This window comes from Paenibacillus kobensis NBRC 15729 (assembly GCF_004000825.1).
Classification (GTDB): Bacteria; Bacillota; Bacilli; order Paenibacillales; family Paenibacillaceae; genus Paenibacillus_T; species Paenibacillus_T kobensis.
Window position 1 is genome coordinate 57,672 of sequence record NZ_BILZ01000016.1, and the last position, 44,176, is coordinate 101,847.

The window sequence follows — 44,176 nt, forward strand, 5'->3', positions numbered from 1 at the left end:
TGCGTATGAGAAGGGTACGACCACGGGGTTTCCACTCGGCGCAGATGTGCGGCGAACAGTTGAAACGTCGTCTGTACGTCCGGCAAGATATGCAATTCCTTCGTTCCTGTCAGCAGCATTCGCCCCGATGTGTCTTCCATGGTTATATCTGTCCTCCGTTAGTGAACTTCATTTTCGACTCATTATACATGATTATGCGGTGACAGTCGTTCGGTTTGTCCAACTTTACGCTTGAAATGTCCCTGCCGGGCGCTCGGATGAAGTGATACCATAATCATGATGCAACATGAAACCATGATCTAGGAGGAGCTTCTTATGCCGCAAAATATGTGGTTCAACGCACATCATGCTCCCATCGGAGCATTTTCCAGCTTTACACTCGGGTACCCCGGTGCCAATGGCGGGCTCGATCTCGAACGCGGCCGGCCGCCAGGACAGAAAGTCTATATTGGCTTGGAACGAAATGACGGGAGCGGGACGTACGACGCTCTTCCATTCTTCGAGGATGTCGTAGACGAGAGCAAGCGGTACGCGGTTGGCGGCATCGGCGCTTCGGAATCGACGCAGGGCGTCGGTGCGGGCTCCGTTGTTGCACTCGACAAGAGCGCCGTGACACGTGAGCTCCGCTTGACGACAGATACATGGAAAGCAGGAGACTTGACTTTCAAAGTATACTCGCAGGCGCCTTCGATCCCGAACCCGGAAACGGCCAGCGAGGACGAGCTGAAGCTGACGCTAGTACCGGCAGTGCTAGTCGAAGTGACGGTCGATAATACGAACGGCACAAAGCCGCGCCGCGCATTCTTCGGTTACAGCGGCGACGACCCGTATGCAAACATGCGGCGCTTGGAGGAGACCTCCGGCAACCGGCTCGCCGGCATCGGTCAAGGCCGCATTACGGCCATTGCGTCGACGGCGACGCCGGACGTACGATCGGCGCTTGGATTCACGTTGGAACGTATACTGACGACGGAGCTGCAAGAGAACTGGACGTTCGGTCTGGGCGGCACGGGCGTAGTCTTGATGGATACGCCAGCCGGACAGAAGACTACGTACCGCTTCGCGGTCGCATTCTACCGTAACGGCCTGGTCACGACGGGCATCGATTCGTCCTACTATTATACGAAGCTGTTCCCGAATATCGAGGACGCAGCGTCGTTCGCACTAGAACGCTTCGACGATATCACGGCCGCTTGCGAAGCAGCGGAAAAGCGTTGGAGCCTGGAGGGCTTGAATGAGAATCAGCAGTTCCAGCTGTTCCATTCGATTCGCAGTTATTTCGGCTCGACGCAACTGATGGAAGCGGATGGCAAGCCGATGTGGATCGTCAACGAAGGCGAATACCGCATGATGAACACGTTCGACTTGACGGTCGACCATCTATATTTCGAGATGCACATGAACTCGTGGGTCGTGAAGAATGCGCTTGACTTGTTCGTGGACCGTTACTCGTACCACGACAACGTCCGCTTCCCGGGGGATGAGACGGAGTATCCGGGAGGGATTTCGTTCACGCACGATATGGGGGTCGCGAACGCGATGTCCCGCAAGCACTACTCCTCCTATGAAATGTACGGCTTGCACGATTGTTTCTCCCACATGACGCATGAACAGCTGGTCAACTGGGTGCTTTGCGCGACGGTATATGTACACGGCACGAAAGATGAGGCGTGGTTCGAACAACGCCGTGAAGTGTTCGTAGAATGCTTGGAGAGCATGCTGAACCGCGACCATCCGGATCCGGCGCAGCGCAACGGATTGATGAGCCTCGACAGCACGCGCGTCATGGGCGGCTCGGAAATCACGACCTACGACAGCTTGGACGCTTCGCTCGGCCAAGCCCGCAATAACATCTATATGGCTGGCAAGTGCTGGGCCGCTTACGTGGCGCTCGAGCGGCTGTTCCGCGAGCACGGCCTGGAGGACCTGGCGAATACAGCGGGCGTTCAAGCGGACCGCTGCGCATCGACACTCACCAGCCATTTGAAGCCTGAGGGCTATATTCCGGCGGTGCTCGAGAACGGCAACGACTCTCGTATCATTCCGGCGATTGAAGGGCTTGTATTCCCTTACTTTACAGGCAATCCGGAGGCGCTTGATCCGAACGGCCGATTCGGCGAGTACATCCAAGCACTCAAGAAACATCTCGACACGGTGCTTGTACCGGGCGTATGCCTATTCGAGGACGGCGGCTGGAAGCTGTCTTCGACAAGCGATAATTCTTGGCTCAGCAAGATCTACCTGTGCCAGTTCATCGCCCGCGAAATTCTCGGTCTGCCTTGGGACGAGAAGGGGGCGGCAGCCGACGCGGCACACGTGGAATGGCTGACGCATCCGGAATTGTCGTACTGGAGCTGGAGCGATCAGATCATCAAGGGCGAGATTATCGGCAGCAAATATTATCCGCGCGGTGTGACCAGCATTTTGTGGCTGCAGGAAACCGGCGCAGCGCAAATTTTGCCGCAACATTCATAAATCGCTAGAGAAGGCGCTTAATCGGGAAGTACCGATTAGGCGTCTTTTGTATAGGCAAGAACTTCATATCATTTCCGTCCAATCCATGGCAGAGCTTCGAATATGCTATTATGAAAATAAAAAAGGAGAGAAGCTCTGTCATGAAAACAATTGCTGTATTTTGCGGCTCCAGCGAAGGTGCCTCTTCCATATATAAAGAAAGTGCAATAAAGCTAGGTCAAGAGCTTGCCAGACGCCAAATCACCCTTATATATGGCGGTGCTAATGTGGGACTGATGGGAGCTGTTGCAGACGCCGCGTTGGAACAAGGCGGTCAAGTGATCGGGATCCTGCCAACCTTTTTGCAAAATCGTGAAATTGCGCATACGGGTCTAACCGAGCTTATGATGGTGGAGTCTATGCATGAGCGTAAAGCCAAGATGGCGGAAATGGCGGACGGATTCATTGCTCTTCCTGGCGGCCCTGGCACAATGGAAGAGTATTTCGAGATTTTCACATGGGGGCAACTCGGTTTGCACAAAAAGCCATGTGGATTTTTAAATATTAATCAGTATTTTGATCCGATCGTGTCGATGTTCGACATGATGGAGCGCGAGCAATTCATGCAGCCTAAATACCGCTCTATGGTTATCACGGATCATACTGCAGAAGGTATTCTGGAACAATTCTCAAGCTACGTTGCCCCTTCAGTCAAAACCTATCTGACCGATCAACGCACCTGATCGATCGCCCCGGCAATTACTCTAGCCAGACTGATGTCGTTATCAAGGGGCAGGAGAGCGTATACTTGGTCATCTTTACCACGAATCCGCTTTCTGATATGATACATTATGTATCATACTATTAGTAGTTGTTATATCAAGGGAGTGCGGGATCATGGATAATGAGCCATCTAAACCTCAATCCTGGTGGCAGACGCTGCCGGGTATCTTAACAGCAGTGACAGGCATTCTAACGGCTGCGACCGGTTTGATTGTCGCCCTGTCCCAAGCTGGTGTCTTCTCGAATAGCGATAATTCAGTCCCGCCGCCGGCGGTGATGACAACTACGGATTCTCCCGCAGAGTCTCCTGAGACGTCGGAGACGTCCGAGATGTCAGAGACGACTGAGTTGTCTGGGGCGTCTGAGACGTCTGCGCCAACAACGGATGACGCAGCAGATGCCAGTGTGGAGCAAAAATTACTAGCTGCCAATATTGAGTTAGGCCCAACATCCGCAGACGCAGAGAAGACACGCGGATACCTTGCCGGGGCAAACTCGGCTTACCTTCTGTTGGCCGACAGTTGTGTTCAAATTTTGGACAATCTGCGTTTGAAAAAGGTGGCCTATCTGGACGTCATCGACAAACACTATACGATGCTGGTCGGCGAGGAGAACTACGTCTCTTCCGATGGCCAATTGAATATGGAGAAATTGAAAGAGGCGATCGTAAACGCGGACAACGAGATCCACGGCTCCGATGCGACGACCTTCGAACAAATCGTCGAGTCTCGTTGAACCGCGCTATTTGTACCTAATACATAACTGTTCTTCACGCCTCATCCATGAGTATGGCATTCGATGGTATAATGAACTTCATAGTATTGGAAGATTCAGGAGGAATGAAGAGATGAAGCTAATCGATCTAAGCGTACCCATCAGTCCAAGTATTCGTGAGCCGCTGCCGGCAAAGATCGAATATTCAAGTCATGAGGATGGAGCAAAGCAGGCTGCTGCAGTCCTCGGACTGAACAACACCGACTTCCCGGAGAGCAAAGCTTGGGCGACAGAGACGGTTACGCTGAATACGCATGCAGGTACGCATGTTGATGCGCCTTGGCACTACTGGCCAACCTCGGAAGGCAAGCCGGCCAGAACGATCGACGAGCTGCCGCTCGAATGGTTTTATTCCGACGGGGTTGTCCTCGATTTCAGTTCGAAACCGCCTGGCTATGAAATCACGACGGAAGATCTCATTGCCGAGTTGGCACGAATCGGATACACGCTGAAGCCGCTGGACATCGTCTTGATCCGGAGCGATGCGGACAAACGGCTTTATCACGAGCATTACGCCTTCCTGCACGCTGGTGTATCCGCCGAGGCGACGGTGTGGCTTCTCGATCAGGGCATCAAGGTGGTTGGCACGGACGGATGGGGATGGGATATCCCGCTCAATCTGCAAGCCGAGTCCTTCAAGAAAGATCCGCGCGAAGGCGTACTGTGGGCCGCTCATTACGTGGGCAAAGACCGGGAATACTGCCAGATCGAGAAGCTGGCTAACCTGGATCAAATTCCGCAGCCGTTCGGCTTCAAGGTCAGCTGCTTCCCCGTCAAGGTGGAGAAGGCAAGCGCTGGCTGGGCTCGCCCGGTTGCGATTGTAGAGGGTTAAATTATAGTTTAATACTGAGAAAGTTAAGAGCCGTCTTTTCAAGATGAAAAGACGGCTTGATTTCTGTCAGCAGCAGTTCTTAATTTATAATTAAAGTTAACCGACCGATTAATTCCAATATGTGTTAACCTATTCAATGTAAGATCATTAATTTAATTTGGGCTATCCCAGGTGATGAACGCCAAAGGGGAATAACAGATGAAGAGCGGTTTTCAGATGGATACAGATAGCAATCGCCGACTTACGCTTAAGCAAACGAAACAAGCAGCGCTAAATGTTCTGCAATACTACAATGTCGAATGGAATGAAATCCATTTCATTCAGGTATCTGAACACGTCACCTTCCGCATTCAGTGCGGCGAAGGGGATTCCTTTTTATTGCGCATACATCCAGGGAATAAAGCCCATTCTGAAGTGAGTTCAGAACTCGAATGGCTGGCCCATTTAAGAGGTAAAGGGTTAATTGTACCTGAGGGTGTGAGAAACCAAAGCGGAGAGTTTATTACCGTTACGACGATGACAGATGATGCCGATGCCGGACCGTATTACGCGACCTTGATGAGATGGATCGAAGGGGAACGCTTAACGAAATGGGCCCTTACCGAGGATCATATTCGAACGATGGCAGCATTGATGGCGGACCTGCATGGAGCAAGCGTTGATTTTGTTCCTAGCAGCACTTTCACACGAACCGTTTGGGGAAGCGAAAGCTTCAACCGGGATTGGGTGCATTTGCAGCAGCATTATGCTCACTTCATTACAGAAAAAGCCTTCCCGTTATATACCGCAGCCGCAGCTAAAGTTGCCGATCAACTCCAAACCGTCACAACTGATGCACAAAATTACGGAGTCATACATGCAGATCTGCATAGCGGGAATATCGTGTTCAAAGATGAGCAACCGTTTGCCATTGATTTCGGCAGATCCGGCTTCGGCTACCACATATACGATATGGCGCAAACGATCATGGGACTTCAGCCGCATCAAAGAAAGCTATATTTCGATAGCTATGTCAAGGTCAGACCACTCTGCGATAATGCGATTCCTATGCTGGAGTGCTTCTTCATCATGTCAATCATCGAAGCCTATAGTTTCCATGCGGAGAACTCACTGGAGACGGAAGGCCTCATCGAAGAGCAGTCGTATGCACAAGCCATATTGAGAGCCTATTTGAATGGAGAGCCGTTCTTGTTCCAGACGTTTGATTAACATACCGCCAGGTGCGACCGGGAACGAAAGCCGCATTTATTGCGGCTTTTTTATTTTGCGTTATTGTTGTTCAAAAAAAAATGATAGGGAATGAACAATCCGAACAACTCCGGTGTCCTTTCAAATATAAAACGAGAGGAGCCTACAAATGAAACGATTAATAGAAGCTGTTATGCAAAGATCCGCTATTATTTTAATCTGTGTTATTCTTCTATTGGCATGGGGAGGTGTCGCGGCATACCAGATGCAACGCGACTATTTGCCAGGCATCAATAATACGACTTTGATGGTCTCGCTGCGGGCATCTTCCTACCAAGCCAACCAGGTACAACGCGATATTGCGGCGCCGCTTCAAGAAGCAATACGTAAGACGAACGGACTGTCGAGCATCCAGACAACTTCTTATGATGGCGGAGTGCTCATGAATCTGGCATATCCGATGGATTACGATATGAATAAAGCCGAAAGCGCCATTAAGCAAGCGCTGAACGAAGCTAATCTGCCCGATGGTTTAAACAAACCGGTCGTAACTAGGCTGACTTCCAGCACCTTCCCGGTTCTGAGCTATAGCTTGACCTCAGCGAGCACAAGGATCGACGATTTGACCCTGCAATCCACGACACAGACGGCTATCGTCAATCAACTGAAATCCGTTCCTGGTGTCGCCGAGGTACAGACGGTCGGCGGTGCGAACAAAGGCTACGTCGTACTCGTACGGATGAAGGATTTGACGGCCAAAGGGTTTACACTCGACGATTTCAACAAATCAATTGCAGCCGGCATACCGTCCCTGCAGGGAAATGTGGCTAACGTGAAAGCTTCATTTCCAATTAAAATCGATGGTTGGGAATTAAGCGAGCAGGATCTGAACCATCTGCAAATAAAGAATAAAGACAACGCCGCTGTATCGCTTCAAGATGTCGCGTCGGTATCGCAGTCGTTAACGGACGTGAAGACCGTCTCGCGCACGAACGGTGAAGCGAGCGTCCAAATAAACGTGATTAAAACCCCATCGGCTACGATTACGGATGTGGCGAAACAAGTAAAAGCACGGGTGAATGCGATTCCTGAGATTCAAAATCACGAAGTGGTGATGCAATTGATCACCGACCGGGCGCAGGATTTAAACGACTCGCTGATGGGACTTGTTCGTGAAGGATTGCTCGGTTGCTTGTTCTCGATGTTATGCGTCTTATTCTTCTTCCGCAACGTACGTTCGACCTTGTTGATCGCCATCTCTTTGCCAATCTCTTTGTTAGCTACTACAGCGGTTCTCCATTCAATGGGCGTTACGCTGAACATTCTGACCGTATCCGGTCTCATTGTGGCAATGGGACGTATTGTAGACGATGCGATCGTTATTCTGGATAATATGTACAATAGGGTGCAGGAGAACCGTGGCAAACCGATCCTCCCAGTACTAGCTTCCGCTGTTGTAGAGATGCTTCCCGCAATCTTCGCCTCGACGGCGACAACGATTGCAGTCTATGTCCCGATTGCCTTGGTCGGCGGCATTATAGGCGCATCTTACTCCGGTTTTGCATGGTCGGTTGTCATTGCGCTTGTCGTATCTTTCCTTGTTGCGATGGTCGTTATCCCAACACTGGCATTCATGGGCTGGAAGGAGCCCAAAGGAAAGGCGGTCACGCTCGAGCCGTTGTTGAAGCCGCTGCTTGTCACAGCGCTCGCACGCAAGAAGACCGTTATCAGCGTTTCGCTTATTGTGTTTATCGCAGCGGCATACTTCGCAACACAGCTGCCATTCAGTCTCCTGCCTAGTTCGGCTATTGGACAAGTCGCCATCCAGATCGAACTCCCGAAAGGTTCGGCACTGTCCGTCGTCGATAACAAAGTGAAAGAGGTCGAAGCAGTTCTGCATCAAGATCCGAAGGTCGCTTCCTATTCTGCAACGTTCGGATCCTCGTTCACACCGACGGCAGATGATGTATTCGACCAGGGGGGCGGATATATTCAGCAGCCGAATGTGGCCAATCTCTCGATTGTGCTCAAAGACAAGAATGCGGTCGATGCGGCAATAACCGAATTGAAGTCCGAGCTGTCTCCGCTTGCTGAACAAGCGGCGATAACGGTTACGAATCAAAGCCTGGCGGGCGATGATTCCTTGATCAACATTAAACTCTCCGGCTCGGACCAACAAACGTTGGATCAATCAGCCCAGCTCGTTCGCACGAAGCTTGCTGCAATTTCAGGGTTGGCAGTGGCAGGCAAGTCCGATTTGACCAATGGCATTCCGAAATTTGATGTGCATTTCGATAAAGCGAAAGTAGAGGCAGCCGGCATTGAGCCTGTTGAGATCAATAAAGTCGTGGCTCGTTATTTGTCCAAAGGGAAGGACTTTGATCTTCCGGTATCTTCGGGCAACGGGATCATTCCTGTCGATGTGTATATTGATCCGATTGCTCAGGGAACCAATAAAGATACCCATATGCCCGTTTATTCTCCTCAACAGGTACTGGATTCGTTGTCTGCTGAACCATTGACGGGAACGAACAACCGAACGTACCGATTGGATCAGGTCGCGTCTATACAGACGAGCAGCGCATCTTCTTCGATCGTGGAACAAGACGGCGAACCCGTTTCGATCGTATCGGCGCAAATTACGACCCGCAATATGAGCAAAGTGTCTAATGCGGTGAATGAGACTTTGGCAGGAATCCAGTTGCCTAATGGGGTGACCTACTCCACAGGCGGCATTACGGCACAAATTACGCAAATGATCATCGAGATGACAATCGCGGTCGTCGTATCGATCCTGCTTGTCCTAATGATCACGAGCTTCGTGTTTAAAGGATGGAAAGCGCCGCTTGCCGTGATGATTAGCATTCCGCTCGCCTTATCCGGCGTTGTGATTGCCCTGTATACGATCCATGGACAATGGAATCTTGCGGCATTGATCGGTGTACTGATGCTGACCGGTATTGTCGTAACGAACGGCATTGTGCTCATCGACCAAATCGAGAGGAATCGTAAAGAAGGCTTACCGCTGCGAGAGGCCGTTCTGTCAGGCGGTATGTCGAGGGTAAGACCGATCTTCATGACGGCCGGCACAACGGTATTGACGCTCATACCGCTTGCCTTAACACACCATACGGATACCGTCATCTCGCAAGTGCTTGGCATAGTGGTCATCGGCGGGATGGTGACATCTACACTGAACAGCTTTATCGTGATCCCTATCATTTACGAATGGTTGCATGGAAGGAAGAAACAAACCACGCACAATTAACTCGTGTTTCAACTGGTCATTGTGGCCGGAGCAACCCATAAACCGTGTGTATGGCGGTTTATGGGTTCACTGACCGCTTGCGATTCATTTCTGCGCAAAGCGATTAGTTCATCAGCTTGTAGGGGTTGAAGACGAGTGGACGAGGAGTTACATCGAATCATTCGCCGCGCGAAGCGGGGAGACAAAGAAGCATATGCCCAACTCGTCAAGGATTTCAAAGATCCTGTTTACCGTTATGCGTTAGGCATGTTGAATGATCGAATGGATGCAGAAGACATTGCGCAAGAAGCTTTTGTGAAGGCGTATTATTCTTTACCAGGTCTTGAGAGCGAATTCGCTTTCTCGTCCTGGTTGTTTCAAATTGTGTCGAACCTATCCAAGAATCGATTGAAGAAGCGGATGAGAGAGCGAAATTACTATGAGGAAGCAGAGGAATCGACGATGGCGGAGCCTTCCGATCCGTCGGAGAAACTTTCGATCGAACAATCGTTAGCCCGACTTTCGCCGGAGCATCGCGAGGTCATTCTTCTGCACGACGTGCAAGGGTACCGTTACGAGGAGATCGCGCAGGTGACCAACGTACCGCTTGGAACAGTCAAATCACGTTTATTTGCCGCCAGAACGGCATTACGCAACGATCTAAGGAAGGGGGAGTTGTCATGATCGGTCACCTCAACGATCAATTGTCAGCCTACTTGGATGACGAACTGAATGAAGAAGAGAAGAAAGCCATTGAAGCGCATCTCGAAAGCTGCGAATCGTGTCAAGCGCTTCTGGACGTTTGGTTGGCTATGCAAGAACAAGTGAAAGATATCTTTCAGTTCGCTCAAGCACCTGCTCATATTGAAGCCAATGTGATGGCGACAATCGAACGGAATCCACAACTTTTCGTGAGGAAGCGCTGGTTCGCGATCCCGTTGATTGTCATTTTACTTATTAGTGTATTTGGCATCACAACAGGCACCATGTTCGTAAAGTTCATTCATAGCTTTACGAGATTGTTCGTAGCGATTCTTTATATGGCGACGCATTTCCTATCCAATGTTCCCTTTGTCGCGTTATCGGTTTCTGTCTTATCGCTAATCGTTTTGACGGCTTCCATCTATTCGCTTCGAAAGGCGTTTCAGCCAGCGTCAATGGAGAGGGGATAACGGCAAATGAGAAAGGCAGCCCCAATAATAGGCTTTATCCTCTTGTTCATGTTGATCTTCATCCCCGTTCAAGCATCGGCGGCAGCGATTTTCGAACATCAGAACACCGTTGTTCCAGCAGGGCAAACGGTAGACGATGTGTATGTGGTGGGCGGAGATGCTGAGATTCAGGGACATGTGACAGGTATCGTCGTTGTGATCAACGGTGATCTGCATGCAGCGAGTACCGCGATAGTAGAGGGAATGGTTGTTGTGATTGGAGGGAAGGTCGATCAATCGCCAGGCGCTGAATTTGGCGACGATGTGTTTGACCTGTCATTGGATGGACCAACGCAGAACAGTCTGTTGATCGGCGGGGGGCTAATCGTTGGGCTATGGGTCATCCAGTTGGGTGGATCGATACTGCTCGTATTAATCCCAACCTTAATCAGTCTGATCGGAAAAAGAAAAACGCAAGCATTCATTGACCGGTTCTCCCCAACATCCTGGAGCAGGTTGCTGTATATCGGTTTCTTGAGCGGCGTGGTTGTTACAGCGGTTAGCGTTCTGCTGTTCATCACCATCGTCGGCATTCCGGTTCTGATTCTAATTCTTGTTATACTCATTCTGATCTTATTTGCAGGACTGACGGTTATCGGCCATCGTATCGGTGAACAGTTCCGGGGAGCAGCCTATAAGCCGGATTGGTTGAAAGTGATGATTGGAACTATGCTCATAACGGCAGTCATCAACTTTCCATTCTTGGGATGGATTGCTCTGCTGTCCCTTGTTCTGATTTCGCTCGGAATTTGTGTGGAATGGATGTTCTCCAAGCGAAAACGGTCATAATAACTGCCACGGAAACCGCGCCCAGCGCGGTTTTTTTTATTTGAGATGCACCACTTACTTCAGACAGAGTATTATATTCCATGAAGTACCTTGACAGTCACAGTACTATATCTTATTATGAAGTCATGGAGGTGATGATATGAGCGAGAACAAGATCACATCCGACCTGCTCCGCGGACATACGGATACGATGATTTTAAGGCTTTTGTCTGAAGCTGACCGGTACGGTTACGAGATTGTCAAGCTGATCGCCGAGCGTTCGGATGGTGAATATGAACTCAAGGAAGCGACGATGTACTCCAGCTTCCGGAGGCTTGAAGCAGACGGCGACATCGAGTGGTATTGGGGCGATGAATCACAGGGCGGACGACGCAAATATTTCCGGATTACGAACAAAGGCAAGGATACCTACGACCGCAATAAAAGCAATTGGGAGTATGCGAAACGCGTGTTAGAAAACTTATTATAGGGAGATGGATGAAGATGAATAACAAAGTAACCGACTATTTGAACAGTGTGTTTACGCCGTATGACGGAGTGAAAAGCGTTAATGATTTGAAAGCCGACCTGCTCTCGGATCTGCAGGAGCGTTACAGCGAACTTAAAGCGGAAGGCAAAGATGATGAAACGGCGTTCAAGATGACGGTTGAAAGTATCGGCGACATCGAGCAGACGATTCTGGAAGTCGCTAACCTCTCGCGTTCGCTGGAACGGCAAGTGCAGATCAACCTCACGGCGAAAAATTTGCAGGGCAGCGACTTCGCAGGTGTCACACTGCATAAAGGAAAATTCAAAGCGAGCGCGCTGCGCGGTGCCGACTTCGCGAGGGCAGACTTGACTGGCAGCTCGTTTATTGCCAGCGATGCGGGTGAAGCCCATTTTGATGGTGCCGATCTGACAGACTGCAGCTTAGCCACGACTGACCTTACGAATGCGAGCTTCAATAAAACCATTCTTGTTCGCACCCACTTCAGCACATCCGGGCTTGACGGAGCTACTTTCACCGATACTAAACTGACCGACGTCACGTTCACGAAGTCCGACCTTCGAAAAACCAATTTTAACAACTGCAGCTATAACGGCGTTGATTTCAAATATTGCGATCTGCGCGGGAAAAGCTTTGACGGACAGACGTTCATCGGTGTTAAGTTTGACCGTACTGCACTGAACGACGCTTCATTCAAGGGGGCGACGCTTAAGAATGTGTCGATCACGCCGCCATTTTCTCTGACGAACAAAAATTATATTGCCCTCAAAACGATCAACTTTGACGGAGCGATTATGGATAAGTTGACTTATACCGCGCTTAAAGGCTTATGGACCGTCGATTTGTCGAACGTCACAGTCATTTAAGGAAGGGGAGGGGAATCCGATGCAAACGATGCATACGAAGCCCATTCTAGTAAAAGGACTGCATAAATCCTACAAGCAGCATCAAGTGCTGAAGGGCGTCGATCTGGAGGTAGAAAAGGGCAGCATCTTCGCGCTGCTTGGCTCCAACGGGGCAGGTAAAACTACGCTAGTCAGAATCTTAACCACGCTGCTCCAATCGGACGGCGGAACTGCCGCTGTGAATGGATTCGATGTCGCGTCAAAGCCCGATCTTGTCAGGCAGTCGATCAGTCTGACCGGGCAATTCGCCGCCGTAGATGAGATATTGACCGGCCGGGAAAATCTGAACATGATTGCGAAGCTGCGATATCTCCCCAACCCGCGTAAAGTCGCAGAAGAAATGTTAACCCGCTTCGGCCTGGTGGAGGCAGCGGATCGCAGAGTGTCTACTTATTCCGGCGGGATGCGCCGCAGGCTCGACATTGCGTTGAGCCTTGTAGGAAATCCGCAGATTCTATTCCTCGACGAGCCGACTACGGGACTTGATCCGGAAGCGCGTATCGAGGTTTGGAAGGTCGTCAAGGAACTGGCGGACGGCGGTACGACCGTCTTTCTCACCACCCAGTACTTGGAGGAGGCGGAGCAGCTCGCTGACCGGATCGCGATTTTGCATGAAGGCCGGATTATTGCGAACGGCACGCTTCATGAGCTGAAGAAGCTTTTCCCAACTGCGAAGGTAGAGTATGTCGAGAAACAACCGACATTAGAGGAGATCTTCCTCGCAATCATCGGTAAGGAGGCCGTGTAATATGGAAGGGACGAAGAAACATTTTTTCATCGATGTCAGCGTGATGCTTGGACGCTCCATGCGCCACATTGTCCGCAGCATGGATACCATTATTACCGTCACGATTATGCCGATCATGATGATGCTCCTATTCGTTTATGTATTCGGCGGGGCCATTCAGTCCGGAATGGATAATTATGTAAATTACCTGCTCCCCGGCATCTTGCTAATGGCGATTTCCAGCGGGATCTCGTATACGGCTTTCCGATTGTTTAACGATGTACAAAAGGGCATTTTCGAACGATTTCATACGATGCCGATTTCTCGTTCCGCCTTGCTGTGGGGGCATGTACTGACTTCGCTTGTATCCAACGCCATATCAGTCGTCGTCATCATACTTGTCGCTTTAATTATGGGTTTTCGTTCCTCTGCAGGCGTGCTGCCTTGGCTTGCCGTAGCGGGTATACTCGCAATGTTTACACTCGCTTTAACATGGGTCGCAGCAATAGCCGGACTGTCCGCCAAAACAGTCGATGGCGCAAGCGCCTTTTCTTATCCTCTAATCTTCCTTCCATTTATCAGTTCCGCATTCGTGCCAACCGAGTCCATGCCGACCGCCGTTCGCGTTTTTGCCGAGAATCAGCCCGTAACGTCGATCGTCGAATCCATCCGTGCTTTACTGTCCGGTCAGCCGCTCCATCACGACATCTGGATCGCGCTTGCGTGGTGCGTCGGTATTATGCTCGTGGCTTATCTGTTCGCAATGAAGGCGCATAAAAAGAGAATATAACAAAACTTGACCGCCGAAAGGCGGTTTTTATTATTTGAATTCCTACCCTAGCCGTACGGCCATTCGCTCGGTTTGCAAAAATTGTCTGTAATAAAGTGCAACCTAGACGTGAATGATGAAATTGTCATTACTGCACGGACGGATCAGACTTTTATTCGAAGGAGATAGATGTTCGGATGGATAAAAAATTGAATGCTGCGGAGCAAGGCAAACTGTGGGCAACGTACATGGGGAATACGATGTCCACCTGCGTGCTGAGCTACTTTCTCCAGCACGTCGAAGATCAGGATATCAAAAAAATGTTGGAAAGCGCTTTGGGACTATCCAAACATTTCGTTCAATCCATTACGGACATTCTGGGCCAAGAAGGATATCCGATTCCGACTGGGTTTACCGAAGAGGATGTTAATCTTAAAGCGCCAAGGCTTTTCAATGACGATTTCTATCTCCATTACTTAAAATACGCAGGGAAAGCAGGCATTAATCTTTATGGAGTAGCCATTCCTTTCATGGTAAGAACGGATACACGAAATCTTTTTACGCAATGCGTTGATTTGACCACGACAATGTTAAATCAAGTGAATGAGCTGTTAATCGCCAAAGGCATCATCCTTGAAGTGCCGATAATTCCTTATCCTGAGCAAGTTGATTTTGTAAAGAAACAGAAATACTTGAATGGTTTTTTCGGGGAATTACGGCCGCTTAATGCTTTGGAAATTGCCCATCTCCATGATAATGCCCTAAATAATGCAACAAGCAAAGCCGTTCTAATCGGTTTCAGTCAGGTCGCACAATTACAACAAGTCAAAGCGTATTTTCTCAGAGGAGTCAAACTCGCGGACAAACATTTGGAAGTTTGCACAAAAATGCTAGAGGATGAGAATTTGTCATCGGTACCGCTTTTGGACCCGCTGGTGACAACGACAACAACGGCTCCATTTTCGGATAAATTAATGATGTTTCATAAAGTAGACATGTTTGTTATGAGATTAAGAACGTATGGAAATGCTTTAGCTTTCGCCAGCCGGCATGATATTGCCGCTAAATACGGGAAGTTTTTGCTGGATGTCGGAAATTACGTTGAAGATGGGGCGAATATATTGATCGACCACGGTTGGATGGAACAAATCCCTCAAACTGTAGACCGAGAGGCTTTAGCTTCGATTAGATAAGTAGTGATTCCCACGCTTAAAAGGCACCTGATTAGATCAGGTGCCTGAAATCACGGATTGCCTCTCCCATTAGTAGATGATTAATCCCGCTATATAAAATCCATTCTATCCTATGGTTCGATGCCCCATTGCAGGGTGCCGTTCGCATAACCTGTCATCTTCGTCCAATCCGCGTAGCTTGCGCCCGTTGGACTGAATGAGTAATCGCCTGTCTGCGTGTAGTTGCTCCAGTCCGTACGGGCGATGCGGATCTGGATCTCGGATCCAGCGCCTGGAGCGAGCGTGCCAGCGGCACTTGTGAAGCCGATCTCGAAGTACGTATCGGCGCCAGTCTTCGGCGTTGCCATCGTCCCAAACGTGCCTGTCAGGTTGCTGCTTCCGGCGGTTGCCCAGTCATACCAGAATGCTTGCGTCTTATTCGCGTCGACGGTGTAGTAGTAACGCAGCTTGACCTTCGAGAGATCCAGCGCGGTCGTACCTGTGTTCACGATCTTGACGCGCGGAGCGATCGTATTGCTGGAAGCGGTCGTATTGCCGCTGTACATTTGGACTTTGAAGCTTCCAGTCGTCGGCGTCGTTCCCGCAGGCGTCAGCGAGACGACGTTGGAATTCGTCGAGCCTGCTGCGTTGGAGGCAACAATGTGATAGTTGTACGATGTGCCATTAACAGCGGTCGTGTCCGTGTAAGTCAGACCGGTCAGGTTCGAGGCAATTGCCGTGTAAGCGCCGCTTCCCGCAGCACGCTCAACTTTGTAAGAGTTTGCGCCGGTAGAAGCCGTCCACGTCAGCGTTGCTTGCGCATTGCCGGCCGTGCCCGACACCGTAAGCGAACCAGGCAACGCGACCGTTGTGTCGACAACCGATACCGTGAGCACCGGGTCGGTGCCAGCGCTAAAGTCGAACGTCAGGTTAGTCGTGCCAACCGGCTGTGCGGCGAGATAGCTTTTCTTAATCGTAACAGTCGTGCCCGATACGGTGTAGTCCGTGCCGGATACGAGGGAGGAAGTTCCTTTCTTAACGCCATTAAGCGTATTGCCGTTCAGCGTCATCGTGACCGAGATGTCGGCTTGGGCAGTCGTCTTCTTATCGAACGATGCGCTCGTTGGCGTGATAGTCGAGTTTTGGGTTGGATTCGTTACCTTCAAATTAGGCAGCTCGTCCAATGTGAGGACGTAATTACTTTGATACAGCGTTGTCAGAGTAGCTGGATAATTGTTGGCTGAACTCATAATGAATTCACCATACCAAGGGCAGAAGTAGAGCCATCCTGATTTCTCTTCTGTCAGATTCTGCAGGCTTGGGATCGTATCGTTCTCCGCCATGGTCACCATTTTCTTGCCGCCGGTTAAATCAACAAGTTGATAGAAAATCGAGGTTATGGCATCTTCATTCGGTACACCAGACAAACCGTCATAGCGATTATAGACCGTGTTGTATTTATCATAGCCGACAATATCTACCTTACTGTCACCAGGATACCAAGCAGGAGACGTACTGTATGTGTAGCTGTTATAGACCCAAATAATGTTGTGCAAGCCATAGGTTTGCGTCAGCTCCGTATAGAGATGATTCCACAACTGCTTGTATACGGCTGCGCCTGCCTTAGCCCACCAGAACCATGCGCCTTCCCCGTTCAAACCGCCGTTGCCCTCAGCCTCATGGTAGGGACGAAGCATAATCGGTACACCGTTATTTTGCAGAATCTTCAGCTGATCCGCCAAATCTTCAATGGCCAGTTCCAGGTATTGATATTCTTTCGTACCAGGAACAACAGCATTAGCGGTATTGAAATTGGTTTCCGTCGGCTTGTAAGTTGCGTCTTTCCAATCTACAGCCTGTCCAAGCTGGTAGGCGGTGAAATTTTTCGGCACGGTAATATGCCAGCTGGCCGTTGCGATACCGCCGCGGTTATTCACCCAATCGATTACCCGGTTGGTCGTGCCGTCTTCCCAGCCGTACAACGGGTTATAGTTCATAAAGTCGAAGCCGCGGATCGCCGGGTATTTGCCCGTTAAGTTGTGGATCCAATCAAACTCCAACTCGTAATTTCCGTCATTGCCACCTCCGTATATTTCTTGTTGGCCAGAGATAATATGGTCGCCGTACACCTCCGTCAAATAATTCATTAGAAGTTGAGTTTCCGGTGTGGATTGAGAGTCGGTGAGAACCGGCTGGACAACGAGGGGGTCTAGATCGGCATAATCCACGGTGAAGGTATCGAAATACGCGAAACCCCAACCCGCCTTCAGCTGGATCGTGTTAATTCCTTGATTCAGCTTCTGGAAGCCGAAATCAAAATTTGACCAGGAGGTCGTGTATGGCAGCATGTACGAACCTTTTTTAATGCCATTAACGAATAAATCCTGCTGTCTGCCGTCAGGACTCAGCTCCTGCATAAACCGGGTGGAGATCGAATACATGCCGGTAGCCGGGACAGTTACAGTGAAGGTGATGGTGCCCGCATTCTGCATCCAGACAAATCCGCTTCCGGAATAGCCGGGTTTGGGGGTGCCGTAAATGCTTGTGGTTACTTGCAAGTCGGAGCTGAGTTGTGCATTCTCGCCTTCAATCGTGAACAGCGCGGTGTCCGCATGAGCGGGCACGGTCCTCAAGGTCGTCAATCCAAGCAGCAGAGAAAATGCTAGCATGATTGAGCTTGCCTTTTTGAGCCAAGTTTTCATTACCACTTTTCCTTTCCATGTGAAATAGAAGTCAACACAATCAAATAAATGCTGATTGCGCTTTCATACGTAACATAGCACAAGGTTCAAATCCTTGTATATGAAGCCAATTATTCATTATTATTACTAACAAGCACCACTTTCGTTCTACTTAAACTAAACAATAAAAGTAGAATTTTCGCCTTATTTTCGAAAAAACAAATTTCCAAAGGCAAAGTAGGAGAGACGTAACGCTGTAATAAAAGGTGATGGGGGACGGAGAATGGTTTTGTGCATTCATTCTTCTTCTTAGATTTGTTACACTAGTGACATCGCACGAATGGTTAGGGGACGGGTATAGTGGGCCGGAAAAAGAATTATACGGAAATGGAACTGCTTGATATGACGAAAAGACTGCTGTTGGAGCATGGTTATGACGGGTTCCATCTGAAGCTGTTGTCCGAGCATTTGGCAGGTGCACGCAGCACGATTTATCAATACTTCGCCAATAAAGAGGAAATCGTAGCCGCTTGCATGAAGCGAGTCATGCGCAGCATCATCACGAAATCTGCGGAAGTAGACGAGACCGATTCGCTCGAAGCGCTCCGGCAAATTTTGCACGTGTATGTCGAAGAATCGGAGTTTCATCAACTGCTTGGCGACGCCCATAAAATCAATACGGCAAATTCGACAGCAGCTGCTCACGATCTTGCCTATATTGAACAAGCTCACGAAGAGCTGAAAGCACAGCTGACACGAATTTTTGAGCAAGCTAATCGCGAGGGGCATCTGCGAAAGGACATTCCGCTTCCTGCGCAGATCAGCGTCTATTTTAACTTGATTAATTCACCTAATGTGATGAGACTGCCTCTGTCGCAATGGAGCAGCTTCTTGTTCGAGCTATGGTTCAAAGGCGTAGGGAAATAAAAAACGAATCATTCTATTTGACACAAGTGTCATTTATATTGTTTAATAGTGATGGCGCGCGCTGAATAGAAAGCAATAAAATTGACACTTGTGTCAATTAAACAGGGGATGGGACCAAGATATGTATTTAGCTTGGAGGGAAATTAAGCGAAACCGCATGCGGTTCGCTCTTATTGCACTCATTTTTATTTTGATCGCATGGCTTGTATTTATATTATCGGGACTTGGCAATGGGCTTCAGACGTTGGCGGCTGCCTCGTTCAAAAATATGAAAGCCGATTACGTCCTGCTCGAGCAAGGCTCGCAAGCCTCGGTAAGCAAGTCGCTTATCTCAGCCGACAGTGTCGAAGCAGTCAAGCAATTGCCTAACGTACGCGGCGCATCGCCGGTCGGGACGACGATGGCCACGGCGCTTAAAGGGGATGCGAATACAAGCAAGGGCAAGCTGGATATCGCGCTAATAGGCGTTGAGCCGGGGAGCTTCCTCGAGCCTGCTGTCATAGAGGGGAGCGGACTTTCAGAAGGCACGCCTAACGGGATTATTGCGAACAAATCGATGAAGGACGAAGGCTTCAAACTAGGCGATACGTTTAAGCTGGACGGTACGAACCAGTCTCTAACCATCGTCGGATTCGTTGAGAACGAGACCTTTAACCATGTCACCTCCGTATTTGTGCCGATAACCGAATGGCGAACGATTACGTTCTCAGCACCGGGGGCCGATAAGGGACTCCACGATCCAGTCAACGCCATCATGCTGCAGGGGAAAAAAATCGATTCCGCCGCCGTCTCGGCAGCTCTCGCAAATACGGAGACGGTCACCAAGGCTGCGGCGATCCAAGGTCTGCCAGGCTACAAGGAAGAAAGCGGAAGCATTACGATGATGATGGGTTTCTTGCTCGTGATATCCGCGTTTATGTTGGGTGTATTCTTCTATGTCTTTACCTTGCAGAAAGTGAATCAATTCGGCGTATTAAAGGCCATCGGAGCCGAGAACCGGTTCTTGAGCAAAGCCGTCGTGTCGCAAGTGCTTATCTTATCCGTCGCAAGCATACTGATTGGGGTAGCATTGACATATGCGGTATCGGCTATGCTTGCAAAGAGCATGCCCTTCATTCTGGACGTGAAGCTCGTTGTCATCTATTCCATCATTCTGCTCGTGATTGCGTTGCTGAGTTCACTGGCTTCCGTCCGTTCCATTACAAAGATCGATCCGCTTAAAGCGCTGGGGAGGGTGGAATAAAAATGACACAGGGTTTGCATTTGAACGAGGTCAGCCATCATTATGCTGAAGGGAGTAACCGCACAACGGCGCTTGACCGAGTGACGATGTCGGTGCTGCCCGGCGAATTCGTGGCCGTAATCGGACCTTCGGGTTCGGGCAAGAGCACGTTTCTGTCGATCGCCGGAGCACTGCTTCAGGCATCAGAAGGTAAAGTGAAACTCAACGAAACGGACCTGTCGAGCGCCTCGGCCAAAGATTTGTCCCGCATACGATTGCATGAGGTCGGGTTTATTATGCAGTCTTCTAACCTGGTTCCTTACCTGAACGTAACGGAGCAACTGCTTATCGTGAAGAAGCTGTCCGGCAAGGTGACGAAGGACGATAAGGCCTTTGCCGCACAACTGCTTGGAGAACTCGGTCTTGGAGGCAAGTTGACCCAATACCCGGATCAATTGTCCGGCGGCGAGAAGCAGCGGGTTGCGATCGCGCGGGCTTTCATGAACAATCCGCAGGTCATTCTGGCCGACGAGCCGACGGCAAGCTTGGACACGAAGCGTGCGCACGAAGTGGTCTCGCTCATCGCGAAGGAAGTGAAGTCCCGCCGTAAGGCGGCGATTATGGTTACGCATGACGAGCGAATGCTCGCTTATTGCGATAAGGTGTACCGAATGGAAGACGGACGCTTGTCGCTGTCGGAATCCCGGTCAGCACTCGCAGAGGCCGTGCGCTGAGCAGGCATTGAAACTTCATTTACATTGAATCATAAGCTGACGACCGTTTATACTGGCGTCAGCTTATTTGTCCAATGTCGAGGCGTCCGATCTATCGGGAATGAAAGCGATAAATATGGTCGTTATTTTTCTGTTTAACCTTGTGGTCGCATGGCTAGCCTAGAAGTTGATGATGAAAATTCCAAGGAGCGGGTTGCAATGCAGGATCAGTGGAACGAAAGGTTCGCTTCGGCGGAATATGCTTATGGAGAACAGCCTAACGCGTTCATCGAAGCGCAGTCACACCGGATACTCGGGAAGTCAGTCGTGGCTTTCGCGGAAGGAGAAGGCCGCAATGCCGTTTATTTGGCAAGGCAAGGCTTGGAAGTTACGGCGTGGGATTACGCCGATAACGGTTTGCGCAAAACGCAGGAGCTGGCGGAACGGCACCGCGTTAAGGTGAAGACCGAACTGAAAGATTTGATTCATGATCCGGTAAGCCCGGAAGCTTTCGACGCGGCCATAATGGTGTTCGGGCATTTTCCGAAAGCCAGCCAGCGGATCGTATTGGATAAAATGACCGAGACGGTCAAGTCCGGCGGAACAGTTATGCTTGAAGTATATTCGGAGGAGCAACTTCAATATCTGACGGGCGGTCCGCGGTCGGAAGATTTGCTATACCGGGCGGAAGACGTACTTCATTGGACGAGAGGCCATCAAGTCGTTCATTTTTTCTACGGCGAACAGAGAAGAGATGAAGGCGCTTTGCATCATGGAATCGGACATGTCATTCAGGCGGTTATTCGAAAGAGGTAGGGCAGCAAATGAGCATCTGATAACAAAGCCATTTGAAAGCCGCATTGACGCGGCTCTTCTAATGGCTCCAAAATATTTTTTTTCGCAAATGAACCTTTCGGGAAGTGCAGTTGTCCTTTCATATATAAGACGTGAGGAATACCAATCGAAAGGGGAACTCCCATTGTTAAATGAAATAACGAATCATCTTCATCCTATTCTTGTTCACTTTCCAATCGTTCTGATTGCAGTCGGCGTTCTTCATGATCTCTTCGTGTCAATCCGTCGGGGCGCTCTGCCGTTGAAACAAAATCTTTGGTTATGGCTAGCAGCTGCTTTTACAGCATGGCTATCCGTTGCGACGGGTCCTGAAGAGGATGCTAGAGGCAACACGGACCTCTTGGAGATCCACAGTATGTTAGCGGATATGACAGCGTGGGTCGTTACGATCTTGGTGGCAGGCAGACTGCTGCTGCTGCTTCGCAAGAAACAATCGTTGGCAAAGTTGACACTTGTCATTTATCTTGTCGTTGCAGCCGTTTCACTCGGCTTAGTCCTCGGAACGGGTTATTATGGCGGAAAAATGGTTTACGAGGATGGCATCGGTATTAAAGTAAATGGCACAATGGTAAACCCGCCGAAAGGAAATCATAGCTAGATGTCAGCATATTCAATTCATAGCCTATAACCTGGTCCACTGTCTTCTTTGACCAGAAATAGAAGCATAGCATGTGACAAAAACATACAACCCATGAAAGCCGCACATAAAGATGCGGCTTTTTTCTCGTTGGATGACATTCAAGTTGTTGCCAAACTGAGCCTTGCAAATAATATATGTATGCGATATATTGCATATATGACTAAATGACATGTAAGGATGATAACCATGCCGGTACCTAAAAATTTCGTCTCGCCTGTGCGAATGTCCGCAAAAGAAAGAGCCCTTTCCCAGCTTCAACGATGGATAATCGATGGTACGCTTCAGCCTGGAGAGAAACTGATCGATGCCGAATTGGCGGAGTCGCTTGGCGTAAGCCGTACGCCTATTCGTGAAGCGTTTCAACTGCTTGAAGTACAAGGACTCGTGACGACGCATCCTGGCAAAGAAACAAAAGTAACGGAAATTGAAAAGGACGACATCTTCAAGATGTACTCCACGATGGCTGCGCTTCAAGCTCTGGCAGCTGAAGCTGCAGCGAAAGTCATCATTCCGGAGCAAATCGAGCAGCTTCGGTCCATTAATCAAGAATTCTCCAGCGCCATTAAGAGCGGTCAAGCTTACCAAGCGATGGAGGCAGATGAACAGTTCCATAACTTCATCTTGGAGCTCTCTGATAATCCTTACGCCGCTTCATTCAGCGCTTCGCTGCAAATTCATATCCGGCGGTTCAAGTACGTGTTCTTAAAGCAGTCGATTACGGCAACACAAGCTTCAGTCGATGAGCACGATTCGATTATTGCAGCTTTCGAGAAGAACGACAGCGACCGCGCTCAGGCGATGATGAAGCAAAATTTCATCCGTCCGATGCAGGAGCTGCATGACTTACTCTAAATAGACAGGGGAGAAGGACATTGGCGAGCGGAAAAGATCTTCGTATTCGCAGCAAAGTTATCAGCGAAGGCGTCAACCGGGTGCCGAACAGGGCGATGCTTCGTGCAGTTGGATTTACAGATGAGGATTTCAAAAAACCGATGATCGGCGTAGCCAGCACCTGGAGCGAGGTAACGCCGTGCAATATGCACATTAATGACTTGGCTTTGCAGGCCAAGCAAGGAGTGCGCAGTCATGGCGGCGCTCCGCTCATTTTTAATACGATTACGGTATCAGACGGCATATCGATGGGGCATGGGGGCATGCTGTTTTCGCTGCCAAGCAGGGAAGCCATAGCGGATTCGATTGAAATTGTAACAGGAGCTGAGCGATTTGACGGGCTCGTCGCGATCGGCGGATGTGACAAAAACACGCCTGCTTGCCTGATGGCTATCGGCCGGATGAATATACCATCCATTTACGTATATGGAGGAACGATTCAACCGGGCAAACTCGACGGCAAGAACGTCGACATCGTTACGGCTTTCGAAGCGGTCGGCCAATATCATGAAGGCAAAATAACAGAGGAACAGCTGCATAAAGTCGAGTGCAGCGTTTGTCCGGGCCCGGGCTCTTGCGGAGGCATGTATACCGCGAATACAATGGCCGCTGCAGCCGAAGCCATGGGGATGTGCCTCCCCGGCTCATCGTCTACGCCGGCCATCTCCCCGGGTAAAGCAGCAGAATGTGCAGCAGCCGGTAAACAAGTCATCTCGTTGTTGGAGCAGGAGATCTATCCGAAAGACATTATGACGATGAAAGCGTTTGAGAATGCAATCACGGTCGTGATGGCGCTGGGCGGTTCAACAAATGCGTTCCTGCATTTGCTCGCCATTGCGCATTCGGTAGGCGTCGATTTAACATTGGACGATTTTGAACGTATCCGCCTGCGTGTACCTCATCTGGCTGATCTTAAGCCGAGCGGCCAGTATGCCATGCAGGATTTGAACGATATCGGCGGCATTCCGGGCGTCATGAAGGCATTGCTTGCAGAGGGACTCCTTCATGGTGATTGCCTAACGGTAACAGGGAAGACCATTGCTGAGAATCTGGCAGAAGTAGCTCCGCTGCAAATCAATCAAGAGATTATTCGCCCGTTGGATAAGCCGCTGAAGCCGAACGGACCTTTGGTCGTACTAAGAGGCAACCTTGCCCCTGAAGGTGCCGTTGCCAAAATGTCAGGGATGAAGAAGCTGCGGTTTGCCGGACCGGCAAAAGTGTTCGACAGCGAGGAAGACGCTACGGAAGCCATTATGCGAAATGAAATTCATAAAGGGGACGTAGTCGTCATTCGCTATTGCGGTCCAAAGGGCGGACCAGGCATGCCGGAAATGTTGTCTGTCACCGCACTCATCGTCGGTAAAGGACTAGGCGGAGAGGTTGCCCTTATTACGGATGGAAGGTTCTCGGGCGGTTCGCATGGATTCGTAGTCGGCCACGTATCGCCTGAAGCACAGGTGGGAGGGCCGATCGCGTTGTTGAAGAACGGGGACATGGTCACCATCGACAGCGAGACGCAGCAAATGATGTTTCAAGTAACAGAGGACGAATTGGCAGCTCGAGCGCAAGCATGGGTTCAGCCTCCGTTCAAAGCTAAATCAGGCGTACTGGCCAAGTATGCGAAGCTTGTTTCCTCCGCATCGAAAGGTGCCGTAACAGATATCTAAACATTAAAGGCAGGGCGGGGAGTTGTCCCTGTCCTGCCTTTTCAGCCGCTTAAAGTGAATGCGGCTTTTTTTTGTTTGTAGAAATTACCGCTTCAAAAAATCGTTCGAAATGAACAAATGGATGGTTACAGTTGTCTTTTTATTCGTACACTCAACCACTGTAATGGCAGAATAACGATAATAAGTTTATTAATAGACCCCCTGGACATTCGCAATTTTGGGACAAAATATTACCGTTAACGTGTGCAACTGATCATTCGGCATGCGTCCGACAGATTTATTCCATGGGATCATTCAAATTCTAAATCGATGCATCCGGGAGGAGAACACCTTGGATATTGTGACGAGTCTTCTAGAGCATTATGGATATGGGATCATTTTTGTGTTCCTGCTCCTCGAGATGCTGGCATTGCCGCTACCCGGCGAAATGATGATGGGCTACATTGGACTTTTTGTTTACGAACACAAATTGAACTGGTTTTTGAGCATTGCCTCGGCAAGCCTTGGCGTATTAATCGGAGTAACTCTTTCCTATTGGATAGGTTATCGGCTAGGAAGGCCATTCATCGTACGCTATGGAAAAGTGATCCATTTAACCGAAGAACGGTTGAATAAATTGGCTCAATGGTTTGAACGATATGGCGATAAGCTGCTCTTTGCGGCTTATTTTATACCGGGCGTCCGGCATATTACCGGTTATTTTTGCGGTGTTACACGTATGCCGTTTCGACGTTACGCGTTGTTTGCCTATACCGGTGCCGTCTTCTGGGCCAGCTTGTTCATTTCCTTAGGAAAGCTGCTTGGTCCCAAGTGGGAGCAGTATCATTCGACCGTAAACCAGTATATGATCGTCTTCGGCATTGCATCGGCATTGATCGCCGCTGTTATCTATATTTACCGCAAGTATAAAGATCAAGTGGTTGAGACTGTCATGGGATTGCTATCAAAGGGGATAAGCCGCTTTCATTCTTTAGGCAAGGTGCGGTTTATGCTGCTGGCTTCCTTCGCCGGCTTCGTTGTTTTTTTCTCATTGATGATCGGCGTCATCCAGGATTTTCTAGCTCACGAATTCGGACAGTTCGACGAGATCGCAGCCTATCTGGTTACAACTTCATTCGGTCCTGAATGGAGCGGTTGGATGCTGGACTTTACAAGGCTTGGCACGATTTCTCTCTACGGACCCGTACTCGCTTTGACCGCAGTCTGGATCGTGCTGCATAGTAAAGAGCGAAGACTGGATCTGACCTTTCTTGTTTGGGTAGCAGCAGGCGGAGAACTGCTAAATGAAACCTTGCGTTTGTTATTTCACCGACCCGGACCCGTTGCGGCAGACGTTCAGTATTTTAATACGTTTCCAAGCGGGGAGACGCTTATCTCATTCACAATATGCGGGTTTACGGCATTTCTTCTGATGCGGCATTACCATTCCATCTTCATTCAGGCACCAATTATCATTTGCTTCATTGTAATTTGTCTGTTGGTTGGCTTAAGCCGGATATATTTCGTTGCCCAATATCCGAGCGACGTCTTCGCTGGATATGTGTTCGGCGGTGTATGGGTCAGCTTAAATGTGATGCTGTTGGAGATACTCCGGAAGTTTAGAAGTCTAGGCAACCATGTTGCGCATCAGTAGGATGGATGGCGGCAATCGGTTCGGACTGGAACGGACGCTGCCGATACTCGGTACGGCCAGCATTCATGAAAAACATAGAAACAACAAAAAGCCGCATTATGCGGCTTCTTGGATTAATCATATTAAATTCGACTCAAGACTCACCGTTGAATTCTTCCGCAAGCACGTCGACCGGTACCGTCTGTTCCTCGTCTGGACTGTCTAGCGGATGAATTCTTGCCGTGCCGGCTCCCGTATTGACATGCTCGATAAACACAGGGACGCCGAAGTACGACACGATTGTCATATCCGGAGAGTCGGCGATCTCTTTCGCTCTGTTCGCATCCACGATGTCATCACCTCCCATAAAGTATTTACAGAGTCTCTGTTGTTTATCCCCGTGCACAGAATCAATCTAAACTTAGAAATGCATACATTTTCCGTAATATTGCTTCTATAGCAACAATCAATCTATCTCTATAATGAGATGTACCAATAGGGGAGGAGGGCAGTACTAGCCTAAACGAAAATCAAAACTGAAAGCGCTTTAAAGCCACTCCATTCATAAGTTGCTTCGTCCGGCTAAGCGTTTTCGTCTCTTCGTTCATGTCCGCACACATGCTCACAATCTAAGGAGGTTAATAATGCGCAACAAGTATGTTACATGGACGCTCGCTCTAACGGTGCTTTTCTCAAGCTTCTTATTCGCGGAAGGTCCGCTTAAGCCCGCGCAAGCAGCTGGCGGAACGAACCTGGCGCTAGGCAAGAATGTAACGGCGAGCGGCCAAACGCAAACGTATGGTCCCAACAATGTTAAAGACAGCAATCAATCGACGTATTGGGAAAGCACCAACAATGCTTTTCCGCAATGGATTCAAGTTGACTTAGGCACAGCCTCCAGTATCGATCAAATCATACTGAAGCTGCCAGCAGGATGGGGCACGCGCACACAGACGTTAGCCGTTCAAGGAAGTACGGACGGATCTTCGTTCACGAATATCGTTGGCTCCGCAGGTTACGTATTTGATCCCGCGGTATCCAATAACACAGTCACGATCAACTTCTCCGCTGCGAGCACGCGTTACGTCCGTCTGAACGTTACGGCGAATACCGCTTGGCCGGCGGCGCAACTGTCCGAGTTGAAAATATACGGGACAGGCAGTACGACGACGCCTCCGACGACGCCGGCAGGTACGTATGAAGCTGAAGCAGCATCACTGTCCGGCGGTGCGAAAGTGAACACGGATCATATCGGATATACAGGTACGGGCTTTGTTGACGGCTACTGGTTACAAGGAGCGACGACGGCCTTCACAGTTAACACGTCCGCAGCCGGCAACTATGACGTTACATTGAAATATGCCAATGCAACCGGCAGCGCCAAGACGGTAAGCGTGTACGTGAATGGCATGAAGATTCGTCAGACGACGCTGGCGAACTTGGCCAACTGGGATACTTGGGGCACGAAGGCGGAGACGCTGAGCTTGAATGCAGGCAGCAATACAATCGTTTACAAGTATGATGCCAACGACTCGGGCAACGTGAATCTCGACTGCATTACAGTTGCACCTTCTACTTCGAACCCGCAGCCTCCAGATCCGGACCCCAACCCGCCTGTTACGACACCTACGGGCAGGGGAGCAAGCTTCCCTTATAGCCGCTATGACACGCAAGATGCAACGCGCGGCGGCGGCGCAACATTGCAAAGCGCCCCAACCTTTAACCAAGCTCAAACCGCTTCGGAAGCTTCTGGACAAAGCTACATCGCGCTTCCTGCGAACGGTTCGTATGCACAATGGACCGTTAGACAGGGGCAAGGCGGTGCTGGCGTTACGATGCGGTTCACAATGCCGGATTCGGCAGACGGCATGGGATTGAACGGTTCGCTCGACGTATACGTCAATGGCGTTAAAGTGAAGACGGTATCGCTGACGTCTTATTATAGCTGGCAATATTTCTCGGGCGACATGCCAGGCGATGCGCCAAGCGCTGGCCGTCCGTTGTTCCGTTTTGACGAAGTGCACTGGAAGCTGGATACGCCGCTCCAACCGGGCGACACGATCAAAATCCAAAAAGGGAATGGCGACACTCTCGAATACGGCGTTGATTTCCTGGAAATCGAGCCTGTTCCAACGGCTGTTGCTCAACCGGCGAACTCGCTTTCCGTAACCAATTACGGTGCAGTAGCGAATGATGGCCAAGATGACCTTGCCGCATTCAAAGCGACAGTTACGGCTGCTGTAGCAGCCGGCAAATCCGTATACATTCCTGCAGGAACGTTCAATCTGAGCAACATGTGGGAAATCGGATCGGCGAACAACATGATTAACAATATTACGATTACGGGTGCCGGCTTCTGGTACACGAACATTCAGTTCACGAACCCGAATGCAGCAGGCGGGGGCATTTCGCTCCGGATATCCGGACAGCTTGATTTCAGCAACGTGTACATGAACTCCAACCTTCGCTCGCGTTATGGGCAAAACGCGATTTACAAAGGCTTCATGGACAATTTCGGCACCAACTCCAAAATCCATGACGTCTGGGTCGAGCACTTCGAGTGCGGCATGTGGGTAGGCGACTACGCGCATACGCCTGCGATCTATGCAACGGGTCTCGTTGTTGAGAACAGCCGGATTCGCAATAACCTTGCGGACGGCATTAACTTCTCGCAAGGCACGAGCAACTCGACCGTCCGCAACAGCAGCATCCGCAATAACGGTGACGACGGCTTGGCCGTATGGCCGAGCAACACGAATGGCGCTCCTGCCGGCGTGAACAACACGTTCTCTTACAACACGATCGAGAACAACTGGCGAGCAGGCGGCATCGCCTTCTTCGGCGGCAGCGGCCACAAAGCGGACCATAACCTGATTACGGATATCGTAGGCGGCTCCGGTATCCGAATGAATACGGTATTCCCAGGATACCACTTCCAGAACAACACGGGCATTACGTTCTCCGATACGACGATCATCAACAGCGGTACGAGCCAAGATCTGTACAACGGCGAACGCGGCGCGATCGATCTGGAAGCGTCTAACGATGCGATCAGAAACGTTACGTTCAGCAACATCGATATCATCAATACACAGCGCGACGCGATCCAATTCGGATATGGCGGCGGTTTCCAGAACATCGTATTTAACAACATTAACATTAATGGCACGGGCCTCGACGGCATTACGACCTCACGTTTTTCCGGTCCTCATAAAGGGGCAGCGATATATACCTACACAGGCAACGGTTCTGCAACGTTTAACAATCTGACGACGAGCAATATCGCTTATCCAGGCTTGAATTACATCCAGCAAGGATTTAATCTGACGATTAACTAGTCTTGCAGAGCTATACAATGGGGAGTTCTTCGGAACTCCTATTTAACGTTGGAGAGTCTGGAACAGCCGGACTAATCAAATAGACGCTATAAAGCGAATGAAGGCTGCTTAAGCAGCCTTTTTATTATGCCGGACTCACACTAATCCTGCATGTTCGAAAAGAATGAGGCTTGTTCTGATTTAGAGTGAACTCTAGAGGTTAAGCTTAGAACAATAGCCTGTTAACGAAATAGGAATGATGAGAGGTCGAAGCTATGCGGATTCGTGAGATTGAAGAGAAGGACAACCGAACAATGGAACAAATTATAAAGCGCTCATTGGAATCTTTTAACCTAAACATTCCTGGAACAGCGTATTTTGACCCCCAACTGAGCAATCTGGCTCAATATTACAAGGAACAATCTCAAGCAAAGTATTGGGTTGCAGTCAATGAACACGATACTGCAGTAGGCGGTGTTGGAATCGCACCTTATGGGCAGGAGGCGGGGATTTGCGAGTTGCAAAAGCTATACATTACACCTGAAGCTCAAGGTATGGGTTTGTCGAAGGAGTTGATGACAGTAGCACTCACCTTTGCCAAGGAACACTATGCGCACTGTTACTTAGAAACGCTGAGGAAACTTCAAACAGCAAATCTTCTATACAGCAAATTAGGTTTCAAACCGCTTGAAAGACCGCTTGCTGGTTCAGAACACAATGCTATGGACACATGGTATATAAAAGAACTGCAATAAGAGGAGTTGTTGCAGTTTAAAGTGCATTAATAATAACTGTATCCAGCTGCCGAACCGGAAAAGGCCAAGCATATTCCTTTGCGCCTCCGCTCATACTGTAATGAGATTGAAGCAGAGGAGGATTATGCATTGGATATTAATCGGGCAAAGGAAATTGCCGCTTCTCCGGTTATGGAAGACGTGAAGTATAACGGGGTTCCTGTCTATATTCAGCATGTGGATGAAGCGAAGGAAACGGTCCGGATTTATCCCCTTGCAGAACCCGACCAAGAAATCGAAGTGCCGGTGCGCAGCTTAACCACGCCTTCATCAACAGTGGCTATGGAAGTCCAGCAAATGGCATGCCGGAATTCTGACGACGGGATTCGGGACTAAGTAACGAAGAACTTTAGCCCCATAGACAACGAAATGAAGCTGACATTGCACTCGGCAGCTTCATTTCGTTCAGAGGCAGTTAGTAATGTTATATATGAGAATTCTATTCTTTGATTAATTCGTACATCCGGCACTTGCACCGATATACCAGGACGTTCAGTGCTGAAGCTGCAGTTCCTGCAGTTCCTCAAATACGCCGAGCAAGATGCATTTTTCATTTGCCGCCACCGTCTGCAGGATAGAAACGATTTTATCGAGTATGCTGGTTCTTCGGCTAAGTCCGAATTTCAGCAATAGTGTGCGCACATTCGACATTTCCTGAAGCAGGTCGGTATAGGACTTAATGCTCGACTCATGGACCAGGCCAAGTTCGTGCATATACTTTAGACGTTGAAGCATCAGTAATTTATGGTCTGACAAGACGTGGAATAAACGGAAGTCTCTAGTTAGTTCATCCGTACGCGCCGCATCAAGCAGACGGAACAGAGGCTGATAGATGTTGATGCCATACTCCAGGACCGGTGTCGAGATCCAGGTCGGCTCCCGGTGCGGAGTGTAGGTGGAATTGAGATAATCCGACAAGGCTTGCGTTACGCCTTTCACATCCAAGACGTACGGTATATCCGGCCTGTATTGCCAGAGCTCTATACAGCCTGGAAGATTAAGATTTGCCGGTAAATGGCGAACGGCATTCTCCAGCTCCTCGAACGAAACCTCAAAACGCCCGTAACGCATGCCGCCATCCGCATGCCGATGATAATCCAAGAGAATAAACACTTGTCGCAGGTCGTCAAATCCGATGACAAGGGGATCGTGCAGCGCATCTTTCAACTGATAGAAGGGATAACTAGGGATATGATACTGATTCACGAACTGGTAGATATATATCCCGTCGGACAGTGTCTTTTTATAAAAGTCAACCCAAGCTCCTTGTGTTTCAATCTCTTGTAAGGTTGTTCGGGTCACATGGATCCAGGGGCAATCTTCCTCGGGTGTCGTGTGATGGGAGTAGTTGATGACGGTGTCATGTCCGCTCAAGCCTTGGATGAGCTCAATCTGGAGGTAATGGGAATAGATCCAAGCTTGACAGGAGGGATGACGTTGGGCAATCGAAAAGACATGGGCCTGGTTCGCCCACGAAGCGATGAAGGGCTGTTCAACAGGCAATATGAGGCTGGAACTCATCTATCATTCTCCTCTTGGGTAGAGTAGGAATGTCACCAATAAGCACTCCTGAATAGCTTACAATCATTTTCCTCTTTAACCACATTTTTGCGGTATGAATCAATGTATCACGCTCTTGTTCGGCTCGCAATACCATATTTTTTGTGAAAAGTTCTCTTTTTATTGGTTTATGCTAGCCAAACCTGCATTCTTACAAGGGAATAGGCATTACTTCCTATATCCTAAATGAGTATTTTATAGGTTTACATACCAATATTTATTATTTAAGATAATGAACCGTAAGGAATCATCCCTCGGGGATCTGAATGGCAGGAGAGGATCGAAATTGTTGTGACTTTAGGAGAGTAGCTGTTATTGCTGTGAAATAATAATCGGAAGGTCGGAATGAGATAAAGAACATTCAAGGGAGTGGAATTCATAAATGACCCGTAAGGAACAAAAGCCTCTGTTTCCCCTCACGCATCCGCAAAGCAGAATCTGGCATACCGAAATGATGTATCCCCAATCGGACTTGAATCACATTGTTGTCAGCAGTGAAACCGAACAAGCGATCGACTTTCGAACGCTGGAAGCGGTCATTCGCCGGTTTATGAACCATCAGGACGCATTTCGGATTCGCTTGACGACAACGGATCAGGGCCAAGTCAACCAATACATCGAAAACGATTCCGGTTCCCCCATAATCGAATACGTGAAACTGGATGCGCAGTGCGGGTTGGACGAGCTCCTGTCGCAGGAGGAATTTTTCAAAGGCGACCCGATAGGCTGCGAGTTGTATCGAATCTATCTCTTTGAGCTCGGAGAGAGAAGAGGATTCATCGCGAAATTTCACCACCTCATCGCAGACGGTTGGTCCAGTACCTTATTCATCGATTACGTCTGGAAAGAATACATAAAGGTCATGAAGCAGGAAGACAGCAACAGCATGGAGCTTGAGGAGAACCAATCCGTTCCTGTCAGTTATCTTCGTTATATCGAGAACGAACAAGAGTATCTGGGCTCCAAACGATTCGAACGGAATGAACAGTTCTGGTTGGATACGTTCCAGTCGCTTCCCGACCGCCTTCCGAAGCCGTCTGTCACAACAGCTGCATCAAGATTGTTTTTTGTTCTGGATGAGCAGCAGGATGCCTGTATCAGAACCTTTGTGCAAGAGAGAGGCCTTACGGTTCCTGCCTTCTTCATGACCGTCTTTTATATGTACCTAAGCCAGGTGGAGCAGTGCAGAGACCTCACCTTGGGAACACCGGTATTTAACCGGTCGAGCCGGGAGGAACGTAATCTGTTCGGCATGTGCACCAGCACGATGCCCGTCCGGCTGAACAGCAGTCCGGATCAGCTTGTGAGCGAGCTGTTCTCATTCGTTAATGCCCAGCTCAAACGCTGCTATTATAACCAGAAATACCCCTACAACCTGCTAGTTCCCGCACTCAAAAAGATGAATCCCGAACTAACGCGACTATACGACTACAGCCTCAATTTTCTTAATTACAGATTCATTCCGTCGCTTAACGGTACGCCAATCGTCACGAACTGGCACCATTCCGGCAGCCAAGAGGAATCCCTCACCTTAACGATTGCGGAACGTCACGAGCAGCGAATCATCGTCAGCTACGATTACAAGACGGATCTGTTCACGGAACAGGACATTCGGATGATTCATGAGAGGATGCAGCATATCATCGGCCAGGTGCTGAAGCCCGAAGAACTCAAGCTTCAGGATATCGAGATTGTCACTCCGCAAGAGCGGCAGCTCATGGACGAATTTAACCAGACCTTCAAACCCTATCCTTACGAACGGACCCTTGTGTCCCTGTTTGAAGAGCAGGTGGACATGTCGCCGGATGCCATTGCCGCCGTTTATCAAGACCAGAAGCTTAATTACCGGGAACTAAATGCCCGAGCAAACCGGCTGGCCCATAGGCTCAGCGCCGAAGGTGTTCGTGCGGGCCATGTGGTGGCGATCATGGCGACCCGTTCGCTTGATATGCTGTCCGGTATTTATGGCATCCTGAAGGCCGGCGCCGCTTACCTGCCAATCGATCCCGAATATCCGCAGGAGCGGATCTCGTATATGCTGGCGGATAGCGGGGCACAGCTGCTCATCTGTGAGGAGGAACTCCGGTCTCGTGCAGATATGGCAGGGAAGGTGCTTCCGCTGCGTGTCGAAGGGGACGACGAACTGCCATCCGATAATCCGGAGCCCGGATGTGGTCCGATGGACCTAGCCTATATCATCTACACCTCAGGCTCCACGGGACAGCCGAAAGGCGTAATGATCGAGCATCATGCCGTGGTCAACCGCTTGGCGTGGATGCAAAGCCGGTATTCTATTCAGGCTGGGGACGTCCTTTTGCAAAAAACACCGCTTAGCTTCGATGTATCGGTATGGGAGCTCTTCTGGTGGTCCTTATACGGTGCAAGCGTATGTCTATTGGAGCCCGGCGGGGAAAAGGATCCTGACGTGCTGATGCAAACTATTGCTTCGCAGCGCGTAACCGTTCTTCACTTCGTTCCCTCTATGCTCAATGCCTGGCTGGAGGCTGCGGAGAGCGGAGCGAACCATGCCGATCTCTCCAGTGTGAGACGGGTATTTACAAGCGGAGAAGCGCTGCATAAGGGGCAGGTGGACCGGTTTTACCGATTCACGGAAGCCTGTGACTCAAGAGCATCGCTAGTCAATTTATACGGCCCGACAGAAGCAACGGTAGATGTAACCTATTACGACTGCGCCCCGGGGCTCGAACTCGTTCCGATTGGCAAGCCAATCGATAACACGAGGCTGTATATTGTCGGAGAACAGCTGCGGCTGCAGCCGATCGGCGTTCCCGGCGAGCTCTGCATTGCCGGTGCAGCACTCGCACGAGGCTATCTGAACCGGCCGGAGCTCACGGAGATGAAGTTCGTGAACAATCCCTTCGAAGAGGGAGAACGGATGTATAGAACCGGAGATCTGGCAAGATGGCTGCCGGACGGGAATATCGAATATCTGGGCCGGATAGACAGCCAGGTCAAGGTCCGCGGTTACCGGATCGAGCTGGGGGAAGTCGAAGCTCAGCTGCTGCAGGTTCCGGATATTCTCGAAGCTGCCGTCATTGTAAGAGATGACCATGCGGGGCATAAGCAGCTCTGTGGTTATTACGTTGCGGCAAGGGAGCTCGCCTCAAGCGATGTCCGGGGCTCTCTAGCTGACCGGCTTCCGGGCTATATGGTGCCTGCCCACTTGATCCAGCTCCAGGCCATGCCGCTCAGTCCGAATGGTAAGCTGCACCGTAAGGCGCTCCCGGAGCCGGAAACAATACTGCCAGGTGCATCTGCGAATATAGCTCCCCGGACGCCGGAGGAGAAAGTTCTCGTCTCCATCTGTTCCTCGGTGCTGGGGAATCCCAATATCGGCGTACAGGATCACTTTTTCGAATTGGGCGGAGATTCCATTAAGATTCTCCAAGTGATCTCTAAGCTGGTTCAGGCTGGATACAAGCTGGAGATGAGAGATGCCTTTGCTTATCCTTCACTCGAGCAGATGAGCCGCAGGCTGAAGCCAATGGCGAGAGCAGCTGATCAGAGACAGTCTGTCGGCGAGGTAATACCGACACCTGTGATCGCCAAATTCATGGAAGGGGCTGCCGAGCCGCTTCGACATTTTAACCAGAGCGTCTTCTTATACCGTCAAGAAAGGTTTGATACACGCGTGCTGCGCCAGGCGCTGCACAAGCTTACCGCGCATCATGATGCGCTAAGAATGGTACTGAAGAAAGGGGAATCGGGCTGGAGGCTTTGGAACCGCGGAACGGATGAGGGGGAGCACTACACTCTCGAAGTGTTCGACTGCCAGGAATCAGGTGTCGTCGGAGATATGATTCAGGAGCGAGCTTCCCAGCTCCAAGCAAGCATCGATCTGGAGAACGGCCCGCTGATGAAGCTGGCACTCTTCCAATGTCCAGACGGAGATCATCTGCTCATCGTTATTCACCATTTGGCGGTGGACGGATATTCTTGGCGCATCTTGCTGGAGGATCTGAGCCAGGCTTATGGACAAGCGCTTCAAGGCGAGGAACCGGTTTTCCCGCTGAAGACGGATTCCTTCCGCAAGTGGGCGAATCTGCTTGACGCCTATGCAGACACCGAATCCATGCGCAAGGAGCTTCCTTACTGGCTGGAGATCGAGCGAACGGAAGTGTTCGAGCTTCCTAAGGATAGGGATGAAACCGCTCCGTTTGCATGCGATACGGAAGTGGTGGAGATCGCTTGGACGCTAGAAGAGACAGAGCTTCTGCTGAAGAATGCTCATCGGGCTTATAACACAGAAGTAAACGATTTGCTGCTTACGGCATTAGGCATGGCAGTCAGCGCTTGGAGCGGGCGGAGCGGAATCCGAATCGATCTGGAGGGGCATGGAAGAGAGGGGATTTTCCCGGATGCCGACTTTTCTAGGACAGTTGGCTGGTTTACGAGCATATATCCAGTGGTGCTGCTGGAACAACCGGACCTATCGCTCGCGCAGCGGATCAAGAAGCTGAAAGAACAGCTCCGCGCTATTCCCGATAAGGGGATTGGATACGGGATTCTCCGGTATCTCGCTGCGGATGATGGGGAGTGGAGGCTCCAAGCGCGGCCTGAAATTTCGTTCAACTACTTGGGTCAGTTCGATCAGGATCTGCAGAACAACGCCATGCAGCTCAAGCTCTCCTCATACGCGGGAGGCAGCATGGTTGACGGCCGAGCCGTGCGGAAATATGTGCTCGATATGAACGGAGCGATAAAAGGCGGCCGCTTGACGATGGAGATCGGCTACAGCTCTAAGCAGTATCACCGTGTGACGATGAACAAGCTGGCTGCAGAACTGCGACGTGCGCTAAGTGAGGTGCTTCAGCACTGTTCGGCTAAAGAACAACCAGAATTGACGCCGAGCGACATTGTGGCGAAGAACATATCTATCGATGAATTGGATGAGCTGATGGAACGGCACGGCGGCAACACGGGCGGGCTTGAGAATGTATACCCTTTGACTCCGATGCAGAAAGGGATGCTGTTCCATTCGCTGGTTAATTACCAGCCGGAAGCTTTCTTGCAGCAGATTAGTATGACCGTACATGGAGCGCTGAATATCGAGCTGTTCCGCGCAAGCTGGAATGCGGCGATGAGGCGTCATGATGCGCTCAGAACGAATTTCCTCATACTAGGAAGAGAGGAACCGATTCAGATCGTATACCAGGAAAGAGAGATCCTTTTCCACTATGAAGATATCCGGGAGCTGGAGAGAGAGAAGCGAGAACAGTATGGAGACGAGTTCGTCGTTATCGATCGGAGCAAAGGATTCGATCTGGCCGCCGATCCTCTGATGCGGGTATCCGTTCTACGTAAGAGGGATACGGAATATCAGGTGGTCTGGAGCCATCATCATATCGTGCTGGACGGATGGTGTCTTCCCCTCCTGATTCAGGAAGTATTCATGCACTATTCCGCCTTCCGTAAGGGAGGCCAGCCGGAACTGCATGCGGCAGTTCCTTACCGAGGTTATCTGTCCTGGTTGTCGGGAGAGGATGCTGAAGCAGCTGCGGCGTATTGGGGCTCTTATCTTCAGGGGTACGAAGGAATCTCCTCGCTGCCGCAGCGTCTGGAAGGAGACCGCCGCAGCGGATATGCTGCCGGAGTATTGGAGTCTGATATCGGCACGAACCTGACCAATCAAATCGGTGCTATCGCCAAGCAATACGGTGTAACGCTAAATACCGTTCTGCAGACCGCTTGGGCGATGGTCCTGCAGAAGTATAACGGATCTGATGATGTCGTATTCGGCAGTATCGTATCCGGACGTACCACAGAAATACCGGAGATAGAGAAGATGATCGGCCTGTGCATTAATGCGATACCGGTGCGTGTTGCCTGTGAAAACGGAGAGCGCGTGTCGACCGTGATGCGCAGAGTCCAAGACCAGGCAGTCGATTCGCACGCTTATGATTATTATCCTCTGTACGAGATCCAAGCCCAAGTAACACAAGGTCAAGGGCTGATCGACCATGTCTTGGTGTTCGAGAATTACCCGTTAGCGGACAATATTGGGCAGCTAGGAGAGCAGAGGGCAGCGGACTTGGTATGCCGTGACATCTCCGTTCATGAGCAGACCAATTATGATCTGAATCTCATTGCTCTTGCCGGTGAAAGCTTAAGACTGCGTTTTCTATACAACAGTCATGTCTATGATCCAGCTGTAATAGCTGGGATATCCGAGAGTCTTCTTCATGTACTCAATCAAATGGCCCTCCGCCCGGAGATGAGTGTAAGCGAACTAGAACTGATATCCGAACAAGAGTTCATCCGTCAGCAGGCGAGCATCTATCTCAGCGCAAGCGATCCGAACGACGGTCAAACGGTGCACGGCATGTTCGAGAAGCAATCGGAGCGGACTCCGGATGCGGTCGCGGTTGTAGCAGACGGGATAATCATGACTTACCGAGAATTGAACGAGCGTTCGAACCAGCTCGCTCGTGTGCTGGTGCAGCAAGGCGTCAGCACAGACGGAATCGTCGGCTTGATGATGCACCGGTCTGCGCGTTATATCCAATATGTGCTTGCAGTATTAAAAGCGGGCGGGGCGATTATGCCTATAGATCCGGAGAACCCGGCCGATCGGATTCGCCACATGCTGGATGACAGCCGCCCTGTGCTGGTCGTTTCGGATACCCCTGTGGATGGGGCCGTATTAGGCGAGGCTGCAATGCTACTTGCCGAGGAGGCAGAAAGAGCATCAGCCGATATACAAAGTACAAATTTGCTGGTGAAGGGTATGGCATCAGATGCCATGTATGTCATTTTCACCTCCGGATCGACCGGGGTACCCAAGGGTGTGCTGCTGGAGCATCGGACGCTTCTTAACCTGCTGCAATGGCAAAGGGACGCTATTCCCCTCGAAGAGGGGAGGTCGAAGGTGCTTCAGTTCGCATCGATGAGCTTTGATGTCAGTTATCAAGAAATTTTCACCGCGCTGCTAGGCGGGGCTGAACTGCATGTCATCCCTGAAGAGCTGAAGAGACACCCTAAAGCGCTCATAAACGAGATTGTATCGAGCAAGGCAGACATCGTATTCCTGCCGACAGCGTACCTCAAGTTCATCGCTTCGGAGAAACGTCTTCTGGAACGTCTGTCTCGTAGCAGCATGAAACATCTGGTCGTGGCTGGTGAACAGTTGGTCATCCATCCGCTCCTGCGGTCTTATCTGCAAGAGAGAGGAGTCACCCTCCACAATCACTACGGCCCGTCGGAGGCACATGTGGTGACAGCTCTGGTCATGCGGGGCGGAGAAGCGTTCATTCCGAATGTGCCTACGATCGGCAAGCCTATTGCCAATACCTCTATCTACATTTTGGACCGTAACGGCCGTCCGCTTCCCGAAGGTGCGTCTGGAGAGCTGTGCATTGGCGGTGCCGGGCTTGCGCGCGGGTATGTGAATCGTCCCGAGCTGACGAATGAGAAATTCGTTCCGCATCCGATTAAGAACGGGGAGAAGATCTATCGCACGGGAGATTTGGCAAGGCGGCTTCCTGACGGCACATTGGAATATCTGGGCCGCATGGACCATCAAGTGAAAATCAGAGGCTATCGGATTGAGCTTGGGGAAGTAGAGTCACGCCTCCTCGATATCCATTCTGTTACCGAAGCGGTCGTGCTGGCACTGGATGACAAGGAGGGGGGCAAATATCTGTGCGCCTATGTTGCGGCGGGGCGCGAGCTTGCACCGGACCTTCTCAGAAGAACGCTCGGCGAGAAGCTTCCCTCCTATATGATTCCGTCATTCTTCATACAGCTGGAGCGTATGCCGTTGACGGTTAACGGCAAAGTCGACCGCAAGGCGCTTCCTCATCCAGATCGCGAGACGCTGCGAGAGAAGACGTATAAGGCGCCGCGCAGTGAAACCGAACGGAAGTTGGCTGAAATCTGGAAGCGTATTTTGAACCTGCAACAAGTCAGTACGGACGATCAATTCTTCCATATCGGCGGCCATTCCTTGTCGGCTGCGAGCCTAGCAGGAATGGTCAGCAAAGAAATGCAAATTGAGCTGTCCATCCAAGAAATATTCCAGCATCCAACACTTGAAGGAATGGCAGTGATCTTAGAATCAAGAACACCTGGAGCTTTCATACCTATTCCTCGTGCTGATGTTTGTCGTGACGGTTACCCGGTTTCCTCTGCCCAGAAGCGGATTTATCTCGCTTGTCAGCTCGCAAGCGGCGAATTGAGCTACAACATGCCCGGGGGGCTGAGAATAGAGGGCACTTTCGATCTTGAGAAAGCCAATGAAGCTCTGCGTAAGATCCTGCTTCGTCATGAAGCTCTGCGGACGGCATTCTTGATGAAGAACGGCACGATCGTGCAGCAGATCGAGGAAGAACTGCCATTCCTAATTGAGCCTATTCATGCACCGGGAGAGGAAGAAATGACGGTGCTGCAGCGGTTTATCCGGCCGTTCGACTTATCGCAGGCTCCGCTTCTTCGGGCAGGTCTGTTCACCATGGAGCCTGGACGCCAGCTTCTTCTGTTCGATATGCATCACATTATCTCGGACGGAGTATCGCTTCACCTGCTGGCGCAAGAGTTTGCTGCACTGTATCAAGGCCAAGAGCTTGCCGCCCTCCCTATTCAATATAAGGATTATTCGGCATGGCAGGAGAGTGCGCCTTATCGGCAAGCGCTGGAGCCGCATCGAAACTACTGGATGACGGTCTTCCGTGACGGGATTCCTCTTCTGGAGCTGCCGACAGATTTTCCGAGGCCCAATGTGCAGAGTTTCCAAGGAGGCAGCGTGAGCTTCCGAGTCAACCGGATATTGACGGATGAGATCAGTACGCTAGCGCGGCAAATGAACGTCACTCTGTTCATGACCTTGCTGGCCGCTTTCAATGTACTGCTCTCGAAGTATTCGGGAGAACAGGATATCGTCGTGGGCAGTCCAGTAGCGGGTCGGGAGCATCCGGATGCGGAGTCGCTCATCGGCATCTTCATCAACACGCTGGCACTGCGCAACTTCCCGGAGGAGAGCAAGACTTTCCGGGAATTCCTGACCGAAGTGGGGGAGCGGACGCTGGAAGCGTTCGAACACCAGGCATATCCGTTCGAGGAGCTGGTAGAAAACCTGGAGATTCCACGAGACTTAACCCGCAGTCCCTTGTTCGATATCATGTTCGTGCTTCAGAATACGAAATCGGTTTCGTTATCCGCCGAAGGGCTTAACATCCAGACGGTGGAGGCGGATACGGGCGCAGTGAAGGTTGATTTGACGCTGACGTTGACCGAGGATGCGAACGGGCTGCAAGGGAGCCTGACATACGCCGCAGGGCTGTTCAAGCGCGAAACGATTGAGCGGATGGCAGACCGCTTCCTTGAGCTGATTCATACGGCGGTCCGGGAGCCGGATATGTCGCTCAAGGATATTAGCATCATGACGAGTCAGGAAAAGCATACCGTGCTGGAGCTGTTTAATCGAACAGACGCCGTCTACCCCGCAACGATGACCGTTCATAAGTTGTTCGAGAAGCAAACGGAACGGACGCCGGATGCGCTGGCTGTCATCTGCGGGGGAGTTCGGCTGACCTATGCGGAGTTGAATGCGCGGGCGAACAAGGTGGCTCATAGGCTGAGAAGCTGCGGTGTACGCGCGGATTCAGTCGTCGGGATTCTGACCGAGCGCTCGGTGGATATGATGACGGGCATCTTCGGCATTCTGAAGGCGGGCGGCGCATATTTGCCTCTAGATCCGGCTTATCCCTTGGAACGGATTCGCTACATGCTGGAGGATAGCGGTACGGAGGTGCTGCTCTCTAACGCGGACGGGACGGAATGGTTCAATGGGGAAGTTGTGGACCTTAGGGCGGATTACTTTCAAGATCAACCTGATCACAATCCGGAGGCGCTTAGCGGACCGGGGGATCTCGCTTATGTGATCTATACCTCTGGCTCGACCGGCCAGCCGAAAGGCGTCATGATCGAGCATCATTCGGTCATCAACCGGCTGAATTGGATGCAGAAGAACTACCGCCTCTCCGAAGGGGATATCATTCTTCAGAAAACGCCGATCAGCTTCGATGTGTCGGTATGGGAGTTGTTTTGGTGGTCTTGGTACGGGGCAGGCGTATGTCTGCTGGAGCCGGGCGGAGAGAAAGATCCGGCTCAGATCGCCGCTGCGATTGCGGACCATCGCGTCACAACCATGCACTTCGTGCCGCCGATGCTTGGCGCTTTCTTGGAATACCTCGATTCCCATCCGCAAGCAGGCCTGAGCTTAAGCAGCTTAAGACAAGTCTTTGCCAGCGGCCAGGCGCTGCCTAAAGGACTGGTGGAACGGTTCTATAATCATTTGGGCAATCAAGGTGCTCAGCTTGTGAATTTATACGGGCCAACGGAAGCGACGGTAGACGTTACCTCGTTCGACTGCAGGCCGGGACTTGACCGAATTCCAATCGGGAGACCGATCGACAATATCCGTCTGTATGTGGTAGACCGACATCTTCGCCCTCTTCCCGACGGGATTCCAGGCGAGCTGTGCATTGCAGGTGCGGGGCTGGCCAGAGGATATCTAGGACGACTAGAGTTGACAGAAGAGAAGTTCGTTGCGAACCCTATGCAGCCAGGTGAACGGATGTACCGAAGCGGAGATATTGCCCGTTGGCTGACGGACGGGAATATAGAGTATTTGGGCCGGATAGACCACCAGGTCAAAATACGCGGCAACCGGATCGAACTGGGCGAGATTGAGGAAAGACTTCTTCAGCATGAGCATGTGCGGGAAGCGGCTGTGATTGACCGGACCGATGAGTCCGGATCAAGCTACCTTGCGGCCTATGTTGTCGCGCAGCAAGAGATACCGGCCTATGACTACCGGATGCATTTGGCCCACAGCCTGCCGTCGTACATGATCCCTGCATGCTTCGTAAGCATGGAGCGCCTGCCGCTTACACCGAGCGGCAAGCTTGACAGGCGTGCACTGCCGGTTCCCGATCTATCGCAAGGGGGAGCCGCTCCGTATGCCCAGCCCGAGACTCCGCAGGAATGGAAGCTTGCGGACATATGGGGCGAAGTGCTTGGAAGGGGCCAGATCGGAATCGATGACCCATTCTTTCAGATCGGCGGAGATTCGATCAAGCTGATCCAAGTGGCCAACCGGATTCATCAGGAATTCGGCGCACAGATAGACCTCAAGGAACTGTATACCTATCAGACGATTCGTGAATTCGCCGATTATATGAATCGCAATGGTTCCAGCCTCTCGAACGAGCAATTAGAGCGGGGGCTGGCGCTGGTCGGACAATTCCAGGAACAAATTCGCAAGGAGCCGGCCTTGCAGCCATACTTGCAGCATGGAGCAACGGATTATTATCCGCTGAGCAAAATCCAAGCGAGCATGGTTTATTATTCGAAGCTGAAGCCGCATGAACCGATCTATCATGACCAGTTCTTCTTTACAGCGGCAATATCGCCGTTTAACGCTGAAGCGATTCAGCAAGTAACCCGCCTGCTTACCGCTAGACACGATATCCTTCGAACGGTCTTCGATACGGCACAATTTGCCGAGCCGGTTCAGCTCGTCTATAGCGAGCCAGAGCCCGACCTTACAATAGAAGACATCCGGCATCTGCCAGTCGGACAGCAGAAACGGCATATCGATCACTCGCGTCAACAAGATCTGGCGGACAAATATTTAACGGACGACCGATTGCTGTGGAGGCTGCGTATATTCCGAATCGGCGAGGATGAGGCAGTCATCCTTCTGTCCTTCCACCACGCTGCATTAGATGGATGGAGTGTAGCGGTATTCCAGCAGGAGTTCATGGAGCTGTACAATCGGATCGCCGATCAGGGTGAAGTTGTACCGTCTTCTTCCCTTGAGCTGCCTGCGCTCCGTACATCCTATAAGGAATATGTGGCGCTTAATGCGTACAAGCTGACCGACCAGACGACAGCCGAATATTGGCAAAGCTTGCTGTCGGGCTATACGCGGGGCAAG

The 44,176-nt window shown here is 50.6% G+C and carries 30 protein-coding genes (1 of these 30 running past the window's edge); 26 read left to right on the forward strand and 4 right to left on the reverse strand.

Features of this window, described 5'->3' with window-relative positions; genetic code table 11:
- Positions 1–140: the start of a helix-turn-helix domain-containing protein gene (locus tag PKO01S_RS11920; protein WP_127531567.1), read on the reverse strand. The gene continues 763 nt to the left of window position 1, outside the view; 140 of the gene's 903 nt are visible here — the first part of the coding sequence; the start codon lies at positions 138–140; its stop codon lies off the left edge, out of view.
- Positions 141–315: 175 nt separating this feature from the next.
- Between PKO01S_RS11920 and PKO01S_RS11925 the strand changes: the two genes are divergently transcribed.
- The 14 genes from PKO01S_RS11925 to PKO01S_RS11990 all read left to right on the forward strand — a co-directional run bounded on the left by PKO01S_RS11925 (position 316) and on the right by PKO01S_RS11990 (position 15,359).
- Positions 316–2,475 carry a glycoside hydrolase family 52 protein gene (locus PKO01S_RS11925; protein ID WP_127531568.1) on the forward strand — a complete coding sequence of 720 codons (2,160 nt, stop codon included), beginning with the start codon at positions 316–318 and terminating at the stop codon, positions 2,473–2,475.
- Between the two features lie 140 nt (positions 2,476–2,615).
- Positions 2,616–3,197, forward strand: coding sequence for an LOG family protein (locus PKO01S_RS11930; protein WP_127531569.1), 582 nt, complete (start codon positions 2,616–2,618; stop codon positions 3,195–3,197).
- 154 nt (positions 3,198–3,351) lie between these two features.
- Positions 3,352–3,972, forward strand: a complete 621-nt coding sequence (locus PKO01S_RS11935; protein WP_127531570.1) for a hypothetical protein — start codon at positions 3,352–3,354, stop codon at positions 3,970–3,972.
- 112 nt (positions 3,973–4,084) lie between these two features.
- Entirely contained in the window at positions 4,085–4,843 is a 759-nt protein-coding gene (locus tag PKO01S_RS11940; protein WP_127531571.1) for a cyclase family protein, read from the forward strand.
- A gap of 198 nt (positions 4,844–5,041) precedes the next feature.
- Positions 5,042–6,052, forward strand: coding sequence for a phosphotransferase enzyme family protein (locus PKO01S_RS11945; RefSeq protein WP_127531572.1), 1,011 nt, complete (start codon positions 5,042–5,044; stop codon positions 6,050–6,052).
- Positions 6,053–6,200: 148 nt separating this feature from the next.
- Positions 6,201–9,299 carry an efflux RND transporter permease subunit gene (locus tag PKO01S_RS11950; protein ID WP_127531573.1) on the forward strand — a complete coding sequence of 1,033 codons (3,099 nt, stop codon included), beginning with the start codon at positions 6,201–6,203 and terminating at the stop codon, positions 9,297–9,299.
- A 135-nt stretch (positions 9,300–9,434) separates the two neighbouring features.
- The gene (locus PKO01S_RS11955; RefSeq protein WP_127531574.1) at positions 9,435–9,962 is read left to right on the forward strand and encodes an RNA polymerase sigma factor; all 528 of its coding nucleotides are present in this window, start codon (positions 9,435–9,437) and stop codon (positions 9,960–9,962) included.
- The gene (locus tag PKO01S_RS11960; RefSeq protein ID WP_127531575.1) at positions 9,959–10,450 is read left to right on the forward strand and encodes an anti-sigma factor family protein; all 492 of its coding nucleotides are present in this window, start codon (positions 9,959–9,961) and stop codon (positions 10,448–10,450) included. Before PKO01S_RS11955 ends, PKO01S_RS11960 begins: the two co-directional genes overlap by 4 nt.
- A 6-nt stretch (positions 10,451–10,456) precedes the next feature.
- Positions 10,457–11,278, forward strand: coding sequence for a hypothetical protein (locus tag PKO01S_RS11965; RefSeq protein WP_127531576.1), 822 nt, complete (start codon positions 10,457–10,459; stop codon positions 11,276–11,278).
- A gap of 139 nt (positions 11,279–11,417) precedes the next feature.
- Positions 11,418–11,747: a PadR family transcriptional regulator gene (locus PKO01S_RS11970; protein WP_127531577.1), complete on the forward strand. Its 330-nt coding sequence runs from the start codon at positions 11,418–11,420 to the stop codon at positions 11,745–11,747.
- A gap of 14 nt (positions 11,748–11,761) precedes the next feature.
- The gene (locus PKO01S_RS11975; protein ID WP_127531578.1) at positions 11,762–12,631 is read left to right on the forward strand and encodes a pentapeptide repeat-containing protein; all 870 of its coding nucleotides are present in this window, start codon (positions 11,762–11,764) and stop codon (positions 12,629–12,631) included.
- 19 nt (positions 12,632–12,650) lie between these two features.
- Positions 12,651–13,418 (forward strand): ABC transporter ATP-binding protein, encoded by a 768-nt coding sequence (locus tag PKO01S_RS11980; protein WP_127531579.1) that lies wholly within the window; start codon positions 12,651–12,653, stop codon positions 13,416–13,418.
- A gap of 1 nt (position 13,419) precedes the next feature.
- Entirely contained in the window at positions 13,420–14,187 is a 768-nt protein-coding gene (locus tag PKO01S_RS11985) for an ABC transporter permease (RefSeq protein ID WP_127531580.1), read from the forward strand.
- A 176-nt stretch (positions 14,188–14,363) separates the two neighbouring features.
- The gene (locus tag PKO01S_RS11990; RefSeq protein WP_127531581.1) at positions 14,364–15,359 is read left to right on the forward strand and encodes a DUF3231 family protein; all 996 of its coding nucleotides are present in this window, start codon (positions 14,364–14,366) and stop codon (positions 15,357–15,359) included.
- A gap of 110 nt (positions 15,360–15,469) precedes the next feature.
- Here the strand turns inward: PKO01S_RS11990 and PKO01S_RS11995 are convergent, their stop codons facing one another.
- On the reverse strand, positions 15,470–18,040 hold the full coding sequence (locus tag PKO01S_RS11995; protein ID WP_127531582.1) for a glycosyl hydrolase: 2,571 nt from the start codon (positions 18,038–18,040) through the stop codon (positions 15,470–15,472).
- Between the two features lie 339 nt (positions 18,041–18,379).
- Here PKO01S_RS11995 and PKO01S_RS12000 point away from each other — a divergent pair, with 339 nt between their 5' ends.
- The 8 genes from PKO01S_RS12000 to PKO01S_RS12035 all read left to right on the forward strand — a co-directional run bounded on the left by PKO01S_RS12000 (position 18,380) and on the right by PKO01S_RS12035 (position 26,567).
- Complete coding sequence (locus PKO01S_RS12000; protein WP_127531583.1) at positions 18,380–18,946, forward strand: TetR/AcrR family transcriptional regulator; 567 nt, start codon at positions 18,380–18,382, stop codon at positions 18,944–18,946.
- Between the two features lie 121 nt (positions 18,947–19,067).
- A complete protein-coding gene (locus PKO01S_RS12005; RefSeq protein WP_127531584.1) occupies positions 19,068–20,189 on the forward strand; it encodes an ABC transporter permease in 1,122 nt (373 codons plus the stop codon).
- Between the two features lie 2 nt (positions 20,190–20,191).
- Entirely contained in the window at positions 20,192–20,902 is a 711-nt protein-coding gene (locus tag PKO01S_RS12010) for an ABC transporter ATP-binding protein (protein WP_127531585.1), read from the forward strand.
- A 198-nt stretch (positions 20,903–21,100) separates the two neighbouring features.
- Entirely contained in the window at positions 21,101–21,697 is a 597-nt protein-coding gene (locus PKO01S_RS12015; protein ID WP_127531586.1) for a class I SAM-dependent methyltransferase, read from the forward strand.
- A complete protein-coding gene (locus PKO01S_RS12020; protein WP_127531587.1) occupies positions 21,654–22,334 on the forward strand; it encodes a DUF2231 domain-containing protein in 681 nt (226 codons plus the stop codon). Before PKO01S_RS12015 ends, PKO01S_RS12020 begins: the two co-directional genes overlap by 44 nt.
- 228 nt (positions 22,335–22,562) lie before the next feature.
- Positions 22,563–23,228 carry a GntR family transcriptional regulator gene (locus PKO01S_RS12025; protein ID WP_127531588.1) on the forward strand — a complete coding sequence of 222 codons (666 nt, stop codon included), beginning with the start codon at positions 22,563–22,565 and terminating at the stop codon, positions 23,226–23,228.
- Positions 23,229–23,248: 20 nt separating this feature from the next.
- A complete protein-coding gene (gene ilvD, locus PKO01S_RS12030; RefSeq protein WP_127531589.1) occupies positions 23,249–24,934 on the forward strand; it encodes a dihydroxy-acid dehydratase in 1,686 nt (561 codons plus the stop codon).
- A gap of 340 nt (positions 24,935–25,274) precedes the next feature.
- Positions 25,275–26,567: a bifunctional DedA family/phosphatase PAP2 family protein gene (locus PKO01S_RS12035; RefSeq protein WP_246070546.1), complete on the forward strand. Its 1,293-nt coding sequence runs from the start codon at positions 25,275–25,277 to the stop codon at positions 26,565–26,567.
- Between the two features lie 133 nt (positions 26,568–26,700).
- Here PKO01S_RS12035 and PKO01S_RS12040 read toward each other — a convergent pair whose 3' ends face one another.
- Positions 26,701–26,895, reverse strand: coding sequence for an H-type small acid-soluble spore protein (locus tag PKO01S_RS12040; RefSeq protein WP_127531591.1), 195 nt, complete (start codon positions 26,893–26,895; stop codon positions 26,701–26,703).
- A gap of 295 nt (positions 26,896–27,190) precedes the next feature.
- Between PKO01S_RS12040 and PKO01S_RS12045 the strand changes: the two genes are divergently transcribed.
- The 3 genes from PKO01S_RS12045 (at position 27,191) to PKO01S_RS12055 (ending at position 30,993) form a co-directional block, all read left to right on the forward strand.
- Entirely contained in the window at positions 27,191–29,884 is a 2,694-nt protein-coding gene (locus tag PKO01S_RS12045) for a discoidin domain-containing protein (RefSeq protein WP_127531592.1), read from the forward strand.
- A gap of 254 nt (positions 29,885–30,138) precedes the next feature.
- Positions 30,139–30,618 carry a GNAT family N-acetyltransferase gene (locus PKO01S_RS12050; protein WP_127531593.1) on the forward strand — a complete coding sequence of 160 codons (480 nt, stop codon included), beginning with the start codon at positions 30,139–30,141 and terminating at the stop codon, positions 30,616–30,618.
- A gap of 129 nt (positions 30,619–30,747) precedes the next feature.
- Entirely contained in the window at positions 30,748–30,993 is a 246-nt protein-coding gene (locus PKO01S_RS12055; RefSeq protein ID WP_127531594.1) for an H-type small acid-soluble spore protein, read from the forward strand.
- Between the two features lie 156 nt (positions 30,994–31,149).
- On the opposite strand, the gene PKO01S_RS12060 is transcribed toward PKO01S_RS12055, so the two are convergent.
- Positions 31,150–32,178: a hypothetical protein gene (locus PKO01S_RS12060; protein ID WP_127531595.1), complete on the reverse strand. Its 1,029-nt coding sequence runs from the start codon at positions 32,176–32,178 to the stop codon at positions 31,150–31,152.
- A gap of 421 nt (positions 32,179–32,599) precedes the next feature.
- On the opposite strand from PKO01S_RS12060, the gene PKO01S_RS12065 reads away from it, so the two are divergent.
- Positions 32,600–44,176: non-ribosomal peptide synthetase (locus PKO01S_RS12065; protein WP_127531596.1), on the forward strand; the 11,577-nt coding region annotated here is incomplete at its 3' end.

Bases quoted from the DNA above. Each gene is read 5' to 3' on its own strand.
- PKO01S_RS12020 (WP_127531587.1), top strand. From the start codon at position 21,654: ATGGAATCGGACATGTCATTCAGGCGGTTATTCGAAAGAGGTAGGGCA.
- PKO01S_RS11985 (WP_127531580.1), top strand. From the start codon at position 13,420: ATGGAAGGGACGAAGAAACATTTTTTCATCGATGTCAGCGTGATGCTT.
- PKO01S_RS12045 (WP_127531592.1), top strand. From the start codon at position 27,191: ATGCGCAACAAGTATGTTACATGGACGCTCGCTCTAACGGTGCTTTTC.
- PKO01S_RS12010 (WP_127531585.1), top strand. From the start codon at position 20,192: ATGACACAGGGTTTGCATTTGAACGAGGTCAGCCATCATTATGCTGAA.
- PKO01S_RS11970 (WP_127531577.1), top strand. From the start codon at position 11,418: ATGAGCGAGAACAAGATCACATCCGACCTGCTCCGCGGACATACGGAT.
- PKO01S_RS11940 (WP_127531571.1), top strand. From the start codon at position 4,085: ATGAAGCTAATCGATCTAAGCGTACCCATCAGTCCAAGTATTCGTGAG.
- PKO01S_RS11925 (WP_127531568.1), top strand. From the start codon at position 316: ATGCCGCAAAATATGTGGTTCAACGCACATCATGCTCCCATCGGAGCA.
- PKO01S_RS11965 (WP_127531576.1), top strand. From the start codon at position 10,457: ATGAGAAAGGCAGCCCCAATAATAGGCTTTATCCTCTTGTTCATGTTG.
- PKO01S_RS12025 (WP_127531588.1), top strand. From the start codon at position 22,563: ATGCCGGTACCTAAAAATTTCGTCTCGCCTGTGCGAATGTCCGCAAAA.
- PKO01S_RS12005 (WP_127531584.1), top strand. From the start codon at position 19,068: ATGTATTTAGCTTGGAGGGAAATTAAGCGAAACCGCATGCGGTTCGCT.
- PKO01S_RS11995 (WP_127531582.1), bottom strand. From the start codon at position 18,040: ATGAAAACTTGGCTCAAAAAGGCAAGCTCAATCATGCTAGCATTTTCT.
- PKO01S_RS11950 (WP_127531573.1), top strand. From the start codon at position 6,201: ATGAAACGATTAATAGAAGCTGTTATGCAAAGATCCGCTATTATTTTA.
- PKO01S_RS11935 (WP_127531570.1), top strand. From the start codon at position 3,352: ATGGATAATGAGCCATCTAAACCTCAATCCTGGTGGCAGACGCTGCCG.
- PKO01S_RS11975 (WP_127531578.1), top strand. From the start codon at position 11,762: ATGAATAACAAAGTAACCGACTATTTGAACAGTGTGTTTACGCCGTAT.
- PKO01S_RS11980 (WP_127531579.1), top strand. From the start codon at position 12,651: ATGCAAACGATGCATACGAAGCCCATTCTAGTAAAAGGACTGCATAAA.
- PKO01S_RS12060 (WP_127531595.1), bottom strand. From the start codon at position 32,178: ATGAGTTCCAGCCTCATATTGCCTGTTGAACAGCCCTTCATCGCTTCG.
- PKO01S_RS12050 (WP_127531593.1), top strand. From the start codon at position 30,139: ATGCGGATTCGTGAGATTGAAGAGAAGGACAACCGAACAATGGAACAA.
- PKO01S_RS11960 (WP_127531575.1), top strand. From the start codon at position 9,959: ATGATCGGTCACCTCAACGATCAATTGTCAGCCTACTTGGATGACGAA.
- PKO01S_RS11945 (WP_127531572.1), top strand. From the start codon at position 5,042: ATGAAGAGCGGTTTTCAGATGGATACAGATAGCAATCGCCGACTTACG.
- PKO01S_RS11930 (WP_127531569.1), top strand. From the start codon at position 2,616: ATGAAAACAATTGCTGTATTTTGCGGCTCCAGCGAAGGTGCCTCTTCC.
- PKO01S_RS11990 (WP_127531581.1), top strand. From the start codon at position 14,364: ATGGATAAAAAATTGAATGCTGCGGAGCAAGGCAAACTGTGGGCAACG.
- PKO01S_RS12015 (WP_127531586.1), top strand. From the start codon at position 21,101: ATGCAGGATCAGTGGAACGAAAGGTTCGCTTCGGCGGAATATGCTTAT.